The organism is Amycolatopsis sp. NPDC023774, from assembly GCF_040639695.1.
In the GTDB taxonomy this organism is placed as follows: Bacteria; Actinomycetota; Actinomycetes; order Mycobacteriales; family Pseudonocardiaceae; genus Amycolatopsis.
In genome coordinates, this window is sequence record NZ_JBFAAJ010000003.1 from 115,344 (window position 1) to 172,373 (window position 57,030).

General features: G+C 71.2%; 53 protein-coding genes and 1 pseudogene (2 of these 54 running past the window's edge). 21 read left to right on the plus strand and 33 right to left on the minus strand.

Features of this window, described 5'->3' with window-relative positions; all coding sequences use genetic code 11:
• From AB0F91_RS10040 to AB0F91_RS10050, 3 genes are all read left to right on the plus strand, one after another.
• Window positions 1-595, plus strand: partial view of a cytochrome P450 gene (locus AB0F91_RS10040; protein ID WP_360596473.1) — the 3' end only. The gene continues 866 nt to the left of window position 1, outside the view; the window shows 595 of its 1,461 coding nt (coding positions 867-1,461); its start codon lies beyond the left edge, outside the window; its stop codon occupies window positions 593-595.
• A 254-nt stretch (window positions 596-849) separates the two neighbouring features.
• Window positions 850-2,706, plus strand: a complete 1,857-nt coding sequence (locus AB0F91_RS10045; RefSeq protein ID WP_360596474.1) for an EAL domain-containing protein — start codon at window positions 850-852, stop codon at window positions 2,704-2,706.
• 73 nt (window positions 2,707-2,779) lie between these two features.
• Window positions 2,780-3,241, plus strand: a complete 462-nt coding sequence (locus AB0F91_RS10050; RefSeq protein WP_360596475.1) for a peroxiredoxin — start codon at window positions 2,780-2,782, stop codon at window positions 3,239-3,241.
• 32 nt (window positions 3,242-3,273) lie between these two features.
• Here the strand turns inward: AB0F91_RS10050 and AB0F91_RS10055 are convergent, their stop codons facing one another.
• From AB0F91_RS10055 to AB0F91_RS10070, 4 genes are all read right to left on the minus strand, one after another.
• The gene (locus tag AB0F91_RS10055) at window positions 3,274-3,795 is read right to left on the minus strand and encodes a GNAT family N-acetyltransferase (protein ID WP_360596477.1); all 522 of its coding nucleotides are present in this window, start codon (window positions 3,793-3,795) and stop codon (window positions 3,274-3,276) included.
• A 92-nt stretch (window positions 3,796-3,887) separates the two neighbouring features.
• A complete protein-coding gene (locus tag AB0F91_RS10060; RefSeq protein ID WP_360596479.1) occupies window positions 3,888-5,090 on the minus strand; it encodes an LCP family protein in 1,203 nt (400 codons plus the stop codon).
• 117 nt (window positions 5,091-5,207) lie between these two features.
• Window positions 5,208-6,467, minus strand: a complete 1,260-nt coding sequence (locus AB0F91_RS10065) for a cyclopropane-fatty-acyl-phospholipid synthase family protein (RefSeq protein ID WP_360596480.1) — start codon at window positions 6,465-6,467, stop codon at window positions 5,208-5,210.
• Window positions 6,468-6,557: 90 nt separating this feature from the next.
• Entirely contained in the window at window positions 6,558-7,250 is a 693-nt protein-coding gene (locus tag AB0F91_RS10070; RefSeq protein WP_360596481.1) for an alpha/beta fold hydrolase, read from the minus strand.
• A 111-nt stretch (window positions 7,251-7,361) separates the two neighbouring features.
• Here AB0F91_RS10070 and AB0F91_RS10075 point away from each other — a divergent pair, with 111 nt between their 5' ends.
• Window positions 7,362-8,090: an SIS domain-containing protein gene (locus AB0F91_RS10075; RefSeq protein WP_360596483.1), complete on the plus strand. Its 729-nt coding sequence runs from the start codon at window positions 7,362-7,364 to the stop codon at window positions 8,088-8,090.
• A 434-nt stretch (window positions 8,091-8,524) separates the two neighbouring features.
• Here AB0F91_RS10075 and AB0F91_RS10080 read toward each other — a convergent pair whose 3' ends face one another.
• From AB0F91_RS10080 to AB0F91_RS10090, 3 genes are all read right to left on the minus strand, one after another.
• Window positions 8,525-8,737 carry a hypothetical protein gene (locus tag AB0F91_RS10080; protein ID WP_360596485.1) on the minus strand — a complete coding sequence of 71 codons (213 nt, stop codon included), beginning with the start codon at window positions 8,735-8,737 and terminating at the stop codon, window positions 8,525-8,527.
• Between the two features lie 632 nt (window positions 8,738-9,369).
• Window positions 9,370-11,238, minus strand: a complete 1,869-nt coding sequence (locus tag AB0F91_RS10085) for an ABC transporter ATP-binding protein (protein ID WP_360596486.1) — start codon at window positions 11,236-11,238, stop codon at window positions 9,370-9,372.
• A 102-nt stretch (window positions 11,239-11,340) separates the two neighbouring features.
• Window positions 11,341-11,781, minus strand: coding sequence for a MarR family transcriptional regulator (locus AB0F91_RS10090; protein ID WP_360596487.1), 441 nt, complete (start codon window positions 11,779-11,781; stop codon window positions 11,341-11,343).
• A gap of 75 nt (window positions 11,782-11,856) precedes the next feature.
• Here AB0F91_RS10090 and AB0F91_RS10095 point away from each other — a divergent pair, with 75 nt between their 5' ends.
• Window positions 11,857-12,744, plus strand: coding sequence for an LLM class flavin-dependent oxidoreductase (locus AB0F91_RS10095; RefSeq protein WP_360596488.1), 888 nt, complete (start codon window positions 11,857-11,859; stop codon window positions 12,742-12,744).
• Window positions 12,745-12,798: 54 nt separating this feature from the next.
• Complete coding sequence (locus AB0F91_RS10100) at window positions 12,799-14,115, plus strand: glycosyltransferase 87 family protein (protein ID WP_360597065.1); 1,317 nt, start codon at window positions 12,799-12,801, stop codon at window positions 14,113-14,115.
• Here AB0F91_RS10100 and AB0F91_RS10105 read toward each other — a convergent pair.
• From AB0F91_RS10105 to dgt, 5 genes are all read right to left on the minus strand, one after another.
• Window positions 14,102-14,311: a helix-turn-helix domain-containing protein gene (locus AB0F91_RS10105; RefSeq protein WP_003071237.1), complete on the minus strand. Its 210-nt coding sequence runs from the start codon at window positions 14,309-14,311 to the stop codon at window positions 14,102-14,104. The genes AB0F91_RS10100 and AB0F91_RS10105 overlap by 14 nt on opposite strands.
• 178 nt (window positions 14,312-14,489) lie before the next feature.
• Window positions 14,490-16,118: an ABC-F family ATP-binding cassette domain-containing protein gene (locus tag AB0F91_RS10110; RefSeq protein WP_360596490.1), complete on the minus strand. Its 1,629-nt coding sequence runs from the start codon at window positions 16,116-16,118 to the stop codon at window positions 14,490-14,492.
• Window positions 16,119-16,300: 182 nt separating this feature from the next.
• Complete coding sequence (locus tag AB0F91_RS10115; RefSeq protein ID WP_360596491.1) at window positions 16,301-16,969, minus strand: acVLRF1 family peptidyl-tRNA hydrolase; 669 nt, start codon at window positions 16,967-16,969, stop codon at window positions 16,301-16,303.
• 63 nt (window positions 16,970-17,032) lie between these two features.
• Window positions 17,033-19,909 carry a S8 family serine peptidase gene (locus tag AB0F91_RS10120; RefSeq protein ID WP_360596492.1) on the minus strand — a complete coding sequence of 959 codons (2,877 nt, stop codon included), beginning with the start codon at window positions 19,907-19,909 and terminating at the stop codon, window positions 17,033-17,035.
• A 277-nt stretch (window positions 19,910-20,186) separates the two neighbouring features.
• Window positions 20,187-21,749 (minus strand): dGTP triphosphohydrolase, encoded by a 1,563-nt coding sequence (gene dgt, locus AB0F91_RS10125; RefSeq protein WP_360596493.1) that lies wholly within the window; start codon window positions 21,747-21,749, stop codon window positions 20,187-20,189.
• Between the two features lie 60 nt (window positions 21,750-21,809).
• On the opposite strand from dgt, the gene AB0F91_RS10130 reads away from it, so the two are divergent.
• A complete protein-coding gene (locus AB0F91_RS10130) occupies window positions 21,810-22,961 on the plus strand; it encodes a lycopene cyclase family protein (protein WP_360596494.1) in 1,152 nt (383 codons plus the stop codon).
• Between the two features lie 369 nt (window positions 22,962-23,330).
• Window positions 23,331-25,010: a GGDEF domain-containing protein gene (locus AB0F91_RS10135; protein ID WP_360596496.1), complete on the plus strand. Its 1,680-nt coding sequence runs from the start codon at window positions 23,331-23,333 to the stop codon at window positions 25,008-25,010.
• A 440-nt stretch (window positions 25,011-25,450) separates the two neighbouring features.
• Here the strand turns inward: AB0F91_RS10135 and AB0F91_RS10140 are convergent, their stop codons facing one another.
• From AB0F91_RS10140 to AB0F91_RS10150, 3 genes are all read right to left on the minus strand, one after another.
• On the minus strand, window positions 25,451-26,104 hold the full coding sequence (locus AB0F91_RS10140; protein ID WP_360597067.1) for a response regulator transcription factor: 654 nt from the start codon (window positions 26,102-26,104) through the stop codon (window positions 25,451-25,453).
• Window positions 26,101-27,315 (minus strand): histidine kinase, encoded by a 1,215-nt coding sequence (locus tag AB0F91_RS10145; RefSeq protein ID WP_360596498.1) that lies wholly within the window; start codon window positions 27,313-27,315, stop codon window positions 26,101-26,103. Before AB0F91_RS10145 ends, AB0F91_RS10140 begins: the two co-directional genes overlap by 4 nt.
• Before the next feature lie 226 nt (window positions 27,316-27,541).
• Window positions 27,542-28,093, minus strand: coding sequence for a snapalysin family zinc-dependent metalloprotease (locus AB0F91_RS10150; protein ID WP_360596499.1), 552 nt, complete (start codon window positions 28,091-28,093; stop codon window positions 27,542-27,544).
• A gap of 211 nt (window positions 28,094-28,304) precedes the next feature.
• Here AB0F91_RS10150 and AB0F91_RS10155 point away from each other — a divergent pair.
• A pseudogene (locus AB0F91_RS10155) lies at window positions 28,305-30,238 on the plus strand (AarF/UbiB family protein).
• Here the strand turns inward: AB0F91_RS10155 and lepB (AB0F91_RS10160) are convergent.
• From lepB (AB0F91_RS10160) to AB0F91_RS10180, 5 genes are all read right to left on the minus strand, one after another.
• Window positions 30,162-30,947 carry a signal peptidase I gene (lepB, locus tag AB0F91_RS10160; protein ID WP_360596500.1) on the minus strand — a complete coding sequence of 262 codons (786 nt, stop codon included), beginning with the start codon at window positions 30,945-30,947 and terminating at the stop codon, window positions 30,162-30,164. The pseudogene AB0F91_RS10155 and the gene lepB (AB0F91_RS10160) overlap by 77 nt on opposite strands.
• A gap of 74 nt (window positions 30,948-31,021) precedes the next feature.
• Window positions 31,022-31,804: a signal peptidase I gene (gene lepB / locus AB0F91_RS10165; RefSeq protein ID WP_360596502.1), complete on the minus strand. Its 783-nt coding sequence runs from the start codon at window positions 31,802-31,804 to the stop codon at window positions 31,022-31,024.
• A gap of 29 nt (window positions 31,805-31,833) precedes the next feature.
• Complete coding sequence (locus AB0F91_RS10170) at window positions 31,834-32,169, minus strand: YnfA family protein (RefSeq protein ID WP_360596504.1); 336 nt, start codon at window positions 32,167-32,169, stop codon at window positions 31,834-31,836.
• Window positions 32,166-32,564, minus strand: coding sequence for a hypothetical protein (locus AB0F91_RS10175; protein ID WP_360596506.1), 399 nt, complete (start codon window positions 32,562-32,564; stop codon window positions 32,166-32,168). The genes AB0F91_RS10170 and AB0F91_RS10175 overlap by 4 nt, the downstream gene beginning before the upstream one ends.
• A 689-nt stretch (window positions 32,565-33,253) precedes the next feature.
• The gene (locus tag AB0F91_RS10180) at window positions 33,254-33,388 is read right to left on the minus strand and encodes a hypothetical protein (RefSeq protein WP_360596508.1); all 135 of its coding nucleotides are present in this window, start codon (window positions 33,386-33,388) and stop codon (window positions 33,254-33,256) included.
• 27 nt (window positions 33,389-33,415) lie between these two features.
• On the opposite strand from AB0F91_RS10180, the gene AB0F91_RS10185 reads away from it, so the two are divergent.
• The gene (locus AB0F91_RS10185) at window positions 33,416-34,057 is read left to right on the plus strand and encodes a hypothetical protein (protein WP_360596510.1); all 642 of its coding nucleotides are present in this window, start codon (window positions 33,416-33,418) and stop codon (window positions 34,055-34,057) included.
• Between the two features lie 73 nt (window positions 34,058-34,130).
• Here AB0F91_RS10185 and AB0F91_RS10190 read toward each other — a convergent pair whose 3' ends face one another.
• From AB0F91_RS10190 to AB0F91_RS10220, 7 genes are read right to left on the minus strand one after another with little or no spacing between them, the layout of a single operon-like run.
• On the minus strand, window positions 34,131-34,550 hold the full coding sequence (locus tag AB0F91_RS10190; protein WP_360596513.1) for a metal-sulfur cluster assembly factor: 420 nt from the start codon (window positions 34,548-34,550) through the stop codon (window positions 34,131-34,133).
• A complete protein-coding gene (gene sufU / locus AB0F91_RS10195) occupies window positions 34,547-34,996 on the minus strand; it encodes a Fe-S cluster assembly sulfur transfer protein SufU (protein ID WP_360596515.1) in 450 nt (149 codons plus the stop codon). The genes AB0F91_RS10190 and sufU overlap by 4 nt, the downstream gene beginning before the upstream one ends.
• On the minus strand, window positions 34,996-36,309 hold the full coding sequence (locus AB0F91_RS10200; protein WP_360596517.1) for a cysteine desulfurase: 1,314 nt from the start codon (window positions 36,307-36,309) through the stop codon (window positions 34,996-34,998). The genes sufU and AB0F91_RS10200 overlap by 1 nt, the downstream gene beginning before the upstream one ends.
• A 48-nt stretch (window positions 36,310-36,357) precedes the next feature.
• Window positions 36,358-37,128 (minus strand): Fe-S cluster assembly ATPase SufC, encoded by a 771-nt coding sequence (gene sufC / locus AB0F91_RS10205; protein WP_360596518.1) that lies wholly within the window; start codon window positions 37,126-37,128, stop codon window positions 36,358-36,360.
• Window positions 37,129-37,160: 32 nt separating this feature from the next.
• Window positions 37,161-38,333, minus strand: a complete 1,173-nt coding sequence (gene sufD, locus AB0F91_RS10210) for a Fe-S cluster assembly protein SufD (protein ID WP_360596520.1) — start codon at window positions 38,331-38,333, stop codon at window positions 37,161-37,163.
• Between the two features lie 2 nt (window positions 38,334-38,335).
• Window positions 38,336-39,784, minus strand: a complete 1,449-nt coding sequence (gene sufB / locus AB0F91_RS10215) for a Fe-S cluster assembly protein SufB (protein WP_360596522.1) — start codon at window positions 39,782-39,784, stop codon at window positions 38,336-38,338.
• Window positions 39,781-40,593: a metalloregulator ArsR/SmtB family transcription factor gene (locus AB0F91_RS10220; RefSeq protein WP_360597069.1), complete on the minus strand. Its 813-nt coding sequence runs from the start codon at window positions 40,591-40,593 to the stop codon at window positions 39,781-39,783. Before AB0F91_RS10220 ends, sufB begins: the two co-directional genes overlap by 4 nt.
• Before the next feature lie 245 nt (window positions 40,594-40,838).
• Between AB0F91_RS10220 and mptB the strand changes: the two genes are divergently transcribed.
• The 5 genes from mptB (at window position 40,839) to AB0F91_RS10245 (ending at window position 46,279) form a co-directional block, all read left to right on the plus strand.
• Window positions 40,839-42,437 (plus strand): polyprenol phosphomannose-dependent alpha 1,6 mannosyltransferase MptB, encoded by a 1,599-nt coding sequence (gene mptB, locus AB0F91_RS10225; protein WP_360597071.1) that lies wholly within the window; start codon window positions 40,839-40,841, stop codon window positions 42,435-42,437.
• Between the two features lie 6 nt (window positions 42,438-42,443).
• Window positions 42,444-43,370, plus strand: a complete 927-nt coding sequence (locus AB0F91_RS10230) for an ABC transporter ATP-binding protein (RefSeq protein ID WP_360596524.1) — start codon at window positions 42,444-42,446, stop codon at window positions 43,368-43,370.
• A gap of 59 nt (window positions 43,371-43,429) precedes the next feature.
• Entirely contained in the window at window positions 43,430-44,155 is a 726-nt protein-coding gene (locus AB0F91_RS10235; RefSeq protein WP_360597072.1) for an ABC transporter permease, read from the plus strand.
• 83 nt (window positions 44,156-44,238) lie between these two features.
• A complete protein-coding gene (locus AB0F91_RS10240; protein WP_360596526.1) occupies window positions 44,239-45,216 on the plus strand; it encodes a COX15/CtaA family protein in 978 nt (325 codons plus the stop codon).
• A 118-nt stretch (window positions 45,217-45,334) separates the two neighbouring features.
• Window positions 45,335-46,279 (plus strand): acyl-CoA desaturase, encoded by a 945-nt coding sequence (locus AB0F91_RS10245; RefSeq protein WP_360596527.1) that lies wholly within the window; start codon window positions 45,335-45,337, stop codon window positions 46,277-46,279.
• Window positions 46,280-46,310: 31 nt separating this feature from the next.
• Here the strand turns inward: AB0F91_RS10245 and AB0F91_RS10250 are convergent, their stop codons facing one another.
• Window positions 46,311-47,255: an LLM class F420-dependent oxidoreductase gene (locus AB0F91_RS10250; protein WP_360596529.1), complete on the minus strand. Its 945-nt coding sequence runs from the start codon at window positions 47,253-47,255 to the stop codon at window positions 46,311-46,313.
• Window positions 47,256-47,363: 108 nt separating this feature from the next.
• On the opposite strand from AB0F91_RS10250, the gene AB0F91_RS10255 reads away from it, so the two are divergent.
• Together AB0F91_RS10255 and AB0F91_RS10260 are read left to right on the plus strand one after the other, a co-directional pair.
• Window positions 47,364-47,924 (plus strand): dihydrofolate reductase family protein, encoded by a 561-nt coding sequence (locus AB0F91_RS10255; RefSeq protein ID WP_360596531.1) that lies wholly within the window; start codon window positions 47,364-47,366, stop codon window positions 47,922-47,924.
• Between the two features lie 5 nt (window positions 47,925-47,929).
• Entirely contained in the window at window positions 47,930-48,871 is a 942-nt protein-coding gene (locus AB0F91_RS10260) for an RNA polymerase subunit sigma-70 (RefSeq protein ID WP_360596532.1), read from the plus strand.
• 30 nt (window positions 48,872-48,901) lie between these two features.
• Here the strand turns inward: AB0F91_RS10260 and AB0F91_RS10265 are convergent, their stop codons facing one another.
• Window positions 48,902-49,825, minus strand: a complete 924-nt coding sequence (locus tag AB0F91_RS10265) for an AraC family transcriptional regulator (protein ID WP_360596534.1) — start codon at window positions 49,823-49,825, stop codon at window positions 48,902-48,904.
• A gap of 114 nt (window positions 49,826-49,939) precedes the next feature.
• Here AB0F91_RS10265 and AB0F91_RS10270 point away from each other — a divergent pair, with 114 nt between their 5' ends.
• Entirely contained in the window at window positions 49,940-50,791 is an 852-nt protein-coding gene (locus AB0F91_RS10270; RefSeq protein ID WP_360596536.1) for an NAD(P)H-binding protein, read from the plus strand.
• On the opposite strand, the gene AB0F91_RS10275 is transcribed toward AB0F91_RS10270, so the two are convergent.
• The 4 genes from AB0F91_RS10275 to AB0F91_RS10290 form a co-directional block, all read right to left on the minus strand.
• On the minus strand, window positions 50,788-51,624 hold the full coding sequence (locus tag AB0F91_RS10275) for a class II fructose-bisphosphate aldolase (RefSeq protein ID WP_360596538.1): 837 nt from the start codon (window positions 51,622-51,624) through the stop codon (window positions 50,788-50,790). The genes AB0F91_RS10270 and AB0F91_RS10275 overlap by 4 nt on opposite strands.
• Window positions 51,621-52,517, minus strand: a complete 897-nt coding sequence (locus tag AB0F91_RS10280; RefSeq protein WP_360596539.1) for a hexose kinase — start codon at window positions 52,515-52,517, stop codon at window positions 51,621-51,623. The genes AB0F91_RS10275 and AB0F91_RS10280 overlap by 4 nt, the downstream gene beginning before the upstream one ends.
• 411 nt (window positions 52,518-52,928) lie before the next feature.
• Entirely contained in the window at window positions 52,929-53,774 is an 846-nt protein-coding gene (locus AB0F91_RS10285; RefSeq protein ID WP_360596541.1) for an ROK family protein, read from the minus strand.
• The gene (locus AB0F91_RS10290; RefSeq protein WP_360596543.1) at window positions 53,774-54,652 is read right to left on the minus strand and encodes a sugar isomerase; all 879 of its coding nucleotides are present in this window, start codon (window positions 54,650-54,652) and stop codon (window positions 53,774-53,776) included. Before AB0F91_RS10290 ends, AB0F91_RS10285 begins: the two co-directional genes overlap by 1 nt.
• Before the next feature lie 166 nt (window positions 54,653-54,818).
• Between AB0F91_RS10290 and AB0F91_RS10295 the strand changes: the two genes are divergently transcribed.
• The 3 genes from AB0F91_RS10295 to AB0F91_RS10305 all read left to right on the plus strand — a co-directional run.
• Window positions 54,819-55,607 (plus strand): DeoR/GlpR family DNA-binding transcription regulator, encoded by a 789-nt coding sequence (locus tag AB0F91_RS10295; protein WP_360596544.1) that lies wholly within the window; start codon window positions 54,819-54,821, stop codon window positions 55,605-55,607.
• Window positions 55,608-55,750: 143 nt separating this feature from the next.
• Window positions 55,751-56,929: a Gfo/Idh/MocA family oxidoreductase gene (locus tag AB0F91_RS10300; protein WP_360596546.1), complete on the plus strand. Its 1,179-nt coding sequence runs from the start codon at window positions 55,751-55,753 to the stop codon at window positions 56,927-56,929.
• A 37-nt stretch (window positions 56,930-56,966) separates the two neighbouring features.
• On the plus strand, window positions 56,967-57,030 hold the 5' portion of the coding sequence (locus AB0F91_RS10305) for a sugar ABC transporter substrate-binding protein (RefSeq protein ID WP_360596547.1). Its footprint extends 1,241 nt past the window's final position; 64 of the gene's 1,305 nt are visible here — the first part of the coding sequence; its start codon is at window positions 56,967-56,969; its stop codon lies off the right edge, out of view.

The window sequence follows — 57,030 nt, forward strand, 5'->3', positions numbered from 1 at the left end:
GAATCACATGATCTTCCTGATGATGGCGGCGCACGACACCACGACGATCACGAGCAGCGCCATGGCCTACTACCTGGCCAAGCACCCGCAGTGGCAGGAACGCGCCCGCGCGGAGTCGCTCGCGCTCGGCGACGACGTGCCGGACATCGAGGCGCTGGAAAGCCTGGAAACCCTCGACCTCGTGATGAAGGAGTCGCTGCGGCTGCGGGCCCCGGTGCCGTCGATGGCCCGCAAGACCACCAAGGACACGGAGGTGCTCGGTCACTTCATCCCCGAAGGCACGCTCGTCGGTGTCTCGCCGACGCTGAACCACTTCACCCCCGAGTGCTGGACCGACCCGATGCGCTTCGACCCCGAGCGGTTCGCCGAGCCGCGGCGCGAGGACAAGTCGCACCGGTTCGCGTGGATGCCCTTCGGCGGAGGCGCGCACAAGTGCATCGGGCTGCACTTCGGCAGCCTCGAGGTCAAGGCGCTGATGCACGAGATGTTGCGGACCTTCCGGTGGTCGGTGCCCCAGGACTACACCGCACGCTGGGACTACGTGTCGTTGCCGGTCCCCGCCGACGGACTGCCGGTGCGCCTCGAATATCGTTGACGGTCATTGCGGGAGGCGGGGAGTCGACTGGGCCGAGGAAACAGGAATCGGACGAACCGGAAAAACACGTTCGAGCACTCAAGGTGACATCATGTCACCATTTGTGCAGGAGTCGTCACTCGTTCAGCCGGTAGACACCCCGTTTCGCGCATGATGCCGTGGCATCACTCACGGTCAACTCATACCTAGTGTGGGTCCATGAACCTTCACACCGGGTCTGAGCTGGCATTAGTCCGCGCATGAAGAGGTGGAGCGTGCCTGAGCCTGGTGCCGCACCAGGGTTGGTCGACGTCGCGCGCAAGTTCGCGACGACGCTGACCGACACGAAAGGAGTAACGCTTCCGCCCGCGGAACTGGAGCGTCTCCTGCTCTCCTTCGCCGAGGAGGTCACGGAGGTCGTGACCCCCGCGTACGAAGGCGCCGTCCTGCGCTTCTCCACGCTCTTCTCCACCGCGCCGATCGGGATCGCGCTCGCCGACCCTTCCGGCGTGATCATGGAGGCCAACGCGGCGCTGGCCAAGCTGCTCAGCTCGACCCAGAGCCGGCTCCACGGCAGACACCTCGCCGACCTGGCCGCGACCGACCACGACGCCACCCGAATCCGCAGCTGCCTCGCGCGCCTGGGCACCACGGAGGTCGGCCGACTCACCGAACGCGGCGTACATCTCGACCACAGCCGGGACGGCAGCATCACCACCAACGTCACGCTCGCGCGGCTGCCCGGCGACCGGCCCGACACGCACTTCCCCGTGCTGATGGCCGCCGACACCGACGACCTGCACCTGCTCGGCGAGCGGCTGATGCACCAGAACGTGCACGACGCGCTCACCGGCTTGCCCAACTCCCAGGCGTTCGCCAACCGCGTCGAGGCCGCGCTCGGCGCGCCCCGCACCGAAGAAATCGCACTGGTCTACCTCGACATCGACGGCTTCAAGGTGATCAACGACGGCCTCGGCGCCGGCGTGGGCGACCAGGTGCTCAAGGAGGTCGCGGGCAAGCTGTCGGCGACCTTCACCGGGCACCACGACGGCTACGTCGCACGCCTGTCCGGCGATGGGTTCGGCGTGCTGATGCGCGGCGCGGACCTCACGACGCAGCACGTGGTGAACCTCGTCGAGCGCGCGCTGGAAGACCTCAACGAGGCCGTGTACCTCGGCGGTCACGGGATCGGGGTGAGCGCCAGCGCCGGCATCGTCGTGGGCGGGCGCCCCGGCGGCGGGCACACCGAAATGCGGCGGGCCGCGGAGCTCGCGCTGCACCGGGCCAAGGAGCGCGGCAAGGCCCGGTGGATGCTGTTCGACCCGTCCGAGGACGAGCACGACCGCAGCCGCTACCAGCTCGGGGCGGTGATCGCCGGCGCGCTGGAGAACGGCGAGTTCTCCCTCGTCTACCAGCCCACCGTGAAGCTCTCGAAGCCCGACGAGATCGCGGCCGTGAACGCGGGCCTGCGGTGGAACCACCCGGAGAAGGGCGAGCTCGACTCCGAGGACTTCTACCCGCTGGCGCAGACCACGGGCATGACGGTGCCGCTCGGCAAGTGGCTGCTCGCCGAGTCGCTCGCCGCCACCGCGCGCTGGCGGTCGCGCTTCGGGGAGGCCACGCCCGACGTCTGTATCCGGCTGCCGCGGCGGCTCGCGAGCGACGACGACCTCGTGATGCTGGTCAGGGAGCAGCTCGACCGCCACAACCTTCCGGCGAAGGCGCTGCGTCTGTGCGTCGACCGGCAGTCGATGTTCGACGACAAGAACGAGGTGTACGACTCGTTCACGGTGCTCGCCGACCTCGGCGCGCAACTCGTGCTCACGATCTCGGGTTCGGCCGACCTCGAGCTGATCCCTCGGTTCGACCTGCCCGTGCGGCACGTGATCCTCAGCGGCCCGGTCGTCGACGCGCTGGCCGACTGCCCGACCGAAGCCGACCTGCGGCACCTGCGCCAGCTCGTGGAGCGCGGCAAGGAGCTCAACCTGCGCATCGGCGCCGAAGGCGTGCGAAGCGCCGAGCACGCGGCCCGCTTGCGCCAGCTCGGTGTGCTCGCCGCGCGCGGTTCGTTCGTCGCCGACTCGGCCACGGGCGACGAAGTGGACGAGATGATCGAGCGCCACGCCGGCTGACCCGTCCACCTGCGGCGCGGGTACGAACACCGGGGAGGATCATGATTCGCGGACCCCACCCGAAAGGACCCCGATGGAGACCGGCGCCCTCGCTCCCGACTTCACCCTCCCCGACGACCAGGGTGCCGACCGCACGCTGTCGGACTTCCTGACGGCCGGCCCGGTCGTGCTGTTCTTCTACCCCGCCGCCATGACGAGCGGCTGCACGGCCGAGAGCTGCCACTTCCGCGACCTGGCCGCCGAGTTCGCCGAGGTGGGTGCCCAGCGCGTGGGCATCAGCCCGGACGCCGTGGCCAAGCAGCGGGAGTTCTCCGCTGCCAACGGGTTCGACTACCCGCTGCTGTCCGATGTGGACGGCGTGGTGGCGAAGCAGTTCGGCGCGTGGCGCAAGTTCATCCCGCTGCACACCAAGCGCACCACGTTCGTCATCGACACCGACCGGCGCGTGCTCGACGTGATCAAGAGCGAGCTGAACTTCACCGCGCACGCGGACCGCGCGTTGAAGGTGCTGCGCGAGCGCACGAACGCCTCCTGAACCTTTCCCCTGCCCGGCAAGGGTTTCCCGGCTCAGCTCGGCCGCTGGATCCGCCACACGAAGTCGTTGCCCGAGCACGCCGGGGCCAGCGCGTCCGAAGCGGCTTCCTTGTGGTGCAAGGTGAAACCCAGCCGGGCCGGGATGGCGCCGCTCTTGGTGTTCAGCTCGTCGTGGAGGATGTCGACGTGGGGCGCGCCCAGGCGCCAGGCCTCGGCGACGAGCAGGGCCGCCGCCCGCGTGGCCAGGCCGCGGCCAGTGCACGCCTTCGCCAGCCAGTAGCCGATCTCGCGGCCGCCGCCGCGGCGCATCAGGCCGCAGCCGCCGGCCAGCGTGCCGTCCACGTAGATGCCGTATTCCTGCGCGTCGCCCGACTCCCAGCGTTCGGCCGTGCCGGTGAGGAACTCCGTGCCCTCGGCCGGGCCGTAGCCGTCGGTGGCCCAGACCTGCCACGCGCCGATGTGCTCGCGCGACGCCGAGACCGTGTCCACGAGCACATCGAGGTCTTCGGTGCGCCAGCGGTTGAGGGTGACCACGCCGTCGGTAAGGGTGTCCATGTCCTCATGGTGACACCGGAACAGCACTGTGACATCAAAATAAGGCTGGGGCCCGCCGTTTCCGGCGGGCCCCAGCGTTCGGCGCTCGTGGGCTAGTTGACGACAGCCGTGGGCGGCACCGGGGTGTCGTTCTTCAGCGCGTCGAACAGCTGCGCCGACTTCGTCTTGTCCCAGTGCTCGGCCGAGCCGTCGGTGACCGGCACCGTGCCGGTGAGCACGCCGTCGGACGAGATGCCGCGCATCGCGATCGCCAGACCGGCCAGGTTGTGCACGTGGTCACCCGAGTCCATCGTCAGCGCGTCGGGCGCCGAGGACAGCAACGGGAAGAAGTCGAACGGGTTCAGCAAAGTCCCCGGGCTCGCGATCTGGCTCACGAGAGCGCCGATGAACTTGCGCTGGTTGGCCACGCGGTCGAGGTCCGAACGCGGGGTCGCGCTGCTGTGGCGCATGCGGACGAACCCGAGCGACTCACGCCCGTCCAGCGTCTGACAGCCGGGCTTGATGTCGATGTTGGTGAACGTGTCGTGCATGTCCTTGTCCACGCACATGTCCACGCCGCCGATCGCGTCGACGATGTTCGCGAACCCGCCGAAGCCGATCTCCGCGTAGTGGTCCATGCGCAGGCCGGTGGCGCCTTCCACCGTTTTCACCAGCAGCTCCGGGCCGCCGAGCGAGAAGGCGGAGTTGATCTTGTTGGTGCCGTGGCCCGGGATCTTCACCTGCGAGTCACGCGGCAGGCTCAGCAGTGTCGGCTTGGTGTCGTTGTCCGGGATGTGCGCGATCATGATCGTGTCGGTGCGCTGACCACCGCCGGCCGCCGCGACGTCACCCGTGGCCAGGCGCTCCTCGTCCGCGGCCGAGAGCCCGTCGCGGCTGTCGGAGCCCACGATCAGCCAGTTGGTGCCCGACGCGGCCGCGGGACGGCCGTCGTAGTCGGCCAGCGCGTCGACGCGCTTGATCGAGAACTCCAGGTACGCCCAGACCCCGCCGAGGAACACGACGAAGATCAGCACCAGGGTCATCAGGACCTTGCCGAAGCTCCACCGGCGGCGCCGGCGCGGAGCCCGTCCGGGCGGCGGGGCCTGGCGCGGAGGAGCCTGCCGGGGCGGTGCGGGCGGCGGGGGTGCGGGAGCTTCGCCGCGCGAGCCCATGGGTCTGGTGCGCTCGTCGTACGGGCTGCTGCTCACGCCTGGCAGCGGCATCATCTGCGCCCGCTGATGCTGCCGCGGGCGTGCGGCGGGCTGCGGTGGCCGCGGCGGCACCCGCCGCCTGCCGTCGTCGCCTCCGTACGTCATCGGTCTCTCACCCAATCCCCGAATCCGGCAAAACTCGTGCGGCCCAGTGAACCGCACGCCCTCGAACCAAGGACGTGCGGCACCTGGTGCAGGTTCATCCGGCGGGGAACGGCCTGCTCAGCGCGGGTCGGCGAACCCGAACTGGTGCACCTTGATGTGCCCGGACCGGAACCCGGCCTCCGAATAGGCGAGGTAGAACTCCCACATCCGGTGGAACACGTCGTCGAAGCCGAAGCCGCGGATGTCGTCCCAGCGCTGGTGGAACCGCTCGCCCCACAGCTTGAGCGTGCGCGCGTAGTCCTGGCCGAACTCGCGCATGCCGGCCAGCTTGAGGCGGGTGTTGTCGCGCATCCCGTCCTCGATGGCCTGCACCGACGGGATGATGCCGCCCGGGAAGATGTACTTGTGGATCCAGGTGTACGACCTGGCCGCCGCCAGCATCCGGTCGTGGTCCATCGTGATGGCCTGCAGGCCGAAGCGCCCGCCCGGGCGCAGCCGCTTGCCGATCGTGGCGAAGAACGTGGGCCAGTAGGACTGCCCGACGGCCTCGATCATCTCCACGCTCACCACGGAGTCGTACTGGCCCGTGGCCAGGCGGTAGTCGCACAGCTGCACATCGACGCGGTCGGACAGGCCCGCCTCGGCGATTCTCGCGTCAGCCAGCACCTTCTGCTCCTGCGAGATGGTCAGCGAGGTCACTTTCGCGCCACGCGAGGCCGCGCGGATCGACAGCTCACCCCAGCCGGTGCCGATCTCCAGCACTTCGCTGCCCTCGCGCACGCCCGCGTAGTCGAGCACGCTGTCGAGCTTGCGGTGCTGGGCCTGCGTCAGGCTGTCACCGGGGCCGAACAGCGCCGAGGAGTACATCATCGACTCGTCGAGGAACGCGCTGAACAGGTCGTTGGACAGGTCGTAGTGCCGGTGGATGTTCGACCGCGACCCCTCGATCGTGTTCTCCTCGTGCGCCGGGTGCACGCGCTCCGCGAAGCGGCGGAACCGCTGCAGGAACGGCGGCACGATCGTGCTCAGCTTCTCCGCGAACGGGGTCAGCACGCCCGCGAGGTCCTCGGCGGTCCAGTCCCCTACCATGTACGACTCGCCGAAGCCGATCTTCGCGTCGGCGCCGAGGCGGTGGAAGAACGCCGAGGGCCGCAGGATGCGCATCTGGGGCGCTTCCGGACCACCGGCACCCAGGACGGTGCCGTCGGGGAACGTGACCCGCAGGTCGAGGTTCTTCACGGCACGGCGGAAGAGCGCCTCCGCGGCCCGCGCGCGCAGCGGCGAGTGCGGTGCCGTGGCCAGTCCCGGCCACCGGGTTTCGTCGGGCACCGGCTGCGAGGCGGGCCCCGCCGCTCGGTCAACACTTGAGGTGGACAAGACACTCCCTCCGGAATGGGCCCATCGGCCCACATCTGATGGTATTCCCGGCACACGCGACCTGCGCTGCGCGGTTGTCGCCGGATCCGGTCACACGGGGAGGCGCAGCCGCTCGTCGGCGGGCCGGGTCCACGCCTGCCGGAGAGTCTCGTCGGTCTCCCCCGCGTCGATCGCTTCCCGTGTGAAAGCGCACATCAGTCTGGTCCAGACCGCCGGGCGCTTGATCATCGCGTGGCCCTCGCCGGTGACGTCGAAGCGCGCGAGGCGCTTGGCGAGCTCCCTCGCGCGCTCGGCGAACGCGAGAGAATCACGCGGTGAGGTGATGCGGTCGCGCGTGCCGTGCAGCATCACCACGGCGCGGCCCGCGACGGCGTCCACGGGCTCGCCGGGCGGCGTCCACGGCGCGAGGGCGCACACGCCCACCACGGCGGGGTCGTCGGCCACACGCAGCACCACGCGTCCGCCCATCGAGTGCCCGACGAGCACGACGGGCAGGCCCGGGTGCTCGGCGCGGATGCGCTCCAGCGCCCAGCGGGCGTCGGCCACCGGGTCTTCCGCGGGCGCGTTCCAGCCGTAGCGGCGGTTGCGCACCAGGCGCACCTCCAGCCCCGCCGTGCGGCCCGCACGGTGCAGGGCGCGGGCCAGCGGCACCATGCGCAGGTACGCCAGCCGCCACGGCCCCACGGCCGCGGCGCCGTGCTCGGCGCCGCCGTGCAGCACCAGCGCCACCGCCCGCGTCCGCCCGTGCGCGCGCCGCACCGAAACGACGGGTACTCCGTCCACGTGCCGCCTCCCAGTCACCGGTACGCCCGGATGATCAGCCCTCACGCTAATCCACCACGAAGCGTGTCCACGCGATACATTCGGCGCCCGAACCCGCGACGAAGGGCAGGTGTGGTGAGCGCCACGGAAATCTGGAAGAGCACCTCGGAAAAGCTCGCGGCCGCGCGGGAGGCCAACGCCGAAGCACTGACAGCGGCGGCCGACCTCGTGCTCGGGGTCATCCGGTCCGACGCCCTCGTGTTCACCGCCGGTGCCGGGCACTCGCTCGCCGCGGTCGCCGAGACGTTCTACCGCGCGGGCGGCCTTGCCTGCGTCTACCCGCTGTACCACCCGGAGCTGCTGCCCCTGCACGGCGCGCAGCACAGCACGAAGACCGAGCGCCGCAGCGGGCTGGCCGAAGAGGTGCTGGCCGAGCGCGCGCCGGGGCCCGACGACGTGCTCGTGGTGTTCTCGACCTCCGGGGTGAACCCGTACCCCGTGGAGCTGGCCGCCGGTGCCCGCCGCCGGGGCGCGTCGGTGATCGCCGTGACGTCGCGCGCGTGCGTGGCCGCGGCGCCGCGCCGCTCGGCGACGACACTGGTCGAGGAGGCCACGGTCGTGCTCGACTCGCTCGTGATCCCCGGCGACGCCAGCCACCCGGCCGCCGCGCCGCGCACCGCGCCACTGTCCACTGTGGTCAACGCGTTCCTGTGGAACCTGATCCTGGCGGAGGTCTACGATCGCGGCACGGCCGAGGGCATCGACGTCCCGCTGTGGCGAAGCTCCAATGTGGAGGGTGGCGACGAGGCCAACACGGCCCTGCTCGCCAAGTACGGCCCCCGAGTGCCGGCCCTGCGGTAGCCCGTCGGCGAACCAGCGGCACTTCCGGCGTAAAACGGAGCGGGCCCGGCAGGTCTTGGCGGGCCCGGTCCGCCCTTCCGACTTCGGCGTACCGACCAGTCGGTGTCGAGTGGAGGCGGGCCGGCGTGGACGACGAGACGGCCGTGCCCTGCACGGCACCTGCGCGCCCGGGTTCGAGGCGGGACGGGACGCGCTCGTCGAGAACATCTCCGAGCGCGTCGAGCTGGGCGCGGCCTTCGCCGCAACCCACCGCGGCGAGGTCGTGGGCGATCTCTGGGCCGGCTGGGTGGATCCGGACCGCCCATGCCGTGGCGGCCGGACACGCTGACCAACGTCCCTCCCACCACCAAGGGCATGGCGGCGCTCTGCGCACCAGCTCGCCGACGCCGGCGACCTGGACCTCGACGCCCCCGTGGCGCGGTACTGGCCCGAGTTCACCGCAAGCAGGACATCCCGGTGCGGTGGCTGCTCTCGCACCACTCCGGCGTCGTCGGCATCGGCCTGTCACGGGGCTGCCGGCCGCGCAGGAACTGCTGTTCCCGCCCGGCTCGGCCAGTGGCCACCACGCGCTGTCCTACGGATTCCTCGTCGGCGAGGTCGTGCGCCGCGTGGCCGGGCAGGGCATCGACGCGTTCTTCGCCCAGCATGTGGCCGTCCCCTGGAGGCGGATTTCTCCCTCGTGTCGGGGAAGCCGACCTCGGGCGATGCTCGACGCTCGTGGAGCCGGTCCTCACACCGGAGATGACCACGGCGCTGACCGCGGCGTTCGCGAACGCCGGCCCGGTCGCGCTCGCCGCGAGGGCCAACCGCGCGTGCAAGGCCACCACGCCAACGATCCCGCGTGGCGGCGCGCCGCGCTGCCCGCGCTCAACGGCCACGGCACCGCGAAGGCGCTCGCGTTCATCTACGGTGCGCCGGCCGGCGGCTCCGAACGCGTGATCTCGGCCGGCGCGCTCGCCCCGGGGCCCGCGAAGGCCAGGGCGCCTCGGCCGACGTGGTCGCCGGCGCGCCCAACGAATGGGCACTGGGCTTCTCCCTCGGCAGCGACGCGCGTTCGGCCCCAACCCGGCCGCGTTCGGCCACGACGGTCTCGGCGGCTCGTGCGGCGGCGCAGATCCGGAAAGCCGGCATCGGCTTCGGTTACGTGATGAACCGCATGGGCCTCTGCTGCGTGACGACCGCAAGGTGGCGCTCGTCAACGCGACCTTCGCCTGCCTCGGACACTGAGCGAATCCGCCGAGGGCGCCTCGAGTCTCCTCGAGACGCCCTTCACCGCGCGTCACGCGACCGCGGTCGGCTCCTCGTCGAACTGCGTGTGGTGCAGCTCGGCGTAACGGCCGCCGAGGGCGAGCAGCTCTTCGTGCGTGCCGCGTTCGACGATCCGTCCGTCTTCGACGACCAGGATCAGGTCGGCGGCGCGGACGGTCGAGAGCCGGTGCGCGATCACCAGCGCCGTGCGGCCTTCGAGCGCGCCCGTGAGGGCCTCGCCGACCGCGGCCTCCGATTCGGAGTCCAGGTGCGCCGTGGCCTCGTCCAGCACCACGACCTTCGGCTGCGCCAGCAGGAGGCGCGCGATGGTGAGACGCTGGCGTTCACCGCCGGACAGGCGGTAGCCGCGTTCGCCGACGGTGGTGTCGAGGCCGTCGGGCAGCGAGTGCACCAGGTGACTCAGCCGGGCCTGGTCCAGCGCGGCCCAGATCTCGTCGTCGGTCACGCCCGGGCGGGCATAGGCCAGGTTGGCGCGGATGGTGTCGTGGAACAGGTGGCCGTCCTGCGTCACCACGCCCACGGTGGCGCGCAGCGTCGCGAAGTCGAGGTCGCGGACGTCCACATCCGACAACCGGACCGCACCGCCGTCCACGTCGTAGAGGCGCGGCAGCAGCGAGGCGATGGTCGACTTGCCGGCACCCGAGGAGCCGACCAAAGCCACCATCTGGCCCGGTTCGGCGCGGAAGCTGATGCCGTGCAGCACCTCTTCGCCCCCGCGGCTGTCCAAAGTGGCCACGTCTTCCAGCGACGCCAGCGAGAACCGGTCGGCCGCCGGGTACCCGAAGCGCACGTCCTCGAACTCCACGGCCACGCCGCCCGCGGGCAGCGCCTTCGGGTTCGCCGGTTCCTTGATCATCGGGTCGAGGTCGAGCACCTCGAAGACCCGCTCGAACGACACCAGCGCCGTCATCACGTCCACGCGGACGTTGGCCAGCGCCGTGAGCGGCGCGTAGAGCCGGGTCAGCAACAGCGCCAGTGCGACCACGGTGCCGGGCGCGATCTGGCCGGTGAAGGCGAGGTAGCCGCCGAGGCCGTAGACCAGCGCCTGCGCGAGTGCCGACACGAGCGTGAGGCTGGTCATGAACCAGCGCGTGAGCATCGCCGTGCGCACGCCGATGTCCCGCACGCGTCCCGCGCGGTCACTGAACTCGCCGACTTCCTGGCGGGGTCGGCCGAACAGCTTCACGAGCGTGGCGCCCGGCGCCGAGAACCGCTCGGTCATCTGCGTGGTCATGCCGGCGTTGAGCTGCGCCGACTCGCGCTGCAGCCCGGCCATCCGGCGACCCAGCCGGCGTGCCGGGAGCACGAAGATCGGCAGCAGCACGAGTGCGAAGACGGTGACCTGCCACGACAGCGTCACCATGACCGCGAGCGAGAGCACGAGCTGGATCACGTTGGTGACCAGGCCCGAGAGCGTCGCGGTGAACGTGCGCTGGGCCCCGATGACATCGTTGTTGAGCCGGCTGACGAGCGCACCGGTGCGGGTGCGCGTGAAGAACGCGATGGGCAGCTTCTGCACATGCTCGAACACGGCGACGCGCAAGTCGAGGATGATCCCTTCGCCGATGCGGGCCGACTGCCACCGCTCCGCCAGCCCCAGCCCGGCGTCGAGGATGGCCAGCACCGCGATCACCACGGCGAGCCAGATGATCAGCGGCAGGTCGTGGCCGCCGACGACCGCGTCGACGACCTTGCCCGCCAGCACCGGTGTGGTCACCGCGAGCACGGCGGACACCACTGTGAGCACGAGGAAGACGAGCAGCCGTGACCAGTGCGGGCGAGCGAACCGCGCGACCCGTTTCACGGTGCCGCGCGTGAGCGCCCTCGGCGTGTCGGCCCCGCGCATCACGGAGCCGAGCAACGCCCACGAGTTGTCCATGTGGAGCCTTTCCCCCGATCGACAAAACTTCTACATTACTTGAGATTTTTTTCAGAGATGCCAAGACAACGCCGGTTCGTCCCGAGTTCTTCCCCGGAGCGTTCACCGCTGGTGAACAACCACCCACAACGCCTCGCGCAGCCCCGCTGCCTCTCGCTCGGCCAGCGGGCCCAGCAGCCGTCGTTCGGCCTCATCCGACGCCTCGGTGGCCACCTTCAGCACGCGCAGCCCCTCCTCCGTCGGCGTCACGATCCGGCGGCGGCGATCGGCGGGATCGACCTGGCGCCGCACGAGCGCCTTGTCCTCCAGCTCGTCGACGAGCTGCACCATGGTCGTCCGGTCCACACCGAGCCGCGCGGCCGCCTCCTGCTGCGACTGCGGCTCACCGTCGGCCAGCAGCGCGAGCACCGCGACCTGCCGCCCGCTCACCCCGTGGGGCGCGAGCAGCGGCTCCTGCAGTTCGGCCAGCCGCAGCTGCGCGTGCTTGAGCAGATAGCCGAGCCGGCGGGTCACGACGGCCGGGGGTTCAGAGGCACTCGACATGAACTGCATTCTAGCCCTACACTGATAATCAGTAGTACTGACGATTTTTCGCCCTGACGATCAGGAGCCCCTGTGGTGACGTTCGGACTGAAACCAGCGCAGCAGTTCACGGACGTCGCTACGCTGCGCGAGATCTGGGCGATCGCCGACCAAGCGCGGTTCGACGGGCTCTGGACCTTCGACCACTTCGCCCCGATGGGCCCCGTCCGCACCGGCGACATCTTCGAGGCGTGGACCCTGCTCGCCGCCATGGCCGAGGCCACCCGCCACGTCCGGATCGGCTGCCTGGTCTCGGGCAACACCAACCGGCACCCGGCCGTGCTCGCCAAGATGGCCACGACGATCGACCACCTCTCCGGCGGCCGGCTCGACGTGGGCCTCGGCGCGGGCGGCGACGAGCTCGCCGACACGATGCTCGGCCTGCCGACCCCGCCGGCCCGCGAACGCGTCGAGCGGCTCGCCGAGGCCTGCACCGTCCTCGACCTGCTGTGGACGCGCCCGGTCGCCGACTTCAGCGGCACCCACTACCGGCTGACGGCCGCGACTAGCGCCCCGAAACCCGTGCAGCCGCCGAAGCCGCCGCTGTGGCTCGGCAGCAACGGCGAGCGCCTCGGCCTGCGGGTCGTGGCCGAGCACGCCGACGTGTGGCTCAACGCGAGCCTGCCGGGCACTCCCGTCGAGGAGCTCACGCGGCTGTCGGGTGTGCTCGACCGGCATTGCGCGACGATCGGCCGTGACCCGGCGACGGTGCGCCGGGCCGTGCAGTTCCGGCTCTCGGCCGAGGACGACGACACAGTGCGCGAGGCGCGGACCTACCTCGACGCCGGGTTCACCGACCTCGTCCTCATGCTCCCGTCCGCCGGCGACACCGTGGGCCGCGCGAAGCAGGCGGCCGCGCTGCTCCCGCGGCTGCGAGAGCTGGGCCGAACGGGCGAGGACGGGCGATCCGGACGCTCTCGGTAGCCTGACGCGACGGGGACGGCCAGGTTCGTGAGGGGGGAAGCGGTGCAGCTGCTGATGGCGCCGGCCCGGTCGGCCACGGACCGGGCGGGCCGAGTGCTCACCTGGGACCTGGCGTTCTACCTGGGCTGCTTCGCCTTCGCGTTGATCAGCGCGATCGTGTCCGAGTTCTACGGCTACCGCATCTGGGGCAACTTCGCGACGGCCGCGTACGGCCTCGCCGCGGCCCACAGCGGCTGGCTGCTCGTGTCGGCGCGGCTCGGTCGCCCGCCCCGCGGCCCGCTCGGCTCGCGGTGGTGCTCGATCGCGGTGATCGGGTTGTTGGCGATGATCGTCCCGCTCGTGGTGCTCGTTATTCGCCGACTGACCGGAGTCGACTGGCTCATCACGCCGGACTCGTGGGCCGCGCAGCCCGAGGTGTGGGTGATCGAGCGCAGCGCGAGCCTGCTGCTGCAGCACGGCACGCCGTACGTGGACGTGACCACTCTCGGGCGCGCTCCCGAGGTGAACGACTACACGCCCTACGGGCCCGTGATGACGGTGTTCGGCCTTCCGCGCGCATTGTTCGGGGGAACGCCGTTCACCAATGCGCTCACCGATGCGCGGTGGATGTTCGCACTTTGTGCGTCTCTCTGTGTGATCGCCTCACTACGAATGCTGAAATCGCCGCGAATTCCGGTTCTTTCGGCACAATTGGCAATCGCGTGCCCACTCACCGCATTGACTTGGGCCGTCGCCGGTCCCGACCTCGCCATTGTGGGACTGCTCGTGCTCGCCTGCGCACTCGCTGCAACCGGGCGCGCGGGCTGGTCGGGGTTCGTGCTGGCACTCGTGATCAGCGCGAAGCTCATCGTCGCGCCGGCCGCGGCCGTGCTCGCGGTCTTCGTGTTGTGCCGTACGCACAACGAAAATTCACGCGACCGCACGGCGCTCGCGTGGTTCGTGACCACTTTGGTCAGTGCGACCGTGGTGCTGCACCTGCCGGTGTACCTGGTCGCCCCGGACGCGTTCGTGGAGCACGTGATCCGGTTCCCGCTCGGGATGGGCGTGGTGCGCTCCCCCGCGGCGAGCCCGCTTCCGGGCCACCTGATCGCGGAAACCGGCTCAGCGGGCCGCGTGATCTCACTCGTCCTGGTGGCGGCCGCAGCAGTGGCGATGCTGGTGTGGCTGGTACGCCGTCCCCCCGCGACGGGATCCGCCGCGCTCTTGCGGATCGCCGTCGGGCTCGGCGCGTTGGTCCTGCTCACCCCGGCAACCCGCTACGGCTACCTGGTTTATCCGTTGGTGCTGCTCGGAGGAGTGCTGACGTTCCGAGCGGCCGAACAGGGACTGCGCCCCCCGCGCAGTCGGCCTGGTACTGCTACTTCTTCTTGACCCGCGTGGCCCCGCCGCGCCCCCGCAGCTGGACCCCGGACTCAGAGAGCACACGGTGCACGAACCCGTAGGAACGCCCCGTGGACTCAGCGAGGGCCCGGATGCTCGAGCCCTTCTCGTATTTCTTCTTCAGGTCAGCGGCCAGCTTGTCGCGCGTGTTGCCGGTGATCCGCGCGCCTTTCTTGAGATCAGCCACGTCGATCGCCTTCCCGCCGAGTGGAGTTCTGGGCCATTTGACGGCCCCTGCCGGGGCAATGATCGAACACGAAGCCCAGGAATGCCAGACGACAGACGTAAAACGAGCGAAATTGCGATCACATTGGGCCATTCAAGTGCTTCACGAGGCATGGCAAGCACCCAAATGGAGTATCTGATCACGCTAGCTGGACAAGTTCCAGATAATCCGCGGACCAATGATCCTCGGTCCCGTCGGGAAGCAGGATCACACGCTCGGGCTCCAGCGCCTCGACCGCGCCCGGGTCGTGCGTCACCAGCACCACGGCGCCCGCGAAGCTGCGCAGGGCATCCAGGACCTGCGCACGGCTGGCCGGATCGAGGTTGTTGGTCGGTTCGTCCAGGAGCAGCACGTTCGCCGCACTGGAGACGAGCCCGGCCAGCGCCAGGCGGGTCTTCTCACCGCCGGAAAGCGTGCCGGCGGCCTGGTCGAGTTGTTCACCCGTGAACAGGAACGAACCCAGCAGGTTCCGCAACTCCTGTGCCCCCGTGTCCGGGGCTAGGTGTCGGATGTTTTCCCACACGCTCGCATCGTGGTCGAGAGTTTCGTGTTCCTGTGCGTAATAGCCCAAACGCAATCCGTGACCCGGCTCGACGGAACCCGTATCCGGAGTTTCCATTCCACCGAGCAGCCGGAGCAATGTCGTCTTTCCGGCACCGTTCAAACCGAGCACGACGACCTTCGAGCCGCGGTCGATCGCAAGATCCACGCCGGTGAAAATCTCGAGCGAGCCGTAGGATTTCGACAGGCCGTCGGCCGTGAGCGGCGTGCGCCCGCACGGGGCGGGCTCGGGGAACTTGATCCGCGCGACCTTGTCGGCCTGACGCGTGTCGTCGAGCGAGGAGAGCATCTGCTCCGCGCGGCGCGCCATGTTCTTGGCCGCCACGGCCTTCGTCGCCTTGGCCCCGAGCTTCGCGGCTTGCTGCTGCAACGCGGACGCCTTCTTCTCGGCGTTCGCGCGCTCGCGGCGGCGGCGCTTCTCATCGGTGGCCCGCGCGTCGAGGTAGCGCTGCCAGCTCATGTTGTAGAGGTCGATCTCGCCGCGCGTGGCGTCGAGGAACCAGACCTTGTTCACCACGTCGGCGAGCAACTCGACGTCGTGGCTGATCACCACGAGACCGCCGTCGTGCTGCTTGAGGAAGCCGCGCAGCCACGAGATCGAGTCGGCGTCGAGGTGGTTGGTGGGCTCGTCGAGGAGCAGGATCGTCTCGGACTTGCCGCCTGCCCCGGCCTCGGCGGCGGCGAACAGGATGCGCGCGAGCTCGACCCGGCGGCGCTGGCCACCGGACAGCGTGTTCAGTGTCTGCTCCAGAATCCGGTCGGCGAGGCCGAGGTTGGAGCAGATGCGCGCGGCCTCGCTCTCGGCCGCGTATCCGCCGAGCGAGGAGAACCGCTCTTCGAGGCGGCTGTAGCGGTTGACCGCCTTGTCGCGTTCTTTCTCGTCGGCCAGCTCCGCCATGGCCGTCTGCGCCTTCTCCATGTTGCGGATCAGCGCGTCGAGGCCGCGCGCGGACAGCACGCGGTCCTTCGCCGTGACGGACAGGTCACCCTCGCGCGGGTCCTGCGGCAGGTAGCCGAGCTCGCCGCTGCGACGGACTTCGCCCGCGTGCGGTTCGCCCTCGCCCGCGAGGACCTTCAGCGACGTGGTCTTGCCGGCGCCGTTGCGGCCGACGAGGCCGATGCGGTCGCCGGGCTGGATGCGGAGGGTGGCGCCGTTGAGCAGAATGCGCGAGCCGGCACGCAGCTCGAGGCCAGTGGCCGTGATCAAGGAAACTCCGGGATTCGGGGGTGAACGTGGACAGCGACAGGCACCGGCATCGCCCGCCGTCCCCGCTTTCGCGAAGATCGGTCACGAGCGCCCGGTGCGGCAGCTACTCCGTGAGGATTTCCCGTTCCACGGGCCCCAGTGTACGGGGCGGCGCCGAAGGGTTTTCCGCCGCGTGGCGGGTCTCACCCTTCGCTCAGCACCACGTCCACGGAGATCGCCCGCTCGGCCGCGTCGTCGAGCACGCTGCGCCGCGGCTCGGGGATCTCGAGCACGCGCGCCTGGGCGCGGGCGAACAGCGGGTCGAGCCGGTGGTCGGCGCGCAGTTCGGCGAGCGCGAGACGGTCGCCACCGAGCACGACGGCATCCACTTCGGACAGTCGGGGCACGAGGACCTCGACCGCGTCCTGCGCGGCCGCGCGCAGCGCCACCCGGGCCTGTCCCGCGCGGCGGCGCGCGAACCGCTGCTGCGACCAGCCGCCCGCGGCCGTGCGGCCCGGCACGAGGTGGCGGTCGGTGCGCGAGACGAGCACGATCCCGCCGCGCGCGAGGCCGAGGGAATGCCCGCCGAGGCGGACCAGCAGCAACGCGAGCAACCGCGGCACGAGCGCGTGATCCACCAGTGGGTCGACGGCGAGCCCCTCGTGCGTTCCCGTGACGGCGAGCGGTCCGAAGGGGACGGTCGCGGTGGCGGTGACGCCGTTGCCCGCGAAGACGCGCACCTCGTACTCGCCGAGCTCGGTGGTACTGACGCCGTCGTTGCGCTCGGCGAAGCGCGTGAACCAGCCGGCGAGACGGCCGGGCGCGATCTCGACCGCCGTCCCGCCGCCCGCGACCCGCCGTCCCCTGGCCATGCGGACAACGGTACGAGGCCGCCGCGAAACCGCGACGGCCCCGTCCGGGTGGATCAGGTGCGATCAGGCGATGGCCGGACCGGCGTGCACCACCGGGCGGACGAGCGCGACCGCCCCGGCTGTGCTCCTCGTGCCCGCCGACGCGTAGCCGTTGACGTGCAGCGAGACGCTGCGGATCGAGCCCGTGTCACCGCCGGCGACGTCGATCGCCTTGAACGTCCACGTGCCGTCGGCCGAGGTGCCGGCGAGCGGGGTCTGCGGGTCGATCGGCAGGTACGTGCCCGCGAACGGCGCGAACTGCGACCCGACCGTGCTCAGCAGCGCCGGGGCGCTGTCGTCGAACACGACCTGGCACAGGTTGTTGCCGCCGCTGCCGGCCCGCTGGAAAAGCGTGGCCGACGCGCCCGAAGGCGAGGTCAGCGTGCCGACCAGGTCCGCGACGTAGGTGTGGTCCAGGCCGACCGTGGTCGAGCCCTCGTCGGCGGTGCAGCCGGCCCCGTCGATCGAGACCGAGACCTTCGACGCGGCCCCGACGCCGCTCACCACCAGCGGTACCGAGGCGCCGAGCTGCGAGTTGTCCGGGATCGCGACCGGCGCACCGGTGTAGGAGAAGGTCTGCACCACCGGCGAGGGTGTGCCGACCGGCAACGCGAACGTGCTGGTCAACGGCGAGAACGAGCCGGCGAACGTCACCTTGGCGGACAAGACCACCGGCACGCCGAGGCCCTGCGTCGCCGGGACCGTGACGGTGAAGTCGTTCACGCCCGTCTGGCCCGGGCTGATCGTGCCGTACGACTTGGCGCGCGGCGCGATCGTGACGCCGGGCGTCGTCGTGGTGAGCACGACGCTCGTGGAAGACGCGACCCCGTCGCCGGTGTTGGTCACCGGCAGCGTCACCTTCGCGGTGTCACCGGGGTCGAGCGTGCTGCCGCCGTCGGGCCCGGTGACGGTGGGCTGCTCGGCCTGCGCGTAGGGCTGCGGGCTGGCGCCGGTGTAGGCGAGCACCTTGTCGGCGAGGACCACGCCCGCGCCGGTGAGGTTGTCACTGCCGGGCGCCTCGATGTCCACGGCGGTCGCGAGGAACGCGTCGCGAACGTCCGAACCGGACAGACCGGGGTTGCCCGAGAGCACGAGGCTCGCAATGGCGGCGGCGTGCGGCGCGGCGGCCGAGGTGCCGAAGAACGGGTCGAACCCGCCCACCGAGGTGCGCACGCCGTCGGCTGCGGTGATCTCCGGCTTGCCGCGGAGCTCGCCACCGGTCGAGGAAACGTTGCCCGGTGTGATGGGCGTGCCGTCGGCCTCGTAGAACATCCGGCGCGGGCCGTCGGAGCTGAACCGCTCGGCCTTGCTGGCCGAGGAGTACGCACCGGGGAACGGGCCGGTCGGGTTGGCCGGGTCGCCCGGCTCGAGGAGCCGGCCGAACGCGGCGGCCGCGGGTGCCGCGGCGACGGAGAACGCGTTGCGCGCCGAGGAGTGGCCGACCGTGACACCCGGGGTGCTGTAGGCCTTGAGGCCGTCGGCCGAGTCGCGGAACCGGCTGCCGAACGCCGTCAGCGAGAGGTAGCGGCCCTCGCCGGAGAACTTGACCACCGCGAGCCGCAAGCCGGTGCCGCCGAAGAGCGGGGTGGCCAGCTGCTCGTACGGGTCTTGGGTGCCGTCCTGCACGTCCTGGCTGAACGCGACGACGTTGCCCGCGGCGTCGAGCAGGTAGAGGTCGTAGTCGTCGCCCGAAGCGCCGAGCGGGTCGGACCAGTGCAGCGTCACGGGAATGTTCCCCGAGGACGCGTCGGAGATCGGCTCGAAGATCTGGTTGCCCGCCGCGCCCGCGAAGTTGTGCGCGGTGCCGGCGAACTTGCCGACCGACTTGCCCGAGTCGACGAAGTCGCCTTCCCAGTGGGCGGCAGTGCCGTCGGCGACATTGCCCTCGTTGCCCGCCGAGGAGAAGTAGAGCGCGCCGTCGGCGGTCACGTCGTTCACGGCCTGGGCGATGATCCAGTCCTGGAACGGGGATTCCTTGAAGTAGATGACGTCGTCGACGATCACGTCGCAGTGCTCGTCGAAGCGCAGCTTGCGGATGTTGTCGGCGAAGCTCGCGTCGGAGGTGAACGCCGAGGCGAAGCCGAGGGCGGCGTTGGGCGCGAGGTCGTGGATGATCTCGAGCATCGCGGTGCCCTCGTCGCCGTCGCCGGCCTGGCCGGGTACGACGTCGACGGCCGGCAGCTCGCCCTTGGCCTGCGAGACCTTGAGCGAGTCGACGCCGTCGGACAGCGCGCACGCCTTCACGCCGGTGCCCGTGACGCCGTACTGCCGGCGGGCGAGGTCGGCGTTGTGCGCGCGGTCGCCCTCACTGGTGATGGTGGCCGCGGCGGCACGCCGGCTCTTGGCCGCGAGCGCCTGGTTGAGCGCGGCGTCGAGGCGGGCGGCCTTCTGCTGTTTGGTCTCGACGGGAGCCGTTTTCCCCTGCCCCACCCCGGTTTCCAGCTCACGGGCGGTGATCGCCTGGTCGGCGGCCTCGACCCGCTTCACGTCGGCGCGCGCGGCGATCACCGGCAGTGCGGCCAGCGGCACTTCGGCGCGGATGCTCGCCGCCTTGTCCGACACGGTGCGCACGGCGGCGCCGGCCTTGCGCAGGTCGTTCACCAGCGCGTCGGACACCTTGGTGGCGCGGATGTCCACGAGCGCCGTGCTCGCCGTACCCGCCCCCAGCGCAGGTACGGCGGAGGCGCTCAGCTTTTGGGCACGCAGCTTCTGCGAGACGACCAGACGGCTGTCCAGTTTGGACTCCGCCTTGGTCTGCCCGGTCTTGATCGACTGCAACGCCGCGATCTGCTGCGCGGAGTTTTCGGAAAATGAGTCCGGTGTGGACGCTGTGGCTGCGCCCGCGACCGGCGGGGTGACGATGCCCAGCGCGGCGATCAGCGCCGCGGCCCCCGCGGTCACGACGGTCGCCCGGGATCTGGCTCTCGGTCTGAATCCGGCTCTAGTGGAACGGCTTCGACGCACGTGCGCCTCCGAATCTCGCACCGCGTGCCCCGACTCACGCTGGCCAACGCCGGTGATCACCGGCTGGCTCCAGCTAAGTGCCCGGGATAAATGGGAAAAAGCAGCCGTTAGGGTGATGTATGGCGGTAAATTTCCCATACCCGCCGGAGGTCGTAGGCCATTCAGCGGCAGCGCCGCTCCACATTGCCGAAAGCAAGGCCGGCTGAGCACGGCCTCAGAGCACGAACGAGTCCGACCACGGTTGCGCGGCGCGCCCGGACAGCGCGTCGAGCAGCGTCACGGCCTGCTTGTCGGTGAGTGATGCCACGAAGTCCACCACCGCGCGGCCGCGAGCGAGACTGCGCACGGCGTCGGCGCCCTCCACGCGTTCGCCGGTCGCGCCCACGAGCACCTCCGGCATGGTGCGGACCAGTCCGGCGTACTCGTCCTGTGCGAGTTCCACGAGGTCGTGCAGCCGGCGCGGCAGGCGGCCGATCTCTTCGCGGTCGAGCAGCCACGCGTCGAGCGCGTCGACGAGCGTGGTCACGAGGCTCGCCTGCCCGCGCTGGTGCAGCGCGAGGTCCGGACGCAGGAGCACGAACCGGCGGTGCACGAACTTGAGCACCTGCACCTCGTGCCACTGCGCGGTGCGCAGCGAGACGTGCCCGGAGCGGGTGGAGGGCGAGGACAGCACGAAGACGCCGTCGACGAGCCGGGAGGTCCAGTTGGCCGAGAACGCGGCCGTGGCCTGCTCGGCCTCGATCGAGCCGTCGAACCCGTTCTCCAGCAGGCCGTCGACGAGCTCCCGCTGCACGCGCCGGACCGCGGCGGCGAATGCGTCGTCGTCGGCGATCCAGCCGTCCTTGAGGTGCATGCGCCGGCGCAGCTGTTCGAGCGAACGGCCGGGCCGGCGCAGCTCCGCGGCGACCTGCTCGTCGTCGCGCGACGCGAGCTCCAACGCGTGGTCGAGCCACTCCCCCAGCTCCGCGGCCACCGGCGCGTGCTGCAGCACGCCGATGCGGTGGAAGTCCTGCAGGTCGTGGATCGCGTAGGCGATGTCGTCGGCGGTGTCCATCACCGACGCCTCCACCGTCTGCTGCCAGGGCTCGATGCGGCCGGTGAACGGGCCGCGCGCCTGCGCGAAGTCGTCGAGTTCGGTGGCGTAGGCGGAAAACTTGCTCGCGCCGGTGCCCGGTGAGCCGTCGGGCTCGGCCGCGCCGCGGGGAGGCGTGCGCATCGCCGCCGGGTGCAGCTCGGGGTAGTGCAGCCGCGCCCACGGGTACTTCAGCACCGCCGCGCGCACGGCCGCGGTGAGGTCGAGACCGATCGCCGACGGGCCGCGCACGTCGGTGGTGGTGAGGATGCGGAACGTCTGCGCGTTGCCCTCGAAGCCGTCGGCGAGCCCGAAGCGGTGGCGGGCGATGCGGTCGAGCGTCTGCTCGCCGAGGTGGCCGAACGGCGGGTGCCCGAGATCGTGGGCGAGCGCGGCCGCCTCGCAGACGTCCGGGTCGCAGCCGCCGAGCTTCGCGGCCAGCTCGGCCGACTCGCTGGCGCCGGTGATCCGTTCGGCGATCGCGCGGGCGACCTGCGCGACCTTGAGGCTGTGGGTGAGCCGGTTGTGCAGCAGCCCGGCGCCGCCGGCGCTGACCACCTGCGTGACCCCGCCCAGGCGCGCGAAGAACGGTGACGCGGCGATGCGGTCGCGGTCGATCCGGAACGGGCTGGTGGCGAGGTCCGTGAACCCGCCCACGGAGCTCGACGGGTCCCTTCGCGCGGCTCTGGGGTCGGTCTCGGACATGCGCTCCACCGTATCTGTCCGGCCCCCGGCGGACTCGCCGGATACGGCAGGATCGGACGGGTGAGCGACGTGCTGATCGCGGGTGGCGGACCCGCCGGGTGGGCGCTGGCGCGCGCCTGCGCCCGGCGCGGGCTTGCGACCACGCTCGTCGACGCCGCGCCGCGGGCGCCGTGGCGCACCACCTACGGCGCGTGGGCCGACGAGCTGCCCGGACTGCCGGGCGAGGTGATCGCGTCGGCACCCGGAGCGACGGTCGCGTTCGGCACCCGCGAGCACCGGCTCGGCCGCGGCTACCTCGTGCTCGACAACGCCGGCCTGCGGTCGTGGCTCACGGCGGCGCCGGTGACGGTGGTGACCGGGCGGGTCGCGCACGCCGAGCACGGCCGCCACGGCTCGACGGTGGTGCTCGCCGACGACCGCCGGCTCGCCACCGCGGTGGTCGTGGACGCGTCGGGGCGGAACCGGGTGCTGTCCGGCGGCCCGCCTGGCGGGCAGCGCGCCGAGCAGACCGCGTACGGCCTCGTGCTGCCGGCCGCCGACGCCGAGCGGCTGGTGCCCGGTGCTTCGGACACGGCCGTGTTCATGGACTGGCGCGACGGCGTGCCGAGCTTCCGCTACCTGCTCCCGCTCGGCGACGGCTCGGTGCTCGTGGAGGAGACGTCGCTCGCGCACCGGCCGGGCGTGCCGGTGGACCGGCTCGCCGCGCGGCTGCGGACCCGGCTGGCGGGCGCGGGGCTGCGGCCGCGCGGCCGGGAGGAGCGGGTGCGAATCGTGCTCGACGTGCCGCTGCCGAGGCGCGGCGCGGTGGTCCCGTTCGGCGTCGCCGCCGGGCTCGTGCACCCCGCCACCGGATACAGCGTCGCGACGGCGCTGCGGCTGGCTCCGCGGGTGGCCGCGGCGCTCGCGGGCGCGTTCGAGACGGGGCCTGCGGCGGCGGTGCGCGCGGCCCGCCGGACACTGTGGACGGCCGAGGCGCGGGCCGTGCATTCCCTGCGGCAGTACGGATTGCGCGCTTTGCGACGGATGTCGCCTGCCGAGCTCGCCGAGTTCTTCGACCTCTTCTTCGCGCTGCCGGCTCCCGTCCAACAGGCCTACACGTCGGGCCGGGAAGACCTGCCGGGCACGGCGGCGGCGATGGCCCGGCTGTTCCGCGCGGCGCCGCCGGCGCTGCGCGCGCGGCTCGCGGGCGGCCGGCCGAATACGATTCGGTAACGGCGGCGAAATCGGCGGCCGAATGCGCCGGCGCGCAGCCGGGAGCGCCACCACGTACGGAACCGGCGGGCCGAACGGGCAGGTTCGCGAATTCCGTATCCGAAACTTCTTCGGGTCAGTCGATCAATCTGCAGATGGAGGGACCCGCTGGTCACTGCGGCGAACCGGACCACCACGGACGGTGCGCGAGTTCGGGGGGCAGGATGAAGACGGGAATTTTCGCACTTCCGAACGGCCTGTGGAAATCCGTCCCGATCGGGTGATCGCTACCGATTTCGTTACGCCGATTCAGGTAACTCAGGTTCCGGCGCGGTGAACATCTGCTGACAACGGTTTCGTTTCCGCGCGAGAGGATGCGACGATCTTCGGGTGACGACGCCCCGTGCGGTCCGGTTCGCCTTTCAGCCGATGTACAGCCTGCACACCGGCGGCGTTGTCGCGTACGAAGCGCTCGCCCGCCCCGGCAAGGGCACGGCCCACGAGCTGCTCGCCGAAGCCCGCCGCGCCGGCCGCCTGGCCGAGGTCGACCTGGGCCTCGCCGCGGCCGCGGTGCGTCAGGAGGCCGAGCGGCCGAGTGCGCTGCCCCTGCACCTGAACATCTCCGCCCGCACCCTCGCGGCGGGCCCCGCCGCGTTCGACGAGCTGATCGGCGAGCTCGGCGCGGCCGGCCGCCGCACGCGTGACGTGGTCCTGGAGATCGGCCCGCCGTTCACGCACCTGCCCGGAGACCGGCTTCTGAGCGGTATGCGGGCTTTGTCGGAGCTGGGTTTCCGGCTGGCGCTCGACGGTCTCGGCCGCGGCGACCTGCCGCTGGCTCTGCTCGCGCAGGCGCCGGTGGACTTGGTGAAGCTCGACCGCAGCGTGCTGCGCGGCCTGCCGGACGAACCGGCTTCGGTCGCCGTCGTCGAGTCGCTGCTGCACTTCACGACGCGGACCGGCATCCGGCTCGTCGCGACCGGTATCGAGACCGGGCCGCAGCTGGACGCCGCGCAGAACCTCGGCGTGCGCATCGCGCAGGGCAACCTGCTGGCGCCACCGGCCGCGCACCGCAGCGCGCCGGCCGCCGGCGCCGTGGTGCCCGACGACCGCCGCTCGCCCGCGACGCCCACCGCGCCCCGCGTCGGCGACTTCCTGCGGCCCGCCACTACGCTGTCATCCGACGCGACCTGCGACGACGTGCGCGAGGTCCTCGCGGCGGCCGACGCCCCGACCGGCGTGGTCGGCGTCGACGAGCACAACCGTCCACAGTGGTCGGTGGACCGCACGCGGTTCCTGGTCGCGGTGACCGGCCCGTACGGCCACGCCCTGCACGCCAAGCGCCCGGCCGAGCGGCTGGCCGACAAGCCGCACACCATCGACGCCACGGCGAGCGCGCTGGAGTTCCTCGAACTGGTCACCGACGCCGACTGGGGCCGCACCGGCGACGACGTGGTCGTGGTCGACGGCGCGGGCCGGACGCTCGGCGTGGTGCTGGTGACCGAGGTGGTCCGCGGCGTGGCCGAGGCGAAGGTCGAGGAGGCCGTGACCCTGAGCCCGCTGACGCGGCTGCCGGGCAGCGAAGCCGTGGCGCGCGACGTCGAACGCCGCATCTCCACGGGCGAGCAGTTCGTGGCGGCATGGCTCGACGTCGACTCCTTCAAGTCCGTGAACGACAACGCCGGCTTCGCCGCGGGCGACGACCTCATCCGTGCCCTCGGCGAAACCCTCACGGGCCTCTCACGGCGGCTGACACGCATGCGCGTCAGCCACGTCGGCGGCGACGACTTCCTCATCGTCTGCGACGTCGACGAGATCGGCACCGTCGCCGCCGCCCTCCTCGACACGCGCTGGTCCGCCGAGGGCATGCCCGTCACCGTGTCGCTGGCCACCCTTGTCTGCGGCAGCGGCTCCATCGCCTCCTACCGCGACGCCTCCCGCCTGCTCGCCCCGCTCAAGAAGCGAGCCAAAGCGGTGCCCGGCTCGAGCTGGGTCCTGAGCCGTCCGGGCTCCGACCGCGTCGAAGTGCTCCGCGGCATCGGCCGCGACGTGGCGGTCAGCCGCTCGGCCTGAACAAGCGACCGACCTGGCCGGGGCGCGCAGCCGCGCGGCTGGGTTGGTCAGGGTTTCGGCGTTGCCAAGCCGGGCTCGCCTGCCGGGATTGCCCGGTCCGGCCGCGCCGGCGCAAGGGCCGAGCCGAACTGCCGCGGCCTGGCGTCGCCCGGTGCCAAACCCTCGAGCCGCGCGGTCTCCGACCGCAGCTCGGCTTCCCCGCGCGCGTCAGGCGAACCGTCGCAGGCGCCGGTCGGGTCGGCCCGGGCGTCGGAGTGACAAAGCAGGGCTCGTGAGTCCCGATCGCCCGCGCCCCGCCACGACGCAGGTCGAGCCGAACTGCCGCAGCGTGGCGTCGCCGGTTGCTCACTTGTGCCGCGCTCCGGCGCCCCGCGCCGAACCCGAGCCGCGTGGCCCCCGACCGCCTCAGGCGGCCCGTCGCAGGCGCGCGGCCCGGCTCGTCAAGGTTTCGGCGTCACGAAGCCCGACTCGTAAGCCCGGATCACCGCCTGGGTGCGGTCGCGCGCGCCGAGTTTGGAGAGGATGTTGCCGACGTGGGTTTTGACCGTTTGGAGGCCCAGGTAGAGGTTCGTGGCGATTTCCGTGTTGGACAGGCCGGCGGCCATCAGGCGCAGGACTTCGCGTTCGCGGTCGGTGAGGGCGGCGGAGGTGAGGCCGTCGCGGGCCGGGCCGCGGGGATGGGCGGCAGCGAGGCGGCGGATGGCGGCCGGGAACAGCAGGGATTCCCCGGTGGCCACCGTGCGGATGCCCGCGACGATCTCCTCGGGGCGGGCGCGCTTGAGCAGGAAGCCGCTGGCGCCGGCGAGCAGGGCGTCGTAGACGTAGTCGTCGTTTTCGAAGGTGGTCACCACGATCACCTTCGGCGGCGCGTCCACAGTGGACATCAGGTGCCGCGTCGCATGGATCCCGTCGACGGCGGGCATGCGCACGTCCATCAGCACCACGTCCGGACACAGGCGGCCGACCAGGCCCGGGACCTCGGCACCGTCGGCGGCCTCACCGACCACCGTGAGGTCCGGCTCCGCGTCGACGATCGCACGCAGGCCGGCGCGGATGAGCCGTTCGTCGTCGACCAGCAGCACGGTCACGTTCATCGGTTCCCCCACGGCACCGTCACCACGACCTCCCACCGGTCCCCCGCCGGCCCCGCCGCCCGCTTGCCACCCAGCAGCTGCGCACGCTCGGCCATGCCCCGCAGGCCGCGCCCACCGCGGGCCTGCGACGGCCGCGCCGGGCCCAGCGGGTTCGCCACCGTCGCGCACAGCTGCTCCGCCGACACCACCACGGCCACGCTCACCAGCACCTTGCCCGCGTAGCGCACGGCGTTGGTCAGGCACTCCTGCAGGATCCGGTACACCTCACGCGACACCACGGCGGGCACGGCACCCAGCGAACCCTGCACGTCGGCGTGTACGTCCGCGCCCGCGAGCCGCGTCGCCTCGACGAGCGCCGGCAGCGCCGCCAAGCCCGGCTGCGGGTTGCGCGCCCCAGCCCCCTCGCGCAACAGCCCGAGTACGTGGTCGAGGTCGTCCAGCGCCGTGCGCGCCGATTCCTCGATGGCGGTGAGCGCCTGCTCGGTGAACCCCGGGTCGGTCCGCAACGTCCGGCGTGCGGCCCCAGCCTGCACCGTCACCACGGACAGCGCGTGCCCCACCGAATCGTGCAGCTCGCGCGCGAGCCGGGTGCGCTCGGCCAGCTGCCCGGTCCGCCGCTCGAGCTGCGCGATGCGCTCGGCCGCCGACATCCCCAGCAACGCCCCCGCCACCCGCCGCAACAGCCCGCCGACGCCCCACACCACGTAGACCAGCACCAGGAACCCGGCCGCGAACGCCACGGGCAGCCACGCCGACCCCCACCCCCGGTCCACCGCGACGACCTCGGTGCCGTTGTCCACCAGCTTCCCCGTGAACACCGCGCTCACGGAAAACCCGAACCCGACCGGCACCGCGAGCGTCACGGCGCTCACCACCGCCCCGACCCCGACGTGCAGCACGAACACCACGCTGTACCGCGCCCGCGCCCGCAGGGTGGCCGGCCGCTCCGCCGCGACCTGGCCCAGCAGCTCCCGCACCGCGGCCGCCTCCAACACCCGCACCGCAGGCAGGAACGACGTCGCCGCCAGCACCACCACCGTCACCACGACCCCGACCACCGACGCCCACCGCAGCGACGTCACGAACGGCGCCAGCGACGGCACCACCACCGCCGCGAACAACAGGTACGGCACGCTGATCGCCCCGCCCAGGATCAGGTAGACCCACCTGCGATAGGTCACCCTGCTCACCACCGGCCGGAGAACTCTCACCCCCGGATCCTCCCAGCCGCTTCGCCGCCCCGCCTCCCTCCCCAGCGGGACCCACGCTCACAACCACTGGCAGAAACCCCACAACAAGCCGCAGCCAATGCCACGCCGAAAACCGCAGCCGAACTACACATCGCGCGGGAACGCCCAGCCCCTCCCCCGCCCCGATCCGAAGCCAAAACACGGTCACAATCAACGTTCGGGGCGCCTTCCCACACCCACCAAATCCTCAGTAAACCCCAGCCGTGACCCGAGTCCCCAATCCCTTCACACCCCCGAACCCGTTCCGCCACAACTGCTGCACCCTCGCCGCTTCCTGCGCACTCGGCTTGGCATTGGTGCACGAAGTCCCCGGCCCGTGCCCCGACATCAACTCCGAACAAGGCCCGTCGTAATCATCCGGCAACCCGAGATTGTGCCCCAACTCGTGCGCCGCGATCCGCGTCGGATCAAACCCTTCGGCCACCTGGGACGTATCCAGGTACACGTCCCCGTTCCCGTGGCCATCGGTCTGCGTGTACGACGCGCCACTGTGGATCTCGTGGAACACCACCGTCGCCCCGGACGAGCGCTTGACCAGCTTCACATCGGTCACCGCGGCGTTCCAGTTCGCCGCCCCCTGGTCGATCTGGGTCACGTAATCCGGTGCCCCACTCGACGTGTAGTACACCGTCGTGGCCGCGGCGGCCTCCGCGGCCGGCCCCGCGACCAGCCCGACACCCAACGGTGCCGCCACCGCCACCGCGATCGCCGCGATGCGCCCGAACCCGCGTGCCCTCATTCGCGTCTCCTTCGCCGAAATTGTCCGCTCCGGCCACCGGAAACCCGGCAACCGCGGTTCGCCCCACGACGTTAGGAGTTCACCAACCCACGGGCCACGTCCGAAAGTAGGTGACCCGGCACCGTCCGTCATCACGGTCCCCCGCGAGAGGGAGCGCGCTCCCGCCGCGGCTGGACCCGGCCGGCCGCGAACCCTGGTGTGCTCGGCAATCATGGAAACCCTGCTGGTCGGCCTCTTCGCCTATGTTCTCGTGCTGTGGCCGCTCGTCGCCGCGTCGCGGCGGGTGCTCGGCGTTCGGGTCGGGTACGTCCGGGCGCTGTGCGCGGCGGTCTTCGGTGGGGTCGTCGGCGGCCTGGTCGTACGGACCTTCCCGCTCACGGTGCAAACCAGCGCCGGCGCGGCGGTCGGGCTGCTCATCCCGCTGGCCGGGGGCACGCTGGCCGCGACGCTGCTGTTCCTGTTCGTCGCGGAGCTCGCCGCGCCGTCGGGGACTGCGCTCGGGCTGTTCGCGCACCTGCGTTCGGTACGCGCCCGCGCCGCGCGGGCCCGGCGCTACTCGCGGATCACGCGGGTCGCGATCCGCCACGGCCTCGGCGGGTACCTCACCGGGCGCCGCGAGCCCGGTCTCGGACCCGGCCGCCACGCCAAGCTCGCCCGGTCGCTGCGCCGCGCGCTGGAAGAGGGCGGCGTGACGTTCGTGAAGCTCGGCCAGCTGCTCTCCACCCGCTCCGACCTGCTGCCGCCCGCGTTCGTCGACGAGCTCAGCCGGCTGCAGGATCGTGTGGCTCCGGCGCCCGCCGAAGCCGTGTTCGCCCTGCTGCGCGAGGAACTCGGCGCCGAGTCGGCGGTCGTGTTCGCCGAGTTCGACCCAGAACCCCTCGCGGCGGCGTCGATCGCGCAGGTCTACGGCGCGCGGCTGCGCTCCGGCGCGGAGGTCGTGGTCAAGGTCCAGCGGCCGGGCATCCGCGCGCAGGCCGAACGCGACGTCGACATCGTCCGCCGTCTCGCCGCACTTCTCGACGAGCGAGCGGACTGGGCGCACGCCCTCGGCGTCGTCGACCTGGCGGCCGGGTTCGCCGACGCGTTGGCCGAGGAACTGGATTTCCGTGTGGAGGCGGCCAACCTCGAAGCCGTGGCGGCCCGACCCGTGGCCGGGTTGACGTTGCCGACCGTCCACAAGCACGGTCCACGGAACGCGTGCTCGTGATGGGCCGCCTCGACGGCAAACCCCTCTCGACCGCGGCGCCGGGCGAGCGTGAGGAACTCGCGCGGGCTTTCCTGCGCTGCCTGCTCGACCAGGTGCTCATCGGCGGCTTCTTCCACGCCGACCCGCACCCCGGCAATGTCCTCCTGCTCGACAACGGCACCCTCGGCCTGCTCGACTTCGGCTCGGTGGGCCGCCTCGACGTGGGCCTGCGCGCCGGCCTGCGGAGCCTACTGCTCGCCCTCGACCGCGGCGACCCGGCCGCGCTGCGCGACGGGCTGCTGGAAATCGTCGACCGCCCCGACGAGGTCGACGAGCAACGTCTGGAACGCGCGCTCGGCACCCTGCTCGTGCGCCACTTCGGCCCGGGTCGGGCACCGGGACTGGACCTGTTCACCGATCTGTTCCGTGTGGTCGCCGACTTCCGGCTCGCCGTGCCGCCGCCCATCGCCGCCGTCTTCCGCGCGCTCGCGACGGCCGAAGGCACCCTGGCCACGCTCGCACCCGGCTTCGACGTGGTCGCCGAATCGCGTTCGTTCGCCGGCGAGCAGCTCGGCGCGCGCCTGCAGCCCGAGACCGTGCGCGACGAGGTGCTGGCCCTGCTACCGGTCCTGCGCCGGCTCCCCCGCCGCGTCGATCGCATCGGCGCGGCACTCGAGGAGGGCCGGCTCTCGGTGAACGCGCGGTTGTTCTCCGACGAACGCGACCGCGACCTCGTGACGGGCCTCGTGCACGAGGTGCTGCTGGCGTTCATCGGCATCGCGACCGGTCTGATGGCCGTGCTGCTGCTGGGCAGCGCGAGCGGCCCGCGGCTGCTGCCGGACCTGACACTCAACCAGGTCTTCGGCTACAACCTGCTCGTGATCAGTGCATTGGTGGGCCTGCGGCTGCTCTTCGTCGTCTTCCGCCGGAGCGCGCGACGGTCACGATCAAGCCGATGAACCCGAGCAGGAACAGCGCGGCACCACCGAGGACCAGGTGCCGGGCCACGCGGAGGCCAGCGTCCGCAGTGGACGCTCCGGGTAGGCCGGCGTCGGTGAACGCCGTGGTGGGCTTGAGGGTCACGGAGGAGAAGACCGTGCCCCTCGCGACAATCACTCCATCCACTTTGGACACGGGGATCGCACCACCACCAGGTTCGTCGACGAATCTGCGGGAATCGATGGTGATGTCGCGTCTGTCGCCCGCGACGAAAATCGAGCCCGGCGGCACCTGCGCCGTGAACTCGTAGGCGCCGGCCGAGAGCGGCACCGCCGGATCGAGGTAGGGCTCGGTGACGGACTTGCCGTTCACCTGTAGCCGGTTGTCGGGCCCGCAGCAAACCACCCGGTCGCCGCCGACGGCGATCACGCGATCGAGGAGGTGGTAGCCGGGCGGTGAGTCGGGGAACGCGTCGATCTGGAACAAGACCAGGTCGCCCCGGTGGATCTCGTGACTCCCGGCCCAGTGGAGAACCATGGGCTCGCCGTCTGCGACCGTGGCTTCCATGGAACGTTCGCCGATCCGCACGGTGGTGTAGCCAAACAGCTTCACCACCCCGGCGCCCGCGAGCACGGGGCCGGCCACGACGAACACCACGAAAAGCGCCAGAAACGGCGAAAACCGGCGCGTGCGAGGCGGCGCGGCCGGGGGCGCCGGGAAGTCGGTCACGCCCCTCTATCGGGCGGGCCCCGGCGGCGTTACCGGCCGCTCGACCAGGTCTTCCGGCGGCAACCTGCTCGTGATCAGTGTGCTGCCGCGGCCGCCTTCCGTCGTCTCGCAGCGGACCGCACGCCGGCCACGATCGCGCCGATGAACCCGAGGAGGAACACCGCCGCGCCACCTGCCGCCAGGTAACGGTCCGTGGTCAGGCCGGTGTCCTCAGTGGACGACCCCGGCAGGCCTGCATCGGTGAACGCCGTGGTGGGCCTGAGGCTCTCGGAGGCGAAGATACTGCCCGTCGCGACCACCACACCGTTCACCTTGGACAGGGGGATGGCGCCTGCACCGGGTGTGCTGACGTAGAAGCGCGAGTCGTTGGAGTTGTCGCGCCTATCGCCGGCGACGAAGATCGTGCCCTGCGGCACGTGCGCGCTGAAGGGCATCGCCGCCGCGGCGGGCGACACCTTCGCGTCGAGGTAGGGCTCGGTGATCGGTTTGCCGTTGACCTCGATCCGGTGGCCGGGGTCGCAGCAGCGCACCCGATCGCCACCGACGGCGATGACGCGCTTGAGGAGCCGGCCGGGTGGCAGGCCGGGCAGCGCGTCGGCCTGGAACACGACCAGGTCGCCCCGGTGGATCTCCCGGCCATCGCCCCAGCTGTAGACCACGGTGGTACCGGGCGGAATGGTGCCGGCCATCGAGCCACCCGAAACGGCCACCATGCGGTAGCCGAGCACCTTCACCACACCGATCGCGCCGGCCACGGCGCCGACGACGGCGAGCACCAGGAAGATCGCCAGCAGCGGCGAGAACCGTCGCTTGACCTGCACCGGAGCGGGCGGCGGCGGAAAGTCGGGATCGGTCACGCTGATCTATCGCGGGCGTTGTGCGAGCGTTACCCGGTTCGTGGCGCGTACATGATCACCGCGACACCGGCGAGGCACAGCAGCGCGCCGAGCACGTCGAACCGGTCGGGCCGGTAGCCGTCGGCCACCATGCCCCACGCCAGCGAGCCGGCGACGAAAACCCCGCCGTACGCGGCGAGAATGCGGCCGAAGTGCGCGTCAGGCTGCAGTGTGGCGACGAATCCGTAGAGCCCGAGCGCCACAATCCCCCCACCGATCCACGCCCAGCCGCGGTGCTCGCGCACGCCCTGCCAGATCAGCCACGCGCCGCCGATCTCCAGCACCGCGGCGGCGACGAACAGCAGGATCGACCGCAGAACCGTCACGAACCGACTCCGAAGTCGCCGAAGCCGATCGTCGGGTTCAGCGACGTCCACATGGGATTGACCGCGAACGCGACCGCGCCGGCGAGCGCGATCAGGCAGGTGAGCCCGCCGAGCAGGGCACCCGCGCGCGCCAGGTCGCCGCCGAGCTCGCGCCCGGTCAACCCCAGCACGATCGCCAGCACACCGGCGAGCAGCGCGACGAAGAACAACGCACCCAGCACGAGCAGGAACACCTGTCCGACCAGCGCGTACGCCGGCATCATCAGGAACTTCGGCCGCACCAGCAGCCACGCGATCCACGTCGACACCGCCAGCATGAAGCTCACCGCGGCGATCGCGATCGACGCGACGGCCAGGCCCCGCCGGGGTCGCCCCTCGTTGTCCGGTTCGGTCATCGCCCAGTCATAGCAGCCGGGCCCGGATTTCGTCGGACGTTCGCGCAAGCTTCACCGCCATGGAGTTCGACGAGGTCGCCCACGACCTGGCGACCGCGCTGCGTTCCGCCGCCGGCGCCGAAGAAGCCGTGCTGCAGGTACGCGCCACCGGCGGCTCGCTGGCGGTCGACGCCTGGACGCCCACCCGCAAGTGGCTGCGGATCAGCGGAGGCAGTCTGCGGAGCCTCTTCGACGCGCCCGCCGGCACGTACGAGCTGCGGCTGCGTCCCGACGGCAGGTACACCTTCGCCGCGGGCGGCGCGCTTTCCCCGATCGCCGACGGGCTGGCTCGTGTTCGACGAGAACTTCCGCTACCCGGGCCACCCCCGGCCGGGCCTGCTCCGTGCGGCCGCCGCCGCGCCCACCCGAGCGCCGACGGACCCGGCCGTGCTCGGCGAGGTCACGCGACTGGTCGAGGAGTTCGCGGCGCACTACACGCGGATCAAGGGCCAGGCGCCGCCGTGGCCCGCAGGGCGCACGGAGGTGGAGATCGCGGCCGCGAGGAGCGGATCGGCGCGCGGCTGCCCGAAGACCTGCGCGCTCTATCGCATGACCGACGGCGATCCCGCGCGGGTCGGCCTGCTCGGCCTGTACTCCTGCAACGACATTGACCAGGTCGTCGCCGACCACGCCGAAGGCCTGCCGGGTTCCTACGGCCGGGAGGACTCCGTGTCCGACACCGGCGTGGTGTTCGAGCCGCTGCCGTTCGGCCACGTGAAACGCTTGTCCCGCAACGACTGGTGGGTCACCTTCGGCAGCGACCGCGCGATGAACTTCCTCTTCACCGACCTCGACCCCGCGCCGGCCGGGTCGTGCAGTACGGCCGCGACATCCGCGGCCCGCTGCGCTACGTCGCGCCGTCGGTCACGGCGATGCTCACCGAGGTCGTCAGCGGCCCCGGCATCGAGCATCTCGGCGCGCACGACCGCGCCGATCAGCCGCTCGTGCAACAGCTCTACCTCAACGACGCGGACACCGTGGACCTTGCCGCGTTGCACGGCTTTCCGGCCCTCAAAGAGGTGAGCGTCAATCGCGCTGCCCGCATCACCGGCGGCCTGGCCCACCTGCCGGCGCTGGAGACCCCGTCCTCGGAAACGGGCGAAGTCGACGTGGACGCCTTCGCCGGGCACCGCCGGTGGCGCCTGGAGCTGAAAGTCCTCAAGCACCCTGTGGATCTGGCCCAGCTCGCCGCCCTGCCGAGCCTGGTGCACCTGGACGTCAGCGGCGTCGAGACGACCGGCCTGGAGAGTGGCTCGGCGACCTGCCGCACCTGCGGGTGCCCGGCCTCTCCTGAGCCCAGCTCGACCACCTGCTCACCTCGGGCGCGCCGCTCCCCGGCTCGCCGCCCTGCACGTCGAACGCCCCACGTCCCTGGCCGGGGCCGTTGCCGTCTGGAGCCGGTTTTCCCCGAGCGCGAAGCACCTTGGCACGTCGAATCCAGCAGCAACGTATAGACCGTTATACATCCACCGAAACAGAACAGGCCATCCCGCTGCGAGCGGAATGGCCTGTTCCCCGGAAGAAAGCTCAGACGGTGAACCCGAGCGCACGCAGCTGCTCGCGGCCGTCGTCGGTGATCTTCTCCGGGCCCCACGGCGGCATCCAGACCCAGTTGATCCGGAAGTCGCTCACGAGGCCGCCGGAGGTCAGCGCCGCGGACGTCTGGTCTTCGATCACGTCGGTGAGCGGGCAGGCCGCCGACGTGAGCGTCATGTCCAGCGTCGCCGAGTTGTCCTTCTCCACGCGGATGTCGTACACCAGGCCGAGGTCGACGACGTTGATCCCGAGCTCGGGGTCCACGACGTCGCGCATCGCCTCTTCGATGTCCTCGATCTTGGCGACGTCGGCGGGCACCGACGAAGCGGCCTGCTCCGGCAGGTCCGCGGCGGTGCGCCCTTCACGGTGCTCCTGGGTCTTCGCCTCCGGGGCCACGGTCTCTTCGCTCATGCCTTCTCAGCTCCTGTGGTGGTGCGGGCCACGGCGTCCTTGAACGCCATCCAACCGAGGAGGGCGCACTTCACGCGAGCCGGGTACTTGGCGACGCCGGCGAACGCGATGCCGTCCTCCAGCACGTCCTCGTCGGGCTCGATCTTGCCCTTGCCCTGCATCAGTTCCACGAAGGCGTCCATGGTGGTGAACGCCTCCTCCACGGTGTGGCCGGTGACGAGGTCCGTGAGCACCGACGTGGAGGCCTGGCTGATCGAACAGCCCTGCCCCTCGTAGGAGACCTGCTCGACCTTGCCGTCCGCGAGCTTCACGCGCAGCGTCACCTCGTCGCCGCAGGTCGGGTTGACCTGGAACGACTCGGCGTCGTACGGGTCGCTCAAGCCACGCCCGTGCGGGTTCTTGTAGTGGTCCAGGATGATCTCCTGGTACATGCTCTCGAGGTTCATCACGCGACCCCGAAGAACTTCTGCGCCTCGCGGATCCCGTCGACGAGGGCGTCCACTTCGGACAGTGTGTTGTAGAGGTAGAACGTGGCGCGCACGGTGGCCTGCGCCGAGCACGCCCGGTGCAGCGGCCACGCGCAGTGGTGGCCCACGCGCACGGCGATGCCCAGGCTGTCGAGCACCTGGCCGGCGTCGTGCGGGTGCACGCCGTCGATCACGAACGACACCGCACCGCCGCGGTCGGCCATGTCGGTCGGCCCGATGATGCGCACGCCGTCGATGGCGCCGATCCCGGCGAGCGCGTGCTCGGTCAGCAGGTGCTCGTGGGCCGCGATGCGCTCCATGCCGATCGCCGAGAGGTAGTCGACAGCCGCGCCGAGGCTGATGGCCTGCGACGTCATCGGCACGCCGGCCTCGAACCGCTGCGGCGGCGGGGCGAACGTGGAGCCCTCCATGCGGACCAGCTCGATCATCGACCCGCCCGTGAGGAACGGCGGCATCGCCTCGAGCAGCTCGCTGCGCCCGTAGAGCACGCCGATGCCGGACGGCGCCAGCATCTTGTGCCCGGAGAACGCCGCGAAGTCCACACCCAGCGCCCGGAAGTCGACGTTGCCCTGGCCGTACACCCCGTGGGGCACCGACTGGCAAGCGTCGAGCACGGTCAGCGCACCGACCGATTTCGCCTTGGCCACGAGCACGTCGACCGGGTTGATCGTGCCGAGCACGTTGGACTGGTGCGCGAAGGCGACCAGCTTGGTGCGCGGCGTGATCAGCTCGTCGATCTCCGACAGGTCGAGCCGGCCGTCGGGCGTCACCTTGAACCACTTCAGCGTGGCCCCGGTGCGCTGGCAGAGCTGCTGCCAGGGCACGAGGTTCGCGTGGTGCTCCATCTCGGTGATCACGATCTCGTCGCCCGGGCCGACCTTGAACCGCTCGGCCTGGCGGCCGGCCGTGCTCGCGTTGCTCATCGCGTACGCCACGAGATTGATGCCCTCGGTGGCGTTCTTGGTGAACACGAGCTCCTCCGGGGAGGCACCGACGAACTCCGCGATCCGCGCGCGAGCGGACTCGTAGGCGTCGGTGGCCTCCTCGGCGAGCTGGTGCGCACCGCGGTGCACGGCGGCGTTGGAGGTCTCGAGGAACTTGCGTTCGGCGTCCAAGACCTGGACGGGCCGTTGCGAGGTCGCGCCGGAGTCCAGGTACACCAAGGGTTTCCCGTCGCGCACGGTGCGGGACAGGATCGGGAAGTCGGCACGCAGTGCCGCCACGTCAAGGGGAACAGAGTTGGTCGGGCTGTTCGAAGCCGTGGTGGTCATCGAGCCAACTCCTCTCGGTGTAGTCGGGAACTTCGGTGGTGCCAAAACTCAGAGTGCGGCGGGCTCGGCCTTGCCCACGTATTTCACGTAGCCGTTCTCCTCCAGCTCGTCGGCGAGCGCCTTGCCACCGGACTCGACGATGCGCCCGTCGGCGAAGACGTGCACGAAGTCCGGGGTGATGTGCCGGAGGATGCGGGTGTAGTGCGTGATCAGCATGACGCCGACCTCGCTCGAAGCCTTGTACTGGTTGACACCCTCGGAAACCACGCGCAGCGCGTCGACGTCGAGCCCGGAGTCGGTCTCGTCGAGGATGGCGATCTTCGGCTTGAGCAGCGCCAGCTGAAGGATCTCGTGGCGCTTCTTCTCGCCACCGGAGAAGCCCTCGTTCACGGAGCGCTCGGCGAACTCCTGCGAGATCTCGAGCTTGCCCATTTCCTCCTTGACCTCCTTGACCCAGTGGCGCAGCTTGGGAGCCTCGCCACGGACCGCAGTGGCCGCGGTGCGGAGGAAGTTGGACATCGAGACGCCGGGCACCTCGACGGGGTACTGCATCGCCAGGAACAGGCCGGCGCGGGCGCGCTCGTCCACGCTCATCTCGAGCACGTTCTCGCCGTCCAGCAGCACCTCACCGGAGGTCACCTGGTACTTCGGGTGGCCGGCGATGGCGTAGGACAGGGTCGACTTGCCGGAGCCGTTGGGGCCCATGATCGCGTGGGTCTCGCCCGACTTGATCGTCAGGTTCACGCCCTTGAGGATCTCCTTGGCGCCTTCGTCGGTGTTGACCGAGGCGTGCAGGTCCTTGATTTCCAGGGTAGCCATTCTTCGTTTCCTAAAGTCTGCGGTGGACGGGGTCAGGCGCCAACGGCTTCGAGCTCGGCCTCGATCGCGGCTTCGAGGCGCTCGCGCACCTCGGGCACGTCGATCTTCACCAGGATCTCGTGGAAGAACCCGCGCACGACCAGCCGCCGCGCCGCCTCCTCCGCGATGCCGCGCGACTGGAGGTAGAACAACTGCTCGTCGTCGAACCTTCCCGTCGCGCTCGCGTGGCCGGCGCCTTCGATCTCGCCGGTCTCGATCTCCAGGTTCGGCACGGAGTCCGCGCGCGCCCCGGGCGTGAGCACCAGGTTGCGGTTGAACTCGTAGGTGTCAGTGGCCTCGGCCGCGGCGCGGATCAGCACGTCGCCGATCCATACCGTGTGCGCGCCCTCGCCCTGCAGCGCGCCCTTGTAGCCCACTCGCGACTTGCAGTTCGGCACCGCGTGGTCGACGAAGAGGCGGTGCTCCTGGTGCTGGCCGCCGTCCGCGAAGTAGACGCCGAGCATGTCGACGTCGCCGCCCTTGTCGGCGAAGGTCGCCGTCGGCGAGACGCGGACCAGGTCACCGCCCAGGGTGATCACGGTGTGCCGCAGCGCGGCGTCGCGGCCCAGCTTGAGGTGCTGCTCGGAGACGTGCACCGCGTCGTCGGCCCAGTCCTGGACGCTGACCACGGTGACCTTGGCGCCGTCGCCGATGACGAACTCGACATTGTCGGCGTAGGTGCCGGAGCCGACGTGGTCGAGCACGACGACGGCTTCGGCAAACGCCTCGGCGCGGACCTGCAGGTGCCCGTAGGCGACCAAACCCTCACCCGGGCCGTGGATGCGCAGCACGGACGGCTTCGACGCCTTCGTCTCCTTGGGCACCGTCACGACGGTCGCCTTCTGGAACGAGGAGTACGCCTGCGCTGCGATGCGGTCGCTCGGCACGCCGGCCTGGCCCAGCCGCGAGTCGTCGCGGCCGACGGTCTCGATGGTCAGCTCGGGCGCGGCGTCGGCCTCCAGCGTGATCTCGCCGGAGGCGACGGCCGTGCCGTCGTGCAGACCGCGCAGGCGCTTCATCGGGGTGAAGCGCCAGTTCTCCTCACGACCGCCCGGGACCTCGAAGGCCTCGACGTCGTAGGAGGTGAAGCGCTCCGCGCGGGAAGCGGCCGGAATGACCGCTCCCTCGCGCAGCGCCTCGGAAACGTTGTTCTCGGTAACCGACATGACTAGCCGACGGACCCTTCCATCTGAAGCTCGATCAGGCGGTTCAGCTCGAGCGCGTACTCCATCGGCAGCTCACGCGCGATGGGCTCCACGAACCCGCGCACGATCATCGCCATCGCCTCGGCCTCGTCGAGACCGCGCGACATCAGGTAGAACAGCTGCTCTTCGCTGACCTTGGACACCGTGGCCTCGTGGCCCATGGACACCTCGTCGTTGCGGATGTCCACGTACGGGTAGGTGTCCGAGCGCGAGATCGTGTCGACCAGCAGGGCGTCGCAGACCACGCTGGAGCGCGAGTGGTGCGCGCGCTTGGCGACGCGGACCAGACCGCGGTAGGACGTCCGGCCACCGCCGCGCGCCACCGACTTCGACACGATGGTCGAGGAGGTGTGCGGCGCGAGGTGCTCCATCTTGGCGCCCGCGTCCTGGTGCTGGCCCTCGCCCGCGAACGCGACCGAGAGGACCTCGCCCTTGGCGTGCTCGCCCATGAGGAAGACCGACGGGTACTTCATGGTCACCTTGGAACCGATGTTGCCGTCGATCCATTCCATGGTCGCGCCCTCTTCGCACTTGGCGCGCTTGGTGACCAGGTTGTAGACGTTGTTCGACCAGTTCTGGATCGTCGTGTAGCGGCAGCGGCCGCCCTTCTTCACGATGATCTCCACGACCGCCGAGTGCAGCGAGTCGGACTGGTAGATCGGCGCGGTGCAACCCTCGACGTAGTGCACGTAGGCGTCTTCGTCGACGATGATGAGCGTGCGCTCGAACTGGCCCATGTTCTCGGTGTTGATCCGGAAGTAGGCCTGCAGCGGGATGTCCACCTTCACGCCCTTGGGCACGTAGATGAACGAACCGCCGGACCACACCGCCGTGTTCAGCGCGGAGAACTTGTTGTCACCGGCCGGGATCACGGAGCCGAAGTGCTCCTGGAAGATCTCCGGGTGCTCCTTGAGCGCGGTGTCGGTGTCCAGGAACAGCACGCCCTGGGCCTCCAGGTCCTCGCGGATCTGGTGGTAGACGACCTCGGACTCGTACTGCGCGGCGACACCGGCGACGAGGCGCTGCTTCTCCGCCTCGGGGATGCCCAGCTTGTCGTAGGTGTTCTTGATGTCCTCGGGAAGTTCTTCCCAGCTGGCCGCCTGCTTCTCCGTGGAGCGCACGAAGTACTTGATGTTGTCGAAGTCGATCCCGGAGAGGTCGGCTCCCCAGTTCGGCATGGGCTTCAGCTCGAAAAGCTTGAGCGCCTTCAAGCGGGCTTCGCGCATCCACTCCGGCTCGGACTTCTTCGAGGAGATGTCGGAGACGACGTCCTCGTTCAGCCCACGGCGGGCGGTCGAGCCCGCCTCGTCGGAGTCGGCCCAGCCGAACGCGTACTTGCCAAGGGACTCGATGGTCTCTTCCTGGCTCAGTGGCGCGGTGGTGGGAGTGCGCTGCTCGGCAGCGGCAGTCATGCGGGTTTCCCTCCATTCGGGATCCGTGCTGTACGCCCCTGGGACGCCCGCGCCGGCTGCGTCGCCGCAGCCGTCCCGGTCGCCCCGGAGGGCCTGGTGCTGTCCGGCTCGGGAAGGGCCGGGGTACCCGACGTTCCGACGGGTACGTGTGTGGTGCACGCGTTGTCGCCGCGTGCGATCGTCGCCAGCCGCTGCACATGGGTGCCGAGCAGCCGGGCGAACGCTTCGGTCTCGGCCTCGCACAGCTGCGGGAACTCCGCGGCGACGTGCGCGACCGGGCAGTGGTGCTGGCACAGCTGTGCCCCGACATTTTGACCGGGGCCGGCGGGGACCCCGACCTGCCGGGTCGACGCAGCGTAGCCCTCCCTGGTCAGGGCCGTGGCCAGGGCCTCGGCGCGCTCCACGGGATCACTGGAACCGGTGATGGCGGAGCGGTGCGGGCCCACCAGCGCGTCGACGCGGCTCTCGGCGAAGGCGCGCACGGCCTCGGGACCGGCGTGCTCGGCGAGGAACCGGATGGCCGACACCGCGAGGTCGTCGTACGCGTGCCCGAAGCGGGCGCGGCCCGGTTCGGTGAGCAGGAAGAACTTGGCCGGGCGCCCGCGCCCGCGAGGACCGCGCCGCGGCGCGTCACGCGTCTCGGCCTCGCCGTCGGCCACCAGTGCGTCGAGGTGCCTGCGGACGGCCGTGGGGCTGATGCCGAGCTGCTCCGCGACCACCACGGCGGTCATCGGGCCCTGCTCGAGAAGCAGGCGCGCCACCTCGTGGCGAGTGCGTCCTTCGGCCGCGCTGACCGGGCTGACCTGCACAGGAACGCCGACGTCCGCGGTGCGTGGCTGATCGCCGCGCTCCTCGCAGACCCCTCCCTCAAGCGTCCCGTTCTTTTTCACAACACAAGTGTGTCTTATTTCCGGCGCAGGAGCAAAGGCGGGGTGTCCGGCAGTGACCCGAGTCACTGTCGACGGGACTCGATACCCTTCCTGACGTGGCAGTCGGCGAGCAACCCGTGCAGCGGGACCCGGAAGTGGGCACACCCGGCGACACGGCGACGGCCGTGGCGCCCCCTTCGCCCGTCCTCCCGCACGAGCCGCAGCCGCTCGACCGGGCCGAACACCGCGGCCTCGACATCGTCCGGCGTTTCGGGACGGTCGGCTCGCTGTTCCTCGCGCTCGGCTCGCTCGGCGCCGGCGCCGCGCCCGTGATCAACCCGGTGCAGGACCTGCCGGTACTGCGCCTGTTCACCCGCATCCCCACGGTCTCGCTCGCCATCGCGTTCTCCGGCATGGGCATCCTCGTGCTGAGCTGGCTCATGCTCGGCCGCTTCGCCCGGCCCGCGAGCGCCCGCCTGGCCAGTCAAGGCCAGATGGCGCGCACGATCGCGATGTGGGTGGCACCGCTGCTGCTCATCCCCCCGCTGTTCTCCCGGGACGTCTACAGCTACCTCGCGCAGAGCGAGATCGTGCACCGCGGGATGGACCCGTACACGCTGGGCCCGGCCCAGGCGCTCGGCGTGGCCGACCCGCTCACCGCGGGCGTGGCCAACATGTGGCGCGAGACTCCCGCGCCGTACGGGCCGCTGCTGCTGCGCCTGGGCGGCTGGCTCGCGCCGATCGGCGGCACCAACATCGTGACGGGCGTGCTGCTGCAGCGCGGCCTGGCGCTGGTCGGCGTGGTCCTCATCGTGTGGGCCGTGCCGCGGCTGGCGCGCCGCTTCGGCGTGCAACCGGTGACGGCGCTGTGGCTGGGCGCCGCCAACCCGTTGCTGATCTTCCACTTCATCGCCGGCGCCCACAACGACGCGCTGGCCATCGGGCTGATGGTCGCCGGGCTCGAGGTCGGCATCCGGCGGCTGCCGGTGCGCATCAAGGGCGACTCGCCGCCGCCGCTGGCCAGGGGCGAGCTGCTGTGCATCGGGCTCGGTGTCGCGATCATCACCCTCGGGGCGGCGGTCAAGGTGCCCGCCCTGCTCGCGTTGCCGTTCTTCGCCGTGATGGTGGCGCGGCGCTGGCACGGGCGGATCAAGGACCTGGTGTGGGCGGGCGTGCCGATGGCGGTGCTGTTCGGCGTGGTGCTCGTGGCCGTCTGTTACGGCACCGGCCTGGGCTTCGGCTGGATCGGCGCGCTCGGCACCCCTGGCCTCGTGCGCTCCTGGATCTCCCCCACCGCCGAGCTCGCGAACCTCACCGGGGTGCTCGGCATCGCACTGGGCCTCGGCAACCACACCGACGCGCTGGTGCCCATCATCGGCGCGCTCGGCTACCTGGTGACGGCGCTCGTCACCCTCAAGTTCCTGTGGGCCAGCTTCAAGTGGCGCTACCGGCCCATCATCGGGCTCGGGGTGGCGCTCGGCGCCGCGATGATCCTGCAGATCAACCTGCAGCCGTGGTACGTGCTGTGGGCCGTGATCCCCCTGGCCGCGGCGGCGGGCACTTCGCGGTTCCGCGTGGCCGCGACCGTGATCAGCGCCGGGCTGCCGTTCCTGCTGCCGCCGACCGGGAGCACGTTCGACGGCCACGCCTACATCCTGCCGTGGGCCTACGGCGCGGCGGTGCTCGTGACGCTCGGCGGGCTCGCGTGGGTGTACCGGCTTTCGCCGCTCCTGCTCTCCAGGACGTCCCCGGAACGGCCCGCCGTGGTGGACGTCGTATCGTAATTGGTTGTGGACAACCCCGCGGTCGAGATCACCGGCCTGGTGAAAAGCTACGGCTCCACCACCGCGGTCGACGGGCTCGACCTGCGGATGGAGCGTGGCTGCCTGCTGGCCTTGCTCGGGCCCAACGGCGCGGGCAAGACGACCACGGTGGAGATCTGCGAGGGGTTTCGCAAGCCTGACGCCGGAAACGTCCGGGTCCTCGGCCTCGATCCCGTGAAGAACAGCGCCCGGCTGCGCCCGCGTGTCGGCATCATGCCGCAGGGCGGCGGCGCCTACCCCGGTGTGCACGCCGCGGAGATGCTGGGTCTCGTCGCGTCGTGCGCGGCGAATCCGCTCGACCCCGCGTGGCTGCTCGACGTGCTCGGGCTGGCCGGGGCGAAGCGCACCCCGTTCAAACGTCTCTCCGGCGGGCAGCAGCAACGGCTTTCGCTGGCGTGCGCGCTCGTCGGGCGGCCCGAGCTGGTGTTTCTCGACGAGCCGACCGCGGGCATGGACCCGCAGGCGCGGCGCCTGGTGTGGGAGCTGCTGGCCGCGCTGCGCCGCGACGGCGTCAGCGTGCTGCTCACCACCCACCTCATGGAGGAAGCGGAAGCGCTCGCCGACCAGGTCGTGATCGTGGACCACGGCAAGGTCGTGGTCCAGGGCTCGCCCCACGCGTTGACGCTGGAAGCGGGCGACTCCGCGCAGCTGCGGTTCCGCGCGCGCACGCGGCTGGACCTGTCGCTGCTCACGGCGGCGTTGCCGGAGGGTTATCGCGTGACCGAGTCCTCGCCCGGTTCGTACCTCGTGGAAGGCGCGGTGGATCCGCAGGTGGTGTCGACCGTCACGTCGTGGTGTGCGCAACAGGGCGTGCTGCCCGAACAGCTGCAGGTGGGGCGGCGCACGCTGGAAGAGGTTTTCCTCGAGCTGACCGGACGGGAGCTGCGAGCGTGAGCACGACGTTCCCGGAAGGCACTTTCACCCCCGCGCCGGGCCGCGGGCCGCTGGGCCGGATGTTGCGCACGCACGCGCGCGTCGAGGCCGCTTTGACGCTGCGCCACGGCGAACAGCTGCTGCTCACACTGATCATCCCGCTCGCGCTGCTCATCGGCCTGAGCCTGCTCGACATCCTGCCCGCGAGCCAGCTCGGCGCCACGTCCAAAGTGGACTGGATCACGCCGCGGATCCTCGCGCTGGCCGTGATGTCGTCGGCGTTCACGGGACAGGCCATCGCGCTCGGCTTCGACCGGCGCTACGGCGTGCTCAAGCGGCTTTCGGCCACCGCGCTCCCCCGCTGGCTCCTCGTGGCCGGGCGCGTGGTCGCGGCGCTGGTGGTGGTCGTGCTGCAGTCGCTCGTGATCGGCGTGGTGGCGGCGTTCCTGGGCTGGTCGCCCTCGGGTGCCGGGATCGCGTCGGCGATCGTGCTGCTGGTGCTGGGCACGGCCGCGTTCGGCGCCCTGGGCGTGCTGCTCGGCGGCGCCCTGCGGGCCGAAGCGGTGCTGGCCCTGGCCAACATCGTGTGGTTCGTGCTGCTGCTCGCCGGCGGGATCCTGCTGGCGCCTTCGGCTTTGCCGACGGGCCTCGGCGTGGTCGTCTCGCTGCTGCCCTCGGGCGCGCTCGCGGAAGGCATGCGCGCCGCGCTGGTGGACGGTCACTTCGCCGTCGGGCCGATGGCGGTGCTCGCCGTATGGGCGATCGTGGCCGGACTTGTCGCGACACGGACCACAAAACTCACCTGAGTGCGGCGTGAAACGGGTGTGAGAAAAGCGTCGCCGTGCATGCGGCGGGAAAGCGCGGAATTGCGCGCGAGTACGATTCCCCTGTGCCTCTTCGCAGTTTGATCGCCCGCCTGCCCTATCCCTCCGCCGCGGTCCAGCGGGCCGTCGGGATCGCCGCCGTGGTGGCGCAGGGCGGCATCGGCGTCACGGGGTCCGTGGTGCGGGTGACGGGTTCGGGCCTCGGCTGCCCGACGTGGCCGCAGTGCGTGCCCGGCAGTCTCGTGCCGGTGCAGCACCCCGGAATCCACGCAGTCAACCAGTGGATCGAGTTCTCGAACCGCATGTTGACGGGCGCGGTCATCGTCGTGGCGGCCTTGGCGGTGCTCACGGCGTGGCGCATCCTCATCGACCACCCGAGCCGCAAACGCCTGCTGGTGCTGGCGTGGACGATGCCGGGCGGCGTCGTGCTGCAGGCCGTGCTCGGGGGCATCACCGTGCTGGCGAAGCTGGAATGGTGGACGGTCGCGATCCACTTCCTCGCGTCCACGCCGTTGATCTGGCTGGCCGTGCTGCTGCTGCGCGCGTTCCGCGAAGGCGACGAACCGGCGCGCCCGATCGTGCCGCCACTGGGCCGCAAGGTGCTGGTGCTGCTGACGGTGCTCATGTGGGCCGTCCTCATCGCCGGCACGACCGTCACCGGCGCCGGCCCCCACGGCGGCGACATCCACACCCACCGCCTCGACGCCCCCATCGAGAAGCTCGCCCAGGTCCACAGCGGACTCCTGATCGTCTACCTCGTGGTCCTCGCGGTGTTCGGCCTGCAACTGCTGCGTGTGGGCGCGCCGAAGAGCGTGTGGCAGCGCTACGCGTGGGTCTGGGCGGTGGCGCTCGCGCAGGGCGTGCTGGGGACGGTGCAGTACGCGCTCGGCGTGCCCGAGGCGATGGTGTCGTTCCACGTGCTCGGCTCGGCCCTGGTCATCGTCGTCACCGCCACACTGTGGACCGGCACCCGCGACCGCGGCCCGGTGGTGTCGCTGGAACCGGCGCCTCCGGCGGACCGCGAACTCACGCCGGCGGGCTGACGCCCCGGACGGCCACACCTTCGTAACTCTCCGTCGGCTCGCCGTCGGCGCAGCGGACAGAAGGGGCACCTACCCTTCGGCTCGGAACCGCCATCCGAAGCGCCGCGAGGTGACGCTCATGACGTCCGTCCCGTCGAGCACCGTGAAGCCGTTGATCTCCGGACGCCGGAGGCCGGCGGAGATGGTCGTGCTCAAGACTTTCCTGCTGGTGCCGTTCGTGGCGCTGGTCGCCGCCGTTCCGCTGCTGTGGGGCTGGGGCCTCAGCTGGGTCGACGCGGCGCTGTTCGTGGTCTTCTACACGTTCGGCACGCTCGGGGTGACCGTCGGGTACCACCGCTACTTCACGCACGGCGCGTTCAAGGCGCCGCGCGCGCTGCGGATCGCGCTGGCCGTGTCGGGGAGCATGGCGGTGCAGGGCTCGGTGATCTTCTGGGTCGCGAGCCACCGCCGCCACCACGCGTTCGCCGACCGCGAGGGCGACCCGCACTCGCCGTGGCTGTTCGGCACCTCGCCGGCGGCGCTGCTGCGCGGGTTCTGGCACGCGCACATGGGCTGGATGTTCAAGCGCGAGGTGACCAACGCCGACCGCTTCGCCCCGGACCTCGTCGGCGACCGCGACCTGCGCCTGGTGAACCGCTTCTTCGCGCTGTGGATCGCGCTCAGCGTCGCCCTGCCGGCCGCGCTGGGCGGGCTGATCACGTGGTCGTGGTGGGGCGCCCTCACGGCGTTCTTCTGGGCCGGTCTGGTGCGCATTGCGTTGCTGCACCACGTGACCTGGTCGGTGAACTCCGTGTGCCACCTGATCGGCGAACGCCCCTTCGCCAGCCGCGACAAGGCCGCCAACTTCTGGCCGCTCGCGATCCTGTCCATGGGCGAGTCGTGGCACAACTCCCACCACGCAGACCCGACCTGCGCCCGCCACGGCGTGCTGCGCGGCCAGGTCGACGTGTCGGCGCGCGTGATCTGGCTGTTCGAACGATTCGGCTGGGCCACCGACGTGCGGTGGCCCCGAGCCGATCGCCTCGCCGCCAAGCGAAAGCAGCCTGAACCGGCTCAGCACTGAGAGCGGCGCCGGCGGCGAGGTACACCGGGGCTCAGCTCGCGATGAACGCGTCCGCGAAGGTGCGCAGCGTGTCGGCGTCGAGCGCGTTCCCGAAGCCGACGATCAGCTCGTCGACCCCGGCGTCCCGGTAGCCGTCGAGCCGCTCGCGGATCGTGTCGACGGTGCCGACGAGCCCGTACTCGGCCAGGTCGCCGGGGAACACCAGCGGCGCCCACGGCGGTACGGCGGCGCGGGCTTCCTCGTCGGTGTCGGCGATGATGCAGTACGTCGTCGATGTCTTGGTGATCGCCGAGAAGTCGCGTCCCGCCGTCTCGCAGTGGCGAGCGAGGATCCCGTACTTGCGGCGTACCTCCTCGGGTGGTTCCTGCACGTTGCAGAGATCGCCGTACAGCGCGACCAGGCGGAGCGTCACTTTCTCCCCGCCCCCGGCGATCATCACGGGCGGGTGCGGGAGCTGGACACCCGTCGGCGAGTTCACCGCGGCGTCGGTGGTGAAGTACCGGCCGGCGAAGGTCACGGGCTTCCCGGTCCACAGTTCCTTGATGATCTGCAGCGCCTCTTCCAGCCGCCGGAGGCGTTCTCCCGCGCCGGGGAAGTCGTAGCCGAACGCCCGGTACTCGTCTTCGTACCAGCCGGCTCCGATGCCGAAGGTCAGCCGTCCGCCGGAGACGACGTCGAGGTTCGAGGCCATCTTCGCCAGGAGAGCAGGATTGCGGTAGCCGTTGCCGGTGACGAGCTGACCGAGCCGGGCGGTGCCGGTCTCGCGCGCCAGCGCCGCCAGCGTGGTCCACGCTTCGAACACGTACGAACCCGAAGGGCCGAACGGGATGAAATGGTCCGGGGCCCAGATGGTCGCGAAGCCGGATGCGTCGGCGACCTGGGCCAGCTCGAGAACCTTGTCGAAGGCGGCGACCGGGTTCGTGTGACCGGCGAACTCGTGGGTCGTCCCGGTGGGCAGGTAGTAGCTGATTTTCATGGTCTCTTGGACCGCCGACGCCCCGTGAAGGAATCGCCGCTCGGTGGCCGTCCTGGACGACGCCCGCCGGACCGATTCCTTTTCGGCCCGGGCCGGGTCCAACTCCCCATGACGAGGCAAACCCCGCGGCGGCTGGTGCTCAGCACCCTCGTGTCGCTCAACGGCGTGATCAGCGAGCCGCTCAAGTGGGCAGGGCCCTATTTCGGCCCGGGCAGCGCGGCCGCGGCACTGGCCGCGCTGCGTGACCACGAGGCCATGCTGATGGGCAAGCGGACCTACGACATCTTCTCCCGGCAATGGCCCGCGACGCCGGGCGAGTACGCCGCGCACCTCAACGCCATGCGCAAATACGTGTTCTCCTCCTCCCTGCGGCAACCGGCATGGACGAACACCGTGGTGATCGGCGACGATGTCGTCGATGCCGTCGCCGCGCTGAAGCGGGAAGCAGGTGGGGACTTGATCGTCTACGGTCACGGCCGGTTCGGGCAGACGCTGACCGCGGCCGGGCTGGTCGACGAGCTGGCCCTGACCGTCGTGCCCGTCATCGTCCCCGACGGCGACACCTTCTCCCGCCCCGGCGGGACGGGCAGCACGTGGGAGCTCGTCAGCGCGGAGCCCGGAGCCGATCCGGGCCTGGTGTCGTTGCGCTACCGACCGGCGCGGGGCTGACGGACTTGTCGGACACGTGGGACGAACTGGAGAGTTTCCGGCCGGAGCTGGTGGCACTGTGCTACCGGATGACGGGCTCGGTGCACGAAGCCGAAGACCTCGTGCAGGAGACCTGCCTGCGGGCCTGGCGCAGCCGCGACGCGTTCGAGGGCCGTTCCGCGGTCCGGACCTGGCTGTATCGGATCGCCATGAACGTGTGCCTGACGGCGTTGCGGGGCAAGGGGCGCCGGGTGCTGCCGGCCGGCCTCGGGGTCCCCGGCGAGGATCCCGACGTTCCGGTGGCGGCGGCCGACGTCCTGTGGCTCGATCCGTTGCCCGCGGACCCCGCCCACATCGCCGAACAACGGTCGACGCTGCGGCTGGCGCTGGTGGCGGGTCTGCAGTACCTGCCTCCGCGCCAGCGTGCCGCGTTCATGCTGAGGGAAGTGCTGGCGATGCCTGCGTCGGAGATCGCCGAGGTCCTCGGCACGAGCGTGCCCGCCGTCAAGAGCGCGCTGCAGCGCGCCCGCGCTCGGCTCGACGAACTGGCGCCGACGCCGGAGGCCCTTGTCGAGCCGGACTCGGTCGAGGCGCGACGCGTCCTGGACTCCTACATCACGGCCTTCGAAACCGCCGACATCGCGGCGCTGACGCGGCTGCTGCGCGACGATGCGACCCTCGAGGTCGTCCCGTCGGGTCTTTCGCTGTCCGGGAAACGGCTGTGCGTGCCGTTCCTCGCGGAGCACGTGCTCACCGAGCCTGATCTGTACCGGATGTTCCCGACCGTCGCCAACGGACAGCCGGCCGCGGCGGCCTACCACCGCGACCACACCGCCGCGCCCTTCCGGCCGTTCGGGCTGGCGTTGCTGACCACCGACGCCACGCATCTGGTGTCGATCACCACGTTCCTCGACCCGGCTCTGGTCGGCGCCGCGGGCTTCCCCGAGGACCCCACGCAGGTCCCGTGACGGCAGTGGCGGTACGCGGCCGGCACGTGATCACTGAACCGCGCCGGTCCGGTATCCGCCGGGGGTGGTCGCGTACTCCCGCCGGAACGCCTTGGCGAAGGCGAACGCGGAGCCGTATCCGACCGCTGAGGCGACCTGCGCGAGGGTCTTGTCGGTGCTGCGGAGCAACCGGGCCGCGGTGGCCATCCGCCACCGCGTGAGGTAGGTCAGCGGCGGTTCGCCGACCACCTCGGTGAACCGGCGGGCGAACGCCGCCCGAGACAGGCCGGCGACGTCGGCGAGCTGCCCGACCGTCCACGCGTGAGCCGGCTCGGCGTGCACGGCCGCGAGCACCCGGGCGGTGGGCGGATCGGTCAAAGCCGCCGACCAGCTGGTCGTGGCGGCGGATTCGTGCAGCCACGCTCGCAGCAGGTACACCAGCAACGCGTCCACCAGCGACGGCGCGACGACGGCGGCACCCGGCGGAGCGTCGCGCAACTCCGTGTCCAGGAGCTCCACCATCGCGCGCAACCCCGGATTCCTGCCCCGCAGCGTGGAAAGGTGCACGACTTCGGGCAGGTCCCGCAGCAGCGGGTGCGGCCGGCTGCGCACGAGCTTGTAGGCGCCGCACACGATCGTCGCCCGGGCACCGGGTCCGGGTAGCTCAAACCGTCCGAAGGGGGCTCCCGCGGCGGCGCGGACCGGCGTGAAAGCCGTGAGGGGCGTGTCCGGAGCGGAGCCCATCGCGTGCTCGGCGCCGCGGCCGAGCAGCACCGCGTCGCCGGGGCCCAGTTCCACGGGGGCGAAATCGCCGTCGGAGAGCGGAGTCAGCCGGCAGGTGCCCTCGAGCACTACGTGGAACGCGGCACCCACGACGTGGTCGAAGCGCAGCCCCCACGGTGAGTGCACCTCGGTCAGCGCGGCGACCGGGTGGCCCACCCGCATCGCGGTCAGGATGTCCGCAAGCACGTCCACACCGAAACTCTACCGCGTCGCGACGATCAGACAAAGGTTTGCGCGTTTCGGCCATTACCTGTCTCGCCTACGAGGCCCTACGTTTTATCGGAGACAGGCTGAAAGGAGCCGGAGATGACCGCGAAGACAGTGTGGGTGGAAGGCGCCACGGGCAAGGCGGGCAAGCGCGTGGCGCAGGCGCTCACCGCTGCCGGGCTCGATGTGCGCGCAGCCGGCCGCCACCCGAGCGCAGCACCGGGCCACGGCACGCCCACCCTTTTCGTCTGGTCGGACAGGTCCACTTGGGACACTTCGGTCGCCGACGCGGACGCCTTGTTCCTCAAGGGTCTCGACGTACGCGACGACGCGGCGAGCATGATCTCGAACCTGATCGCCACCGCGACGCGAGCGCAGCACGTGGTACTCATGTCGGCCTACGGCGTCGACAAAGGTCCCGCCGCGGGCAACCGCGCACGGGTCGAGCAGGCGGTACGGGAATCGGGCCGCGACTGGACCATTCTGCGCCCCAACTGGCTGATGCAGAACTTCGACGAAGACGAGGCCGTCTACGCGAGGGCGATCCGTGAGGATGACGAACTGTACGCAGGCAGCGGCGGCCACCTCGTGAGTTTCGTCGACGCCAGGGACGTGGCCGACGCGGCCGTCGCGGTCCTGATGAGCGACGGCCACCACGGCCGGGCCTACGACCTCACCGGCCCGGAGTCGCTGACCTTCGCCGAGGTCGCCGAGGCGCTCGCGAAAGCGTCGGGGCGTCCCGTCCGGCACGTCGACGCCGACCTGGAGCAGCACCGCGCCCACTTTGCCCGCTCAGGCCGGCCGGACGCCTGGATCGACCACATGATGCACCTGTTCGTCCTCGTCCGCGCGGACGTTTCCGCCGGCGTGACCGACCACGTCGAACAGCTGACCGGCCACGCGCCCCGCACCCTCGCCGACTACGCCCAGGAGAACTTCGCACCGGCCTAAGCCGCGAGCAGGCGCAGCAGGCGCGCGGTCTCCTCTTCGACGGCCGCGCGCCCGAGCCGCACGTACTTGCGCGGGTCGACGACGTCCGGCCGCTCGTCGAGGAACGCCTTGAGCGAGCGGGTGAACAGGCCGTTGAGGTGCGTCGAGATGTTGATCTTCGTCATCCCGCTCTCGACGGCGCCGCGCAGCTCGTCGTCGGACAGGCCGGACGAGCCGTGCAGCACCAGCGGCACCCCCACCGCGTCGCGCAGCCGCGAGACGAGCGCGCGATCGACGCTGGCCGTGCGCGACACCATGGCGTGCGACGTGCCGACGGCCACCGCCAGCGCGTCGACGCCCGTGGCCTTCACGAACGCGGCGGCCTCGGCCGGGTCGGTGCGGGCGCCGGGAGCGTGGACGCCGTCCTTGCCGCCGACCTCACCGAGCTCCGCTTCCACGGCGATGCCCGCCGCGTGGCACAGGTCGGCGATCTCGCGGGTGGTGCGCACGTTCTCGTCGTAGGACAGGCGGGACCCGTCGTACATGACGCTGTCCACACCGAGGTCGACGCCTTCGCGCACCAGGTCCTGGTCCTCGATGTGGTCCAGGTGCACGAGCACCTCGACCTTCGCCCGCTTGGCGATCTCCAGCGACGCGAGCGCGATCGGCGCCAGCCCGCGGTGGTAGCGCACGCAGTTCTCGCTGATCTGCAGGACGACCGGGGCGCCGGCCTGCTCGGCGCCGCTCGCGATGGCTTCGGCGTGTTCGAGCAGGATCACGTTGAACGCGCCGACCGCGGCGTTGCGCTCACGCGCCGACGCGAGGATCCGGGCGAGAGCCGGGCGGGTGATCATGCGGGTTCTCCGTTCGGTTCGAGAAAACGTCGGTAGGCATCGAGGTCGACCTCGCCCGCCACCGGGCGCAGCACGGCCGCCGCCCCGAGCGCGGCGGCGCGGCGAAGGGCTGGCGCGAGGGCAACGCCCTCGACGAGCGCTTGTGCCAGGCCGGCAGTCGCGGCGTCGCCGGCTCCAGTCGGATTTCCGGTGACGCCGGGGACGGCGGGGACTTCGATGACCTCGTCCGGTGCGTGCGCGGCAATCCCTTCGGCGCCACGCGAAACGACCACAAGCCCGGCGCCTCGCCGCTTCAGCTCGGCGGCGCCGGCGGTCTCGTCCACAGTGGACGTCGCGGCGAGCAGCTCCGCGAGGTTCGGCTTCACCACCTCGGCCCCGGCGTTCGCCGCGGCCAGGAGTGCGGGCCCGGAAACGTCGGCGAGCACCCGGACACCGGCTTCGTGCGCCGCCCGCACCCAGTCCCCGAGCAATTCCGCCCGCGCCCCACGCGGCAACGACCCGGAGACGACAATCAGGTCCGCGCCCGCCAGCCGCCGTCCGAGCACCTCCCCGAACGCGGTCCACTCGGCTTCGCTCGTCTCCGGCCCGGGCTCGGTGTAGACCGTCGGATGCCCCTGGCCCACGACGGTCACCGTCGTGCGCGTCTCCCCCGCGAACGGCGAGATTTCATGCGGCACAGTCAGTTCGCCCGCGACCCACCGCCCGGCCTCACCGCCGAGCGGCAGCAGGGCCAGCACCTCGACCCCCAGCCCGGCCAGCACCCGCGCGACGTTCAGCCCCTTGCCCCCGGGCCTGCGCTGAACCTCCAGCACCCGGTTCGTCTCGCCGGGCTCGTGCCGCGCCACGCGGTAGGTCACGTCCACCGCCGGATTCGGCGTGACCACGACGATCATCGGGCCGCTCCCGTAGCCGGCAGGTCTTGCGCCGGCAACATCGCGCCGCTCCCGGCCGCCACGCCGCACCAGGCGTGGTCCGGCTGCCCGGGCACACCGCGGTGGTCGGCTTCGGACGCCGGATCAAGCGCAACAGCCCGGATCATCGCGCCACTCCCGCGCCGGGCAAGTTCCGCACTGGCGACGGCTTGCTGCCGACCGCTGCCGCATCACCGCGGTGCCCGCGGTTCACCTCGCCGGGCAGGTTCCACACCGCGCGGGCGGTGCCTTCGGCCGCCGGAGCGCGCCCGCAGCGAGGGGGCCCCGCGCCGGCACGCCCCGCCGCGCTGCCTTGGTGCGCTCGCACGATCGCCGGCTCGCGGCGCACGCGGTCGGTGCCGTCCGCCGCCCGATCGGGCGCGACAACGCCGATCATCGCGCCACTCCCGAGGCCAGCAAGTCCTGCGCCAGCAACGTCGCACCGATCACGGCCGCCGCGTCGCCGTGGTGGGCGCGGACGAGAGAGGGCGCGCGGAGGATGCCGAGGCGGGTGGCGACCTCGTGGGTGAGCGGGTCGAGCAGCAGGGCGCCCGCCTCGGCCAGCCCGCCGCCGACCACGACGGTGGCGCAGCCCACGGCGGCCGTGGTCCAGGCGATGGACTCGGCGAGCACGCGGACGCACTCCCGCCATGCGGCCACGGCGGCACCGTCGCCACCGCGGACGCGTTCGGCGACGGTGAAGGCGTCGGGCGCGCCGGCGCGGCGCGCGAGGGCGGAGGCCGAGGCGACCTCCTCCACCCGGCCGCCGCCGGCCAAGAGCACCTGGCCGATTTCGCCGGCCCACGGGCTGTCGAGGACCCGGCCGTCGACCACGAGGGCGCCGGCCAGGCCGGTGCCGACAGCCGCGAACAGGACCGGCTCCGACGACCCGGCCGCGGCGCCCGTGCGGACCTCGGCGAGCGCGCCGGCCCGCACGTCCTGCCCGAACGCCAAGGGCACGTCCACCGAAGCGGATACGAGCTCCCGCACCGGAACGTCGCGCCAACCGAGGTTCACGGCCTGAACGCACAGCCCGGCGCGCTCGTCGACGATGCCGGGCACGACGAGGCCTACCGCGTCGACCGGGTACCACTCCGTGGCGCGGCGCACGAGCCCCGCCAGCGCCTGCGGGTCACCCGTCGGCGTGGGTTCGCGCCACCGCGCGAGCACCGCGCCGTCGTCGCCGGTGACGCGCGCCTTGACCGTGGTGCCGCCGACGTCGACACCGAGCACCGCCATCAGGTGAGGATGACCGAGCGCGTGAGCGAGCGCGGGTGGTCGGGGTCGAGCCCGCGGCGCACGGCCAACGCGACAGCGAACCGTTGCACCACGACCAAAGCCGCCATCGGGTCGAGGTCGTGGTGGACGAACGTCGCGCCCGTGCGGGCGATGTCGTCGGCCAGTCCCTCGGGCGTCTCGCCGAGCGACCACACGAGCCGGCCGGGCTGCGCGATCGCGATCGGGCCGTGGCGGTAGTCCATGGCGGGGTACGACTCCGCCCAGAACTGCGCGGCCTCGCGCGTCTTCAACGCGGCTTCGAAAGTGAGGCCCACGGCGGCGTCGCGGCCGATGAAGCTCACCTGCTCGGCTTCCAGCAGCTCGGTGATGGGCACCTGCAGCGCCTGCTCGGCCTGCGCCGCCAGCGCTGCGACGTCGTCGCCGAGCCCCGCACGCAGCAGCGCGAGCGTGGTCGTCGCGAACCGCGTCTGCACCACGGATTCCTCGTCGGCGAACGGAAGTTCGACGACCTCGTCGGCCACCGCGGCGGCCGGCGCGTCGCCGACGGCCGTGATCAGCACCGTGCGCTGCGAGTCGAGTGCGCCGAGCAGGTCGACGATCTCGGTCGTGGTGCCGGAGCGCGAGATCGCGACGACGCGGTCGTACTCGCGCTCGCGCGGGTACTCGGACCCGGCGAACGCGTCGGTCAGGCCGTGCCCGCGCTGCTCGCGCGCGACGGCGTAGCTCATGGCGATGAACCAGCTGGTGCCGCACCCGACGACGGCGACGCGTTCCCCCGGCTGCGGCAGCGCGCTCGCGACGGAGGGGAACAGCTCGGCCGCCGTGCGCCACATCTGCGGTTGGGACGCCAGCTCACGGGACACGAAGGAGTCGGACATGGAGACCTTTCGATCCGAGGGCGATCGACGTGATCGCAGACGTGAGCATAGACGATCATTCTTGATTGGAGTGAGCGATATACGTCATCTTCAATCATCCGGCTCAGCGGAGATGACCTCTAGGATGAGTCGGTCCTACCCCTCGACCTCGAACGCGAGCCGCCCGATGACACCCCAGCAACGCCTCAACGCCCTGCTCGAGCTGGTGAGCGAACGAGGGAACGTGACGATCACGGAGATCGGCGAAACGCTCGGCATCTCCCCCGCCACCGCCCGCCGCGACCTCTCGATCCTCGCCGACCAGCGCCTGATCACCCGCACCCACGGCGGCGCGGCTGCCCTCGGCGCCGGCTACGAGCTGCCGCTCCAGTACAAGATCGCACGCCAGGCCGAGGCCAAGACCGCGATCGCCCGCACCGCCGCCGAGCTGGTCCGGCCCGGCGAGACGGTGGGGATCAACGGCGGCACCACGACCACCGAGGTCGCCCGGGCGCTCGGCAAGAGCGAGCGCTTCATCCGCGCCGACGGCGAAACCGGCCTGACCATCGTCACCAACGCCCTGAACATCGGTTACGAGCTGTCGGTGCGCGCGCACGTGAAGATCGTGGTCACCGGCGGCGTGGCCCGGCGCCAGTCCTACGAACTGGTCGGCTCACTCGTGTCCAACGCGCTCGCGGCGTTCGCCCTCGACACCGTGATCCTCGGCGTCGACGGGCTGAGCGCGCAGTACGGCGCGACCACCCTGCACGAGGGAGAAGCCGAGGTCAGCCGGCATTTCAGCCAGGTCGCGCGGCGCGTGATCGTGGTCGCCGACGCCACGAAGCTGATGAAGTCCACCTTCGCCCGCATCTGCCGCCTCGCGGAGATCGACGTGCTGGTCACGGACGCCGAAGTGCCGGCTTCGTTCGCCGCCGAGCTGGCGGCCGCGTCGGTCGAGCTCGTGGTCGCGGGCTGACCGGCCCCGAGCCGATCCCGGGCCGGCCGCGCCCCGCGTAACGGTTCGCGCACGCGTCTGAGCAGACTTGTCATCGCGTGTTGTGCATTAGTGATTGGTTTGCCATCATGCAGATCAATATCACGCAGAGGTGAGGTGACCAGGTGGGAAACGGCGAAGCTGTCCGCGTGGGTGTGGTGGGAGTCGGTCAGCGGGCCGTCATCGCCCGGCACATCGCCGAGTCCGGGCTGGCCGCGACAGTGGTGGCCGCGGCCGACCCGACCGAGGCCGGCCGCACCCGGGCCCGTGAGCTGTTCGGCGAGATCGACGTCGTCGAGCGGCACACGGATCTGATCGAGGCCAAGCTCGTCGACGCGGCGATCGTGACCGCACCGGACTGGACCCACGCCGAGATCGCCGTCGACCTGCTGCGCGCGGGCATCGCCGTCTACATCGAGAAGCCGCTCGCGATCACGCTCGAAGACGCCGACGCAGTGCTGGGCGCCGCACAGGAGTCGAACACGCCGCTCTACATCGGACACAACTTCCGGCACTCCGGCGTGGCCCGCGCGTTGCGCGAGGTCGTGGCCCGCGGCGAGATCGGCGAGGTCAAAACCGTGTGGTGCCGCCATTTCGTCGGCAACGGCGGCGACTACTACTTCAAGGACTGGCACGCCGACCGCAGCAAGGTCAACTCCCTGCTGCTGCAGAAGGCCAGCCACGACCTCGACGTGATCCACATGCTTGCCGGCGGCTACACCCGCCGCGTGGTCGGCATGGGGCAGCTCGCGGTCTACGGCGGCATCTCCGACCGCGGCGGCCACGAGAACGAGCTGATGCAGGACTGGTTCTCCTTCGACAACTGGCCCCCGGCCACGCAGACCGGCCTCAACGACGTGGTCGACGTCGAGGACGTCTCCATGGTGCTGATGACCCTCGACAACGGCGTGCTCGCCAGCTACGAGCAGTGCCACTTCACCCCGGACTACTGGCGCAACTACACCGTGATCGGCACCGAGGGCCGCGCGGAAAACTTCGGCGACACCGGCGGCGGCGTGGTGAAGGTGTGGAACCATCGCCGCGGCTGGTCGGCCGACGGCGACCGCGAGTACCCGATCTCGGGTGTCGAGGAAGGCCACGCCGACGCCGACCTGCTCACGATGACCGAGTTCCTGCGCTACGTGATCGACGGCGAGACCCCGACGCTCTCCCCGGTCGCCGCCCGCGAGGCCGTGGCCGCTGGTGCGCTGGCCACCCAGTCGCTGCGCACCGGGTCGGTCCCCCTCGACGTGCCCGAGCTGCCCGCCGCCGTGCGCGCCCACTTCCCCGCCGTTACCCGCTGATCTCCCGTTCCTCCCCCGCCCGCTGAAAGGAACCCCGATGGCTTCATTCCCCCGCCGAGCCCTGGCCGCGGTGGCCGGCACGGTGGCCGCCGCCGCCACGC

Bases quoted from the DNA above. Each gene is read 5' to 3' on its own strand.
- AB0F91_RS10245 (WP_360596527.1), top strand. From the start codon at position 45,335: ATGACGTCCGTCCCGTCGAGCACCGTGAAGCCGTTGATCTCCGGACGC.
- AB0F91_RS10190 (WP_360596513.1), bottom strand. From the start codon at position 34,550: ATGAGCGAAGAGACCGTGGCCCCGGAGGCGAAGACCCAGGAGCACCGT.
- AB0F91_RS10200 (WP_360596517.1), bottom strand. From the start codon at position 36,309: ATGACCACCACGGCTTCGAACAGCCCGACCAACTCTGTTCCCCTTGAC.
- AB0F91_RS10295 (WP_360596544.1), top strand. From the start codon at position 54,819: ATGACACCCCAGCAACGCCTCAACGCCCTGCTCGAGCTGGTGAGCGAA.
- AB0F91_RS10100 (WP_360597065.1), top strand. From the start codon at position 12,799: ATGGCGCCGGCCCGGTCGGCCACGGACCGGGCGGGCCGAGTGCTCACC.
- AB0F91_RS10140 (WP_360597067.1), bottom strand. From the start codon at position 26,104: ATGAACGTGACCGTGCTGCTGGTCGACGACGAACGGCTCATCCGCGCC.
- AB0F91_RS10285 (WP_360596541.1), bottom strand. From the start codon at position 53,774: ATGGCGGTGCTCGGTGTCGACGTCGGCGGCACCACGGTCAAGGCGCGC.
- AB0F91_RS10275 (WP_360596538.1), bottom strand. From the start codon at position 51,624: ATGATCACCCGCCCGGCTCTCGCCCGGATCCTCGCGTCGGCGCGTGAG.
- AB0F91_RS10270 (WP_360596536.1), top strand. From the start codon at position 49,940: ATGACCGCGAAGACAGTGTGGGTGGAAGGCGCCACGGGCAAGGCGGGC.
- sufU (WP_360596515.1), bottom strand. From the start codon at position 34,996: ATGAACCTCGAGAGCATGTACCAGGAGATCATCCTGGACCACTACAAG.
- sufB (WP_360596522.1), bottom strand. From the start codon at position 39,784: ATGACTGCCGCTGCCGAGCAGCGCACTCCCACCACCGCGCCACTGAGC.
- AB0F91_RS10250 (WP_360596529.1), bottom strand. From the start codon at position 47,255: ATGAAAATCAGCTACTACCTGCCCACCGGGACGACCCACGAGTTCGCC.
- sufD (WP_360596520.1), bottom strand. From the start codon at position 38,333: ATGTCGGTTACCGAGAACAACGTTTCCGAGGCGCTGCGCGAGGGAGCG.
- AB0F91_RS10080 (WP_360596485.1), bottom strand. From the start codon at position 8,737: ATGCTGGGCGAAGAACGCGTCGATGCCCTGCCCGGCCACGCGGCGCAC.
- sufC (WP_360596518.1), bottom strand. From the start codon at position 37,128: ATGGCTACCCTGGAAATCAAGGACCTGCACGCCTCGGTCAACACCGAC.
- AB0F91_RS10255 (WP_360596531.1), top strand. From the start codon at position 47,364: ATGACGAGGCAAACCCCGCGGCGGCTGGTGCTCAGCACCCTCGTGTCG.
- AB0F91_RS10060 (WP_360596479.1), bottom strand. From the start codon at position 5,090: ATGACGTACGGAGGCGACGACGGCAGGCGGCGGGTGCCGCCGCGGCCA.
- AB0F91_RS10090 (WP_360596487.1), bottom strand. From the start codon at position 11,781: ATGTCGAGTGCCTCTGAACCCCCGGCCGTCGTGACCCGCCGGCTCGGC.
- AB0F91_RS10150 (WP_360596499.1), bottom strand. From the start codon at position 28,093: ATGAGGGCACGCGGGTTCGGGCGCATCGCGGCGATCGCGGTGGCGGTG.
- AB0F91_RS10085 (WP_360596486.1), bottom strand. From the start codon at position 11,238: ATGGACAACTCGTGGGCGTTGCTCGGCTCCGTGATGCGCGGGGCCGAC.
- AB0F91_RS10175 (WP_360596506.1), bottom strand. From the start codon at position 32,564: ATGACCGAACCGGACAACGAGGGGCGACCCCGGCGGGGCCTGGCCGTC.
- AB0F91_RS10280 (WP_360596539.1), bottom strand. From the start codon at position 52,517: ATGATCGTCGTGGTCACGCCGAATCCGGCGGTGGACGTGACCTACCGC.
- AB0F91_RS10290 (WP_360596543.1), bottom strand. From the start codon at position 54,652: ATGTCCGACTCCTTCGTGTCCCGTGAGCTGGCGTCCCAACCGCAGATG.
- AB0F91_RS10055 (WP_360596477.1), bottom strand. From the start codon at position 3,795: ATGGACACCCTTACCGACGGCGTGGTCACCCTCAACCGCTGGCGCACC.
- dgt (WP_360596493.1), bottom strand. From the start codon at position 21,749: ATGTCCGAGACCGACCCCAGAGCCGCGCGAAGGGACCCGTCGAGCTCC.
- AB0F91_RS10050 (WP_360596475.1), top strand. From the start codon at position 2,780: ATGGAGACCGGCGCCCTCGCTCCCGACTTCACCCTCCCCGACGACCAG.
- AB0F91_RS10235 (WP_360597072.1), top strand. From the start codon at position 43,430: ATGTTGCGCACGCACGCGCGCGTCGAGGCCGCTTTGACGCTGCGCCAC.
- AB0F91_RS10115 (WP_360596491.1), bottom strand. From the start codon at position 16,969: ATGGCCAGGGGACGGCGGGTCGCGGGCGGCGGGACGGCGGTCGAGATC.